46 protein-coding genes and 1 tRNA gene (1 of these 47 running past the window's edge) are annotated in these 57,671 nt (G+C 56.2%); 28 read left to right on the top strand and 19 right to left on the bottom strand.

All coding sequences use genetic code 11. The features are described 5' to 3' along the window. The 3 genes in view from fruA to fruB are tightly spaced (at most 16 nt apart) and all read right to left on the bottom strand, a layout consistent with a single transcriptional unit that may run on beyond the window. Positions 1–198 carry the start of a PTS fructose transporter subunit IIBC gene (fruA, locus tag ABLV30_RS06795; protein ID WP_014230167.1) on the bottom strand. 1,491 nt of this gene lie to the left of the window's left edge, so the window shows 198 of its 1,689 coding nt (coding positions 1–198); the start codon lies at positions 196–198; the stop codon falls past the left edge of the window. A gap of 16 nt (positions 199–214) precedes the next feature. Further along, complete coding sequence (gene fruK, locus ABLV30_RS06790) at positions 215–1,153, bottom strand: 1-phosphofructokinase (protein ID WP_004103928.1); 939 nt, start codon at positions 1,151–1,153, stop codon at positions 215–217. Then, a complete protein-coding gene (gene fruB / locus ABLV30_RS06785; RefSeq protein ID WP_032750633.1) occupies positions 1,154–2,284 on the bottom strand; it encodes a fused PTS fructose transporter subunit IIA/HPr protein in 1,131 nt (376 codons plus the stop codon). Between the two features lie 331 nt (positions 2,285–2,615). On the opposite strand from fruB, the gene setB reads away from it, so the two are divergent. After that, complete coding sequence (gene setB, locus ABLV30_RS06780) at positions 2,616–3,797, top strand: sugar efflux transporter SetB (RefSeq protein WP_032721873.1); 1,182 nt, start codon at positions 2,616–2,618, stop codon at positions 3,795–3,797. Between the two features lie 25 nt (positions 3,798–3,822). On the opposite strand, the gene ABLV30_RS06775 is transcribed toward setB, so the two are convergent. Next, positions 3,823–4,074, bottom strand: coding sequence for a YkgJ family cysteine cluster protein (locus ABLV30_RS06775; protein WP_014230170.1), 252 nt, complete (start codon positions 4,072–4,074; stop codon positions 3,823–3,825). 148 nt (positions 4,075–4,222) lie between these two features. Here ABLV30_RS06775 and yeiP point away from each other — a divergent pair, with 148 nt between their 5' ends. From yeiP to yejF, 10 genes are all read left to right on the top strand, one after another. Beyond that, positions 4,223–4,795: an elongation factor P-like protein YeiP gene (gene yeiP, locus ABLV30_RS06770; protein ID WP_004122911.1), complete on the top strand. Its 573-nt coding sequence runs from the start codon at positions 4,223–4,225 to the stop codon at positions 4,793–4,795. 282 nt (positions 4,796–5,077) lie between these two features. Then, positions 5,078–6,544, top strand: a complete 1,467-nt coding sequence (locus ABLV30_RS06765; protein ID WP_032750635.1) for a fructuronate reductase — start codon at positions 5,078–5,080, stop codon at positions 6,542–6,544. 118 nt (positions 6,545–6,662) lie between these two features. After that, positions 6,663–7,640: a GTP-binding protein gene (locus tag ABLV30_RS06760; RefSeq protein ID WP_025106744.1), complete on the top strand. Its 978-nt coding sequence runs from the start codon at positions 6,663–6,665 to the stop codon at positions 7,638–7,640. A gap of 35 nt (positions 7,641–7,675) precedes the next feature. Further along, a complete protein-coding gene (locus tag ABLV30_RS06755; RefSeq protein ID WP_348865583.1) occupies positions 7,676–8,389 on the top strand; it encodes a phosphatase PAP2 family protein in 714 nt (237 codons plus the stop codon). A 426-nt stretch (positions 8,390–8,815) separates the two neighbouring features. After that, a complete protein-coding gene (mepS, locus tag ABLV30_RS06750; protein ID WP_004122922.1) occupies positions 8,816–9,385 on the top strand; it encodes a bifunctional murein DD-endopeptidase/murein LD-carboxypeptidase in 570 nt (189 codons plus the stop codon). A 190-nt stretch (positions 9,386–9,575) separates the two neighbouring features. After that, positions 9,576–11,138 (top strand): cyclic di-GMP phosphodiesterase, encoded by a 1,563-nt coding sequence (locus tag ABLV30_RS06745; protein WP_064374521.1) that lies wholly within the window; start codon positions 9,576–9,578, stop codon positions 11,136–11,138. Between the two features lie 70 nt (positions 11,139–11,208). After that, positions 11,209–13,014 carry an extracellular solute-binding protein gene (locus tag ABLV30_RS06740; protein WP_049083600.1) on the top strand — a complete coding sequence of 602 codons (1,806 nt, stop codon included), beginning with the start codon at positions 11,209–11,211 and terminating at the stop codon, positions 13,012–13,014. A 9-nt stretch (positions 13,015–13,023) separates the two neighbouring features. Continuing rightward, entirely contained in the window at positions 13,024–14,118 is a 1,095-nt protein-coding gene (locus ABLV30_RS06735) for a microcin C ABC transporter permease YejB (protein WP_004122930.1), read from the top strand. Next, complete coding sequence (locus ABLV30_RS06730) at positions 14,118–15,143, top strand: ABC transporter permease (RefSeq protein ID WP_004852714.1); 1,026 nt, start codon at positions 14,118–14,120, stop codon at positions 15,141–15,143. Before ABLV30_RS06735 ends, ABLV30_RS06730 begins: the two co-directional genes overlap by 1 nt. A 1-nt stretch (position 15,144) precedes the next feature. Next, complete coding sequence (yejF, locus tag ABLV30_RS06725; protein WP_102802924.1) at positions 15,145–16,734, top strand: microcin C ABC transporter ATP-binding protein YejF; 1,590 nt, start codon at positions 15,145–15,147, stop codon at positions 16,732–16,734. A gap of 3 nt (positions 16,735–16,737) precedes the next feature. Here yejF and ABLV30_RS06720 read toward each other — a convergent pair whose 3' ends face one another. From ABLV30_RS06720 to rsuA, 3 genes are all read right to left on the bottom strand, one after another. After that, entirely contained in the window at positions 16,738–17,082 is a 345-nt protein-coding gene (locus ABLV30_RS06720; protein ID WP_004122937.1) for a YejG family protein, read from the bottom strand. A gap of 330 nt (positions 17,083–17,412) precedes the next feature. Beyond that, the gene (locus ABLV30_RS06715; protein ID WP_014230177.1) at positions 17,413–18,609 is read right to left on the bottom strand and encodes a Bcr/CflA family multidrug efflux MFS transporter; all 1,197 of its coding nucleotides are present in this window, start codon (positions 18,607–18,609) and stop codon (positions 17,413–17,415) included. Further along, a complete protein-coding gene (rsuA, locus tag ABLV30_RS06710) occupies positions 18,606–19,325 on the bottom strand; it encodes a 16S rRNA pseudouridine(516) synthase RsuA (RefSeq protein ID WP_102802925.1) in 720 nt (239 codons plus the stop codon). The genes ABLV30_RS06715 and rsuA overlap by 4 nt, the downstream gene beginning before the upstream one ends. 148 nt (positions 19,326–19,473) lie before the next feature. On the opposite strand from rsuA, the gene ABLV30_RS06705 reads away from it, so the two are divergent. Then, positions 19,474–21,231, top strand: a complete 1,758-nt coding sequence (locus ABLV30_RS06705; RefSeq protein ID WP_265801566.1) for a DEAD/DEAH box helicase — start codon at positions 19,474–19,476, stop codon at positions 21,229–21,231. Between the two features lie 137 nt (positions 21,232–21,368). Continuing rightward, positions 21,369–21,653, top strand: coding sequence for a 50S ribosomal protein L25 (rplY, locus tag ABLV30_RS06700; protein WP_004103955.1), 285 nt, complete (start codon positions 21,369–21,371; stop codon positions 21,651–21,653). Between the two features lie 61 nt (positions 21,654–21,714). Here the strand turns inward: rplY and ABLV30_RS06695 are convergent, their stop codons facing one another. Then, positions 21,715–22,308 (bottom strand): NUDIX domain-containing protein, encoded by a 594-nt coding sequence (locus tag ABLV30_RS06695; RefSeq protein ID WP_265801564.1) that lies wholly within the window; start codon positions 22,306–22,308, stop codon positions 21,715–21,717. Positions 22,309–22,388: 80 nt separating this feature from the next. Here ABLV30_RS06695 and ABLV30_RS06690 point away from each other — a divergent pair, with 80 nt between their 5' ends. After that, positions 22,389–23,147: a DeoR/GlpR family DNA-binding transcription regulator gene (locus tag ABLV30_RS06690; RefSeq protein WP_009653992.1), complete on the top strand. Its 759-nt coding sequence runs from the start codon at positions 22,389–22,391 to the stop codon at positions 23,145–23,147. Positions 23,148–23,196: 49 nt separating this feature from the next. Here the strand turns inward: ABLV30_RS06690 and yejK are convergent, their stop codons facing one another. Continuing rightward, positions 23,197–24,204: a nucleoid-associated protein YejK gene (gene yejK / locus ABLV30_RS06685; RefSeq protein WP_004122954.1), complete on the bottom strand. Its 1,008-nt coding sequence runs from the start codon at positions 24,202–24,204 to the stop codon at positions 23,197–23,199. Between the two features lie 178 nt (positions 24,205–24,382). Here yejK and ABLV30_RS06680 point away from each other — a divergent pair, with 178 nt between their 5' ends. The 5 genes from ABLV30_RS06680 to eco all read left to right on the top strand — a co-directional run bounded on the left by ABLV30_RS06680 (position 24,383) and on the right by eco (position 28,593). Further along, complete coding sequence (locus tag ABLV30_RS06680; RefSeq protein ID WP_004133900.1) at positions 24,383–24,610, top strand: YejL family protein; 228 nt, start codon at positions 24,383–24,385, stop codon at positions 24,608–24,610. Positions 24,611–24,629: 19 nt separating this feature from the next. Beyond that, positions 24,630–26,390, top strand: a complete 1,761-nt coding sequence (gene yejM, locus ABLV30_RS06675; protein ID WP_265801562.1) for an LPS biosynthesis-modulating metalloenzyme YejM — start codon at positions 24,630–24,632, stop codon at positions 26,388–26,390. Positions 26,391–26,467: 77 nt separating this feature from the next. Further along, positions 26,468–26,544: transfer RNA gene (locus ABLV30_RS06670), tRNA-Pro, on the top strand. A gap of 178 nt (positions 26,545–26,722) precedes the next feature. After that, a complete protein-coding gene (locus tag ABLV30_RS06665; RefSeq protein WP_047723204.1) occupies positions 26,723–27,829 on the top strand; it encodes an AI-2E family transporter in 1,107 nt (368 codons plus the stop codon). Positions 27,830–28,101: 272 nt separating this feature from the next. Further along, entirely contained in the window at positions 28,102–28,593 is a 492-nt protein-coding gene (eco, locus tag ABLV30_RS06660; protein WP_014230206.1) for a serine protease inhibitor ecotin, read from the top strand. A gap of 44 nt (positions 28,594–28,637) precedes the next feature. On the opposite strand, the gene mqo is transcribed toward eco, so the two are convergent. Beyond that, positions 28,638–30,272, bottom strand: a complete 1,635-nt coding sequence (gene mqo, locus ABLV30_RS06655) for a malate dehydrogenase (quinone) (RefSeq protein ID WP_025106713.1) — start codon at positions 30,270–30,272, stop codon at positions 28,638–28,640. A 279-nt stretch (positions 30,273–30,551) separates the two neighbouring features. Here mqo and ABLV30_RS06650 point away from each other — a divergent pair, with 279 nt between their 5' ends. After that, positions 30,552–31,799 carry a SulP family inorganic anion transporter gene (locus ABLV30_RS06650; RefSeq protein ID WP_049101612.1) on the top strand — a complete coding sequence of 416 codons (1,248 nt, stop codon included), beginning with the start codon at positions 30,552–30,554 and terminating at the stop codon, positions 31,797–31,799. Here ABLV30_RS06650 and mgtE read toward each other — a convergent pair. The 6 genes from mgtE to ABLV30_RS06620 form a co-directional block, all read right to left on the bottom strand. After that, on the bottom strand, positions 31,762–33,198 hold the full coding sequence (mgtE, locus tag ABLV30_RS06645; RefSeq protein WP_014230209.1) for a magnesium transporter: 1,437 nt from the start codon (positions 33,196–33,198) through the stop codon (positions 31,762–31,764). The genes ABLV30_RS06650 and mgtE overlap by 38 nt on opposite strands. A gap of 168 nt (positions 33,199–33,366) precedes the next feature. Next, positions 33,367–35,010 carry a multidrug ABC transporter permease/ATP-binding protein gene (locus ABLV30_RS06640; RefSeq protein ID WP_025106712.1) on the bottom strand — a complete coding sequence of 548 codons (1,644 nt, stop codon included), beginning with the start codon at positions 35,008–35,010 and terminating at the stop codon, positions 33,367–33,369. A gap of 76 nt (positions 35,011–35,086) precedes the next feature. Continuing rightward, a complete protein-coding gene (gene alkB, locus ABLV30_RS06635; protein ID WP_064404457.1) occupies positions 35,087–35,737 on the bottom strand; it encodes a DNA oxidative demethylase AlkB in 651 nt (216 codons plus the stop codon). Beyond that, the gene (gene ada, locus ABLV30_RS06630) at positions 35,737–36,801 is read right to left on the bottom strand and encodes a bifunctional DNA-binding transcriptional regulator/O6-methylguanine-DNA methyltransferase Ada (RefSeq protein ID WP_186006281.1); all 1,065 of its coding nucleotides are present in this window, start codon (positions 36,799–36,801) and stop codon (positions 35,737–35,739) included. Before ada ends, alkB begins: the two co-directional genes overlap by 1 nt. A gap of 72 nt (positions 36,802–36,873) precedes the next feature. Then, on the bottom strand, positions 36,874–37,926 hold the full coding sequence (apbE, locus tag ABLV30_RS06625; RefSeq protein WP_025106709.1) for an FAD:protein FMN transferase ApbE: 1,053 nt from the start codon (positions 37,924–37,926) through the stop codon (positions 36,874–36,876). Positions 37,927–38,028: 102 nt separating this feature from the next. Next, on the bottom strand, positions 38,029–39,129 hold the full coding sequence (locus ABLV30_RS06620) for a porin OmpC (protein ID WP_348865581.1): 1,101 nt from the start codon (positions 39,127–39,129) through the stop codon (positions 38,029–38,031). Positions 39,130–39,900: 771 nt separating this feature from the next. Here ABLV30_RS06620 and rcsD point away from each other — a divergent pair. Together rcsD and rcsB are read left to right on the top strand one after the other, a co-directional pair. Continuing rightward, positions 39,901–42,561, top strand: a complete 2,661-nt coding sequence (rcsD, locus tag ABLV30_RS06615) for a phosphotransferase RcsD (protein ID WP_265801557.1) — start codon at positions 39,901–39,903, stop codon at positions 42,559–42,561. A 16-nt stretch (positions 42,562–42,577) separates the two neighbouring features. After that, positions 42,578–43,228 (top strand): response regulator transcription factor RcsB, encoded by a 651-nt coding sequence (gene rcsB, locus ABLV30_RS06610; protein WP_004103995.1) that lies wholly within the window; start codon positions 42,578–42,580, stop codon positions 43,226–43,228. Positions 43,229–43,272: 44 nt separating this feature from the next. Here the strand turns inward: rcsB and rcsC are convergent, their stop codons facing one another. Continuing rightward, positions 43,273–46,119 (bottom strand): two-component system sensor histidine kinase RcsC, encoded by a 2,847-nt coding sequence (rcsC, locus tag ABLV30_RS06605; RefSeq protein ID WP_207172382.1) that lies wholly within the window; start codon positions 46,117–46,119, stop codon positions 43,273–43,275. Positions 46,120–46,249: 130 nt separating this feature from the next. Further along, positions 46,250–48,883, bottom strand: a complete 2,634-nt coding sequence (gene gyrA / locus ABLV30_RS06600; RefSeq protein ID WP_004852752.1) for a DNA topoisomerase (ATP-hydrolyzing) subunit A — start codon at positions 48,881–48,883, stop codon at positions 46,250–46,252. Between the two features lie 185 nt (positions 48,884–49,068). On the opposite strand from gyrA, the gene ubiG reads away from it, so the two are divergent. The 6 genes from ubiG (at position 49,069) to ABLV30_RS06570 (ending at position 56,653) form a co-directional block, all read left to right on the top strand. After that, complete coding sequence (ubiG, locus tag ABLV30_RS06595) at positions 49,069–49,797, top strand: bifunctional 2-polyprenyl-6-hydroxyphenol methylase/3-demethylubiquinol 3-O-methyltransferase UbiG (protein WP_014230217.1); 729 nt, start codon at positions 49,069–49,071, stop codon at positions 49,795–49,797. Between the two features lie 344 nt (positions 49,798–50,141). Beyond that, positions 50,142–52,427 carry a class 1a ribonucleoside-diphosphate reductase subunit alpha gene (nrdA, locus tag ABLV30_RS06590; RefSeq protein ID WP_004852755.1) on the top strand — a complete coding sequence of 762 codons (2,286 nt, stop codon included), beginning with the start codon at positions 50,142–50,144 and terminating at the stop codon, positions 52,425–52,427. Positions 52,428–52,530: 103 nt separating this feature from the next. Continuing rightward, complete coding sequence (nrdB, locus tag ABLV30_RS06585; RefSeq protein WP_004852757.1) at positions 52,531–53,661, top strand: class Ia ribonucleoside-diphosphate reductase subunit beta; 1,131 nt, start codon at positions 52,531–52,533, stop codon at positions 53,659–53,661. Then, positions 53,661–53,915, top strand: coding sequence for a class I ribonucleotide reductase maintenance protein YfaE (gene yfaE / locus ABLV30_RS06580; protein WP_004104002.1), 255 nt, complete (start codon positions 53,661–53,663; stop codon positions 53,913–53,915). The genes nrdB and yfaE overlap by 1 nt, the downstream gene beginning before the upstream one ends. 192 nt (positions 53,916–54,107) lie before the next feature. Next, on the top strand, positions 54,108–55,652 hold the full coding sequence (locus tag ABLV30_RS06575) for a GMC family oxidoreductase N-terminal domain-containing protein (protein WP_025106704.1): 1,545 nt from the start codon (positions 54,108–54,110) through the stop codon (positions 55,650–55,652). 44 nt (positions 55,653–55,696) lie between these two features. Then, the gene (locus ABLV30_RS06570) at positions 55,697–56,653 is read left to right on the top strand and encodes a LysR family transcriptional regulator (protein WP_025106703.1); all 957 of its coding nucleotides are present in this window, start codon (positions 55,697–55,699) and stop codon (positions 56,651–56,653) included. 4 nt (positions 56,654–56,657) lie between these two features. Here ABLV30_RS06570 and glpQ read toward each other — a convergent pair. Further along, the coding region (gene glpQ / locus ABLV30_RS06565; RefSeq protein ID WP_348865580.1) for a glycerophosphodiester phosphodiesterase at positions 56,658–57,671 on the bottom strand (1,014 nt) is incomplete at its 5' end.

Raw genomic sequence — 57,671 nt, 5'->3', positions numbered from 1 at the left:
ATCGCCGAGATAGACCTTTTTGCCGTTCAGCGCGCTGTCGGCCGGCAGCGCCGTGCCCAGCACAATCGCCAGCTCAGCGTCGTTCGGGTTATCAATCAGTTCGAGTTGCGCTTTTTGCGCCGCAGTGCTTAACAGGGTCTTCGCCATATAGGCGCGAGCCTGTCCAAGCCCGGCATCAATAATCAGCAGCGTTTTCATTATGCCTCTCCTGCTGTTAATTAAAGGGTTGTAAGTCGACGCGCGCCATCATTGCGGCCAACTGGGTACGATCGGTAATACCGACATTGCTCTGACTCACCGCCAGCGCGGCAACTGCCGTTGCCAGGCGCAGCGTATGTTCGCTGGACTCACGCATCAGCAGACCATAAATCAGGCCGCCAACCATGGAGTCACCGGCGCCAACGGTGCTTACCACTTCAACGGAAGGCGGCTTGGCAATCCACTCTCCGGATGCGTTAACCCACAGAGCGCCTTCTTCGCCAAGGGAGATAACCACGTGGGCAATTCCCTGCTCACGCAACGCATGAGCGGCTTCAATCACATCTTTCATTTCAGGCAGCTTGCGGCCCGCCCAGATTTCCAGCTCGCGGCGGTTAGGTTTAACCAGCCACGGCGCCGCTTTCAGACCGGCAACCAGCGCTTCGCGGCTGCTGTCAAAAATGATGCACGGGCACTGGCTGCGCAGACGGGTCATCCAGTCAGTGAACGCTTCCGGGCTGACGCCAGACGGCAGGCTACCGCTCACGCAAACCATATCGAACTGGCCCAGCCAGCTCAGGGAATCGTTAACAAAACGCTCCCAGTCGCCCGGCGTGACTTCAAAGCCGGAGAAGTTGAAATCGGTGACTTCGCCGTCTTTCTCCGTCAGCTTGACGTTGATACGGGTACGGCCCTGAACAACCTGAAAACGGTTAGCAATGCCCAGCTCGCTGAACAGCTGCTGAAAACCATCCTGATTGTCTTTACCGAGGAAACCGCCAACGGTGACGTCGATACCGAGATCTTTCAGCACTTTTGCAACGTTGATCCCCTTCCCTGCGGCGTGCAAACCGGTAGTGCGAACAAGGTTAACCTCACCGCGTTCAATTTCCGGGGTAAAACCCACCAGGTCATAGGCCGGGTTTAAAGTAATCGTTGCGACACGTCTGCTCATTTATGCGCCCTCCCCAAGGCCTGCGGCGATCGCTTCGCCAATCGCATCCAGCGCCTGCTGCGCATCTTCACCCTGCGCGGTAAAGCGCAAGCGGTGACCTTTTTTCACGCCCAGCGCCACGACTTTCATCAGGCTGCGGCCGTTGGCCGGTTTGCCCGAACCATCAAGGTTGGTGACGGTAATGTCGCTGGAGAATTGTTTAATGGTATTAACCAGCATCGTGCCGGGACGCGCGTGCAGCCCGTGCTCGTTGCGGATAACGTATTCCGCGCTGAGAACATCTTCCGCAATCGCGTCGTCGCTGGTCAGCAGCGCCAGCAGCGTGGCACCATCAGCCTTCAGCAAACGGTCAGCTTTTTTGTCGAGCAGCAAATTGCTCAGGCGATTAAGCACCGCAGTTGGCTGGTCATCGGCCATCGCGACGGTGATCAGCAGAGAAACCGGCTGCTCTTCGCTGGTAAAGGCGCTGGCCGCGCGGCTGACGGCAACGGCGCTGCGCAGGTTGCCTTCGGTGCTGTCGTTCAGCCAGATGCCCTGACCGAGGTTCAGCGGTTTATCATTAATCGTACGGCTAACAAAGGAAGCATCGACCGCGCCGGCTTCTTTCAGCCGAGCGGCATTCAGCGCCTGCAGGGTCAGCAGGTCGCTGGCGACAACGTCCAGGGTCAGCGTCTCGTTATCCAGCTTCAGCGCTTCGCTCTGCTTTTCACCCATCAACAGGGCGCGCAGCTCTTCAGCGGTCGTCGCGGACTTAAGTTGTTCAGCAACGGAGTCGTCGCTCAGCACGTGGGTCAGCTGACGCAGCAGCCCCAGGTGTTCATCCGAGCTGGCGGCAATACCGATGGCGACGTAGGCGGTTTGCCCTTCGCCCCAGGTCACGCCCTGCGGGAACTGATACACCTGAACGCCGGTTTTCAGTACCTGATCGCGGGTGTCGGTGGTACCGTGCGGAATCGCAATACCGTTGCCAAGGAAAGTGGAGGTTTGCTGCTCGCGAGCCAGCATCCCGTTGATGTAGCCGTCTGCCACGTTGCCCGCGCTGACCAGCGCGGAGGCAACCTGACGAATAGCCTCTTCTTTATTACCGGCCTGCTGACCGGGATGAATATCCTGCACAGATAACTGGAACATGGTTCTCCTCTCCTGCTGAATTGAATCGTTTCAGCTACTTTGAGAAAAAATGCGTCATCTACCTGCCGGAGAATCTCCCGATGACGCTGAAACGTTTCAAGAAGTCTGTACCTTTATTAGCCGCCAGGCAAGAAAAGTTCGTTTTCTGATAACAGAAGTTAGAGATACAGCACACTTTTGCTGAAGCGGGAGCGTCGAGGCCGGGAAAACTTCAGCTTTCTGCTGAAGTTTGATTTTGAAACGTCTTTTTGATTTATTCGTGCCCTGGTACTGTTCATTTTCTGAGTGACGGCGTAAACTCCGCGACTCCTGAAAACCGATGAACGCCGACATGCAAAACAGTAGCGCCGCCCTGCCACGACGCGGGTTTGATTTCACCTCTTCCGCCTTTCTGATCGTCGCCTTCCTGACGGGTATCGCCGGGGCACTCCAGACGCCAACGCTGAGCCTGTTTCTGACGAACGAGGTTCACGTGCGACCGGCGATGGTCGGCTTCTTTTTTACCGGTAGCGCGGTGATCGGCATTCTGGTGAGCCAGTTCCTCGCCGGGCGTTCGGATCGCAAAGGCGACCGCAAGCGGCTGATCGTCTTCTGCTGCCTGATGGGCGTGCTGGCCTGCGTGCTCTTCGCCTGGAACCGTAACTACTTTATTTTGCTGTTCATCGGGGTATTTCTCAGCAGCTTCGGCTCCACCGCCAACCCGCAGATGTTTGCCCTCGCCCGCGAGCATGCGGACAAAACGGGCCGCGAGGCGGTCATGTTTAGCTCGATTCTGCGCGCTCAGGTATCGCTGGCATGGGTTATCGGACCGCCGCTGGCCTACGCGCTGGCCATGGGTTTTGGCTTTACGGTGATGTATCTCAGCGCGGCAGTTGCCTTTGTGGTCTGCGGCGCGATGGTCTGGTTTTTTCTTCCCAGCATGCGTAAAGAGCCGAAGATCGCTACGGGACATCTTGAAGCGCCGCGCACCAACCGCCGCGACGCGCTGCTGCTGTTTATCATCTGTACGCTGATGTGGGGAATCAACAGCCTGTACATCATTAATATGCCGCTGTTTATCATCAATGAACTGCATTTACCGGAGAAGCTGGCAGGGGTCATGATGGGCACCGCCGCCGGGCTGGAAATCCCGACCATGCTGATTGCGGGCTACTACGCCAAACGCTTCGGCAAACGTTTCCTGATGCGCATCTCAGCGGTGGCCGGCGTGCTGTTTTACGTTGGCATGCTAACCGTCCATACCCCCGGACTGCTGCTGGCCCTGCAGGCGCTGAACGCCATTTTTATCGGTATCCTGGCCGGTATCGGCATGCTCTATTTCCAGGACCTGATGCCCGGACAGGCGGGCGCGGCCACCACGCTTTATACCAATACCACGCGCGTTGGCTGGATTATCGCCGGTTCGCTGGCGGGGGTCGTTGCGGAAGTCTGGAGCTATCACGCCGTATTCTGGATTGCGCTGGTGATGGGGGTCATCACTCAGGCCTGCCTGTGGCGTATTAAAGACGTTTAAGGGTATCCCGCGCGGGCTTGCACCGTCACGAAGTGCTCAGCTCAAGATGAAGCAGCCAGGTCATGGCGTCTTCGCGATTGGTGGCGCACATTTCCGCTTCCGGCTTCAGGCTGGCGCACACTTTCGGCCTTAACGGCGAGCCAAAAATAGCGCAGAGATTATTTTGCGATAGCTGCACGCAGCGGGTGTTTGCCGGCTTGCCTTGCGGCATGCCCGGGATAGGGCTGGAGATAGAAGGAGCGATACAGCAAGCTCCGCATTCAGGGCGGCATTCCATAATCGACTCTTCCGATAACGCTTTTAGCAGCCCAGCCTAAACGTTTTACCTGAAGATAGCAAAACCGACGAATTCCACTTGCCTGAAAGGCCCGGCGCGAGTAGTTTTACGCGATATTTTCGACCCTTTAAGTGACAGGATTACCGCAATGCCAAGAGCGAATGAAATTAAAAAAGGTATGGTGCTGAATTACAACGGCAAACTGCTGATTGTTAAAAATATTGATATTCAGTCACCCAGCGCCCGCGGCGCAGCGACGCTGTACAAAATGCGTTTCTCCGATGTACGCACCGGCCTGAAAGTGGAAGAACGCTTCAAAGGCGACGACATCGTCGATACCGTCACCCTGACCCGCCGCTTCGTTGACTTCTCCTATATCGATGGCAACGAATACGTCTTTATGGATAAAGAAGATTACACCCCGTATATCTTCACCAAAGAGCAGATCGAAGAAGAGCTGCTGTTTATGCCGGAAGGCGGCATGCCGGATATGCAGGTTCTGACCTGGGACGGCCAGCTGCTGGCGCTGGAACTGCCGCAGACCGTGGATCTCGAAATCGTTGAGACGGCGCCGGGTATCAAAGGCGCATCCGCAAGCGCGCGTAACAAACCGGCGACGCTGAGCACCGGCCTTGTTGTTCAGGTGCCTGAATACCTGAGCGCGGGAGAGCGTATCCGCATCCATATCGAAGAGAGCCGCTACATGGGCCGCGCGGACTAAACTCCGCGTTTGCAACATCCAGGAGGGCAGCCAGCGGCTGTCCTTTTTATTAGCCCCTTATCCGCAATCTCCCCTCCGCCAAAAGCTGTTATACCAAAAATAGCGAAGTTACCGCTAATCTCACCGGCTCTCTCCGCATACTTTGCGGCCTGACCGTTTACCGCGACAGAATTGCATGATCAAGCTCACATTAAGCGGATAAATAAGGCTCACCAATTTAATTTGTTGTCATATATCTTTACACTGACCATGTTAATTATTGGTTAATCAGGTGTATTAAGAATGACAACCATTGCGACAGCCACGCTGCCGGAAGGCGTACAGCTTCCTCGATACGATCGCAGTCAGCTGCGTTCGCGTATTGTGCATTTCGGTTTTGGCGCGTTTCATCGCGCGCACCAGGCCCTTCTCACCGATCGGGTGCTCAACGCCAGCGGCGGAGACTGGGGGATTTGTGAGATTAGCCTGTTCAGCGGCGATCGGCTGATGAGCCAGCTTCGCCAGCAGGACCACCTGTTTACCGTGCTGGAAAAAGGCGCCGAGGGCAATCAGCCGATTATTGTCGGCGCCGTTCATGAGTGTCTGAATGCGAAACTGGATTCGCTGGCCGCCATTATTGAGAAATTTTGCGAACCGCAGGTCGCCATTGTCTCTCTGACCATCACCGAGAAGGGCTACTGCATCGATCCGGCCAGCGGCCAGCTGGATATGACGCAGCCGCGCATTATTCACGATCTGCAAAATCCGACGCTGCCGCAATCGGTTCCCGGCATTCTGGTGGAAGCGCTGGCGCGCCGCCGACAGCGGGGGCTACCGCCGTTTACCGTCCTCTCCTGCGATAATATTCCCGATAATGGACATGTGGTAAAAAACGCCGTGCTGGGAATGGCCGAAAAACGGGACCCGGAGCTGGCGCAGTGGATCGCCGAACACGTCAGCTTTCCCGGTACCATGGTTGACCGCATCGTGCCCGCCGCCACCGATGAGTCGCTGGCAGAAATTAGCGCGACGCTAGGCGTGGAAGACCCCTGCGCAATCAGCTGCGAACCCTTTATCCAGTGGGTCATTGAAGATAACTTTGTTGCCGGTCGCCCGGACTGGGAAACCGCGGGCGTCCAGATGACCGATGACGTTTTACCGTGGGAACAAATGAAGCTACGGATGCTCAACGGTAGCCACTCGTTTCTCGCCTGGCTTGGCTATCTGGCTGGCCATGCGCACATTAGCGACTGCATGCAGGATCCGATTTTCCGCAGCGCCGCCTACCGCCTGATGCTTGACGAACAGGCGCCGACCTTATCCATTCAGGGCGTTGACCTGACGGCGTACGCTGACAGCCTGATCGAGCGCTTCAGCAACCCGGCGCTGAAGCATCGCACCTGGCAAATCGCCATGGACGGTAGCCAGAAGCTGCCGCAACGTATGCTTGAGGGTATTCGCGTCCATCTCGCTCGGGGCAGCCGCTGGCCGCTGCTGGCGCTCGGCGTGGCCGGCTGGATGCGCTACGTCAGCGGTATTGACGATGCCGGAAATGCGATTGATATTCGCGATCCGCTGGCCGATAAGATGCAGAAACGGGTTTCTGCCAGCGATGAACACCAGCGCGTGGCGGCCCTGCTTACGCTTGAAGAGATCTTCGGCCGCGACCTGCCGCAGAACCCGCAGTTTGTCGCGCATATCACCGCCGCATGGCATCAGCTCGCCGCTTTTGGCGCACGTCAGGCGATTGCCGGCACGCTGAACGCTTAACAATTTCTGCCTTTTAGCGGACAGATCCCCCTTCTGTCCGCGGTAAGACTTCTCTTTTCCCCTTTTTTTCGTCAGGATAGCGTAACTGTTACAACATTACATTTATCCTGGAGAAAAAGTGACCAAAACCAATTTGATCACGGGGTTTCTCGGCAGCGGCAAGACGACGTCGATTCTGCATCTGCTGGCCCATAAGCCCGCGGATGAAAAATGGGCCGTGCTGGTCAACGAGTTTGGTGAAGTGGGCATTGACGGCGCGCTGCTGGCGGAAAGCGGCGCGCTGCTCAAAGAGATCCCCGGCGGCTGCATGTGCTGCGTGAACGGTCTGCCGATGCAGGTCGGGCTCAACACCCTGCTGCGCCAGGGCAAACCCGATCGCCTGCTGATTGAACCCACCGGGCTTGGCCATCCTAAACAGATCCTCGATATGCTGACCGCCGCAATATACGAGCCGTGGATCGACCTGCGCGCCACCTTATGCGTGCTGGATCCGCGCCAGCTGCTGGACGAAAAAATAGTGACCAATGACAACTTTCGCGACCAGCTGGCCGCCGCTGACGTCATTATCAGTAATAAAGCCGACCGCGCAACGGAGGAAAGCCAACGCGCATTCGCCGCCTGGTGGCAGACCTATGCCGGCGATCGGCGGTTCGTCAGCGCCACGCGGGGGAATATCGACCCGGCACTGCTTGATTTGCCGCGCCGCAATCTTGCGCCGCTTCCCGCCAGCCCTGAACACGCGCACGGCCACGGGCGGAAACAGGGCCTTGCGGCATTGAGCCTCCCTGCCCATCAGCGCTGGCGTCGCAGCCTCAATAGCGGCCAGGGCTATCACGCCTGCGGCTGGATTTTTGACGCCGAAACCGTTTTCGACACCGTGGCCCTGCTCGAATGGGCGCGTCTGGCGCCGGTCGGGCGCGTGAAAGGGGTGATGCGCATCGCGGAAGGAGTGGTACGCATCAACCGCCAGCAGCGCGATCTGCATATTGAGACGCAGAACGTTCCTCCCCCCGATAGCCGTATCGAGCTGATTGCCGATACCGAGACGGACTGGAACGCACTGCAGGCCTCCTTGTTGAGGATTCGTTTAAGTTAAGACGGCTATGGTTGCCGTCGTTTACCCAACACACGATAGTTATGATTAAAAATCGAATTCCCCTAATCCTGCTGCTGAACGCGGCGGGTGTTGCGCTTTTTTGTTCATGGTACCTTCCCGTTAACCATGGTTTCTGGAATCCGCTGGACTCGGCGATCTTCTATTTCTTTAACCACCTGGTTGGCGTGAGCACCGCTTACACCTGGCTGCTGGCGATTATCAACAACCGCGCATTTGATGCCTGCTCGCTAATGGCGATGGGCAGCCTGATGCTAAGCTTCTGGTTTAAAGAGCAGAGCGCCGGACGCCGCCGGGTGATTATCATCGGCCTGGCGATGCTGCTGGCCGCCGTCATCATCAATCAGCTTGCCCAGCACCTGATGCCGGTTAAGCGCGCCAGCCCTTCGCTCTCTTTTACCGATATCACCAAAGTGAGCGATGTGATCTCCTTCCCCACTAAAGATGCGTCTAAAGATAGCTTTCCAGGCGATCACGGTATGATGCTGCTGATTTTTGCATCATTTATGTGGCGCTATTTCGGTCGCCGGGCGTTTGCCATCGCGCTGGTCATATTCGTAGTGTTCGCTTTTCCACGCGTAATGATTGGCGCTCACTGGTTTACCGATATTGCCGTCGGCTCATTAACGGCGGTACTCATTGGCGCCCCCTGGGTATTGATGACCCCGCTGAGTGATAATGTCATTGCGTTATTTGAGCGTTATCTTCCGGGTAGAAAAACTAAAAATTAAATCTATCTTTACAATTAATTAATATCATTCATAAGGGATCGTTCTGGGTCCCTTTTTTTGTCCGCGCGTTTTTTCTCATCCGGCATCATCTTCCCGTCATAGTAATCATGTTAGAAATGAGTAAATTGCGTATTTTTTACCCATTGCTGCCGCTATTTTGCCCTTTGCCGATGATTCACTTTTTGTCGCAAAAATACTTATAAGAAAATGCGTAAAACCGCTCGCCATCCCCCGGTTGATCGGGTAACCTCAATCTCGTTTTGCCTCGTCAGCGACATCAATTCAGAGAATGAATAAATTTGTGCGTCAGTCCACAGTTTTATGCTTACGGAATTGTCTCATTGCGACCAGGTAATTAGGCTCTAACACGTTTGGCATTTTTTATAACGACATTGTCGTTAAGGACAACAAGGGATAACACACAGCATGGTCAAATCTCAGCCGATTTTGAGATATATCTTGCGGGTCGCCCCCGCGATTGCAGTTGCGGTTCTGCTTTCCGCGTGTAGTTCAAATAGTACCGCCAGGAATATGCATTCTGAGACGCTTGCTGTGGGTAGTGGCGATTTATCATCACTGCAAGCCTCTCAGGATGAATTTGAAACGATGGTCCGCAACCTGGACGTTAAGTCCCGCTTGATGGATCAATATGCCAGCTGGAAGGGCGTGCGTTACCGCCTCGGCGGCAGCACCCGTAAAGGCATCGATTGTTCCGCCTTTGTGCAACGGACTTTCCGTGAACAGTTTGGCCTGGAACTGCCGCGCTCGACTTCAGAGCAGCAGGATTCCGGAAAATCGATCAGCCGCGCGCAGCTGCGCACCGGTGATTTAGTTCTGTTCCGTGCAGGTTCCACGGGCCGCCATGTAGGGATCTACATCGGCAACAATCAGTTTGTTCATGCTTCCACCAGCAGCGGTGTGACGATTTCAAGCATGGATGAGCCGTACTGGAAAAAGCGCTATAACGAAGCGCGACGCGTTCTGAGCCGTTCGTAATCGTCTTCTGCCGTTGGTTAATCCCTTGGCCAACGAAAGAAATAAAAAAACACTGCCGAGGCGGTGTTTTTTTTTTGCTCGCCAGCCAGGAAACTTCGTAAAATAAGCGATGTCTTTAAGCAGGGATAGAAAAAGCGATTTCTATCAGCCCCCTGGCGCAAATCAACAATACGGACTGACTATATAGCCTATGCCTACCCGTCATCTCGCTCCCCGGCGAAAAATCTGGCTGACCAGCATATGTGTTGGAATAGCCGTCGCCCTGCTGGCCGGTAGCATCCAGTTTATGGTGATTTATCACAACCGTGCGGAGCGTTTCGACGCCATTATTCACAACGTTCATACGTATCTGCAGGACTACTTTCACGATTTGAATCAGACGATTCAGGGCATGCAGCCGCTGGTCGATCAACCCTGTGAAAACGTTGCCTCAGGCTTAACCGCCCATGCGGCATTCAGCCCGAACGTCCGCGCCATCCTGCTGGTCAAAAATGGCCTTGCGTTTTGCTCCTCCGCCACAGGCGCTATGAACACGCCCTTAACCCAGCTCATTCCGCAGCTTAATCTTACTCAAGCGGTCGATATGGCGATTCTGCCCGGGACGCCAATGATGCCGAAAAGCGCCGCGCTGGCGCTGTGGGTCCGCAGCCCACACGGCGGGAAAGACGGTATTTTTGTCTCGATTAATGCCAACCTGACGCCCTATATTCTCTACTCAGCCCGACAGAATGATTTCAGCGGCCTGGCGCTGGCCATTAAGGACACCGCCATTTCCACCTTCAGCAACCAACTTATCGACCCGCAGACGCTGCTCTCGCCGCCCATTCGCCAGACGCAAATCGACGGCCTGCCGCTGAAGGTTTATCTCTACGCGAACAGCTGGCTGGCGGAGAATACGCAGTTTGCTCTGCTGCTGGGCGTCGTGTGCGGGCTGCTGGCGGGGCTTTTAAGCTACTACATCCTGACGATTAAATCGGACCCGCGCAAAGAGCTGCTGCTGGCGATCAAAAACGATCAGTTCTATGTGGTTTATCAACCGGTGGTGAGGTCAGAGACGCTGCACATCAGCGGCGTTGAGGTGCTGATGCGCTGGCGACATCCCGTGGCCGGCGAGATCCCTCCCGATGTGTTTATCAACCTTGCTGAAACCCAGCAGATCATTATTCCGCTCACCCGCCATCTGTTAAAACTGATTGCGCAGGATGCGCCTGTTCTGCAAACGCTCCTGCCCGCAGGGAGCAAGCTGGGGATAAATATCTCCCCCCTTCATCTGCACGCAGGCAGCTTTCAGCAAGACCTTCAGCATTTCGCCGCCGCCATGCCGGCCGGCCATTTTAGCGTGGTGCTGGAGATCACCGAGCGCGCGATGATCGATAAGAATCGCTCCTTAGGGAACTTCGACTGGCTGCACGAACAGGGCTTTGAAATTGCGATTGATGATTTTGGTACCGGTCATAGCGCGCTAATCTATCTGGAGCGCTATAACTTTGATTACCTGAAGATAGACCGCGGCTTCGTGCAGGCTATCGGCACTGAGACCGTCACCTCACCGGTGCTTGATGCCGTTATCACCCTGAGCCGCCGCCTGAAGCTCACCACGGTCGCTGAAGGGGTGGAAACGCAGGAACAAGCGGAATGGCTGCGCGACCACGGGGTAAACTATTTACAGGGCTACTGGTTAAGCCGGCCGCTGACGCTGGACGCGCTGATCGCCGCCCATGATGAACCGGCGAAATATTTCACAAGCCGCTAAGGGTCCTTTATTATTTGCTATCAAAGGTCAGGCCGCTTCAGGTCTGACATTGGAGGGCGTCATCCTGGTTATTTTTGCACGCATCAGCCTGATCCTGCTGACCTTATTTAGCCTGCAGAGCCAGGCGCAAACGATTAAAGAGAGCGACAGGTTCGCTATTATCGGCGAACCGAAATACGCCGCGGGCTTTGACCATTACGATTATGCCAACCCCGCCGCGCCTAAAGGCGGGGCGATTACCCTCGCGGCCATCGGTACTTTTGATAATTTCAATCGCTACGCCATGCGCGGCAACCCCGGTATCCGTACCGAAAGCTTATACGACACGCTGTTCACCACCTCTGATGATGAACCCGGCAGCTACTATCCGCTGATCGCCGAGCATACGCGCTATGCCGATGATTTTTCATGGATGGAGATCGCGCTCAATCCCCGCGCCCGCTATCACGATGGCAGCCCCGTCACCGCCAGCGATGTCGCGTTTACCTTCCAGAAGTTTATGACCGAAGGGGTGCCGCAGTTTCGCCTCTATTATAAAGGCACCACCGTAAAAGCCATCGCTCCGCTCACCGTACGCATTGATTTAGCCAAACCGGGCAAAGAGAACATGCTTAGCCTGATGACGCTACCGGTGATGCCGGAAAAATTCTGGAAAAACCATAAACTCAGCGACCCGCTATCCGCCCCACCGCTGGCCAGCGGCCCGTATCGCATCACCGCCTGGCGCATGGGCCAGTACATTACCTACTCGCGGGTTAAGGACTACTGGGCCGCCGACTTACCGGTCAACCGCGGGCGCTGGAATTTCGATACGCTGCGCTACGACTATTACCTGGACGACAACGTCGCTTTCGAAGCCTTTAAGGCCGGCGCCGTCGACCGTCGCGAAGAGAACGTTGCCAAGAACTGGGCTACCCGCTACGTCGGGCGCAATTTTACCCACGGCTATATCGTTAAAGATGAATACACCAACACCTCGGCGCAGAATACGCAGTGGCTGGCCTTTAACATTCAGCGCCCGGTATTTTCCGACCGCCGGGTACGCGAAGCCATTACCCTCGCCTTTGATTTTGAATGGATGAATAAGGCGCTGTTTTATCACTCCTACAGCCGCGCCAACAGCTTCTTTCAGAATACCGAATACGCGGCGCGCGATTATCCGAATGCCGACGAGCTGGCGCTGTTAACGCCGCTGAAAAAAGAGATCCCGGCCGAAGTTTTCACGCAGATATACCGTCCCCCGGTTTCCAGCGGCGATGGTTTCGAACGCGCAAACTTGCTGAAGGCGGATGCCATCCTTAACCAGGCGGGATGGATAGTGAAAAACCAGCGGCGGGTTAATGCGAAAAGCGGCAAACCGTTACGCTTTGAGCTGCTGCTTCCTTCCGGCAGCAGCGATCGCTGGGTCCTGCCCTTCCAGCACAACCTCCAGCGGCTCGGCATCGTCATGGATATTCGCCAGGTCGACAACTCCCAGTACAGTAACCGCAAGCGCAGCCGGGATTACGACATGATGCCCAACGTCTGGCGCGCCACGCCCTGGCCCGGCACCGACCTGCAAGTCTCCTGGGACTCCGAATATATTAACTCCAGCTATAACGCCTCAGGGGTACAAAGCCCGGCCGTCGACCGGCTCATCGCGCAGATTATTCGCTGGCAGGGTAATAAAGAAAAGCTGCTGCCGCTGGGCCGGGCTCTCGACCGCGTGCTGACCTGGAACTATTACATGCTGCCGATGTGGTATATGGCGCAGGACCGAACCGCATACTGGGACAAATTCTCCTTCCCGCAGACCCGCGCGGTCTACTCCTCCGGTTTCGAAAACTGGTGGTACGACGCAAGCAAAGCGGCCAGACTCCCCGCGGACAGACGCTAAGGAATTAAGATGGGTGCATATCTGCTCCGCCGACTACTGCTCATCATCCCCACCCTGTGGGCGATTATCACCATTAACTTTTTTATTGTGCAGATCGCGCCCGGCGGTCCGGTCGATCAGGCGATCGCGGCGATTGAGTTCGGCGACCGCGGCGGCTTGCCCGGCGCCGGAGATGGCGGCATGGCCGCCAGCCATGCGCGTACCGGGGTCAGCAACATCAGCGATGGGCACTATCGCGGCGGGCGCGGGCTGGACCCGGAGGTGATTGCTGAGATAACCCACCGCTACGGCTTTGATAAGCCGCTGCACGAGCGTTATTTTAAAATGCTCGGTGATTATCTGCGCTTTGATTTTGGCGATAGCCTGTTTCGCAGCTCATCGGTACTGCAGCTGATTAAAGACAGCCTGCCGGTCTCAATCACCCTGGGCCTGTGGAGTACGCTCATCATCTACCTGGTGTCGATTCCGTTGGGGATCCGTAAAGCGGTCAGCAACGGCAGCCATTTTGACGTCTGGAGCAGTACGCTGATTATTATCGGCTATGCCATCCCGGCGTTCCTGTTTGCCATTTTGCTGATCGTTATCTTTGCCGGCGGCAGCTATTTCGATCTCTTTCCGCTGCGCGGGCTGGTGTCAGCCAACTTCGACAGCCTGCCCTGGTACCAAAAAATCCTCGACTATCTCTGGCATATCACCCTACCGGTGCTGGCAACGGTGATCGGCGGTTTTGCCGCCCTCACGATGCTGACCAAAAACAGCTTTCTTGATGAAATCCGCAAGCAGTACGTGGTTACCGCACGCGCCAAGGGCGTCAGCGAAAAGCAGATCCTTTGGGGCCACGTGTTTCGCAACGCGATGCTGCTGGTGATTGCCGGTTTCCCGGCCACCTTTATCAGTATGTTTTTTACCGGCTCGCTGCTGATTGAGGTGATGTTCTCGCTAAACGGACTGGGGCTGCTGGGCTATGAGGCCACCGTATCTCGCGATTACCCGGTCATGTTCGGCACGCTGTATATTTTTACCCTGATTGGCCTGCTGCTGAATATCATCAGCGATATCAGCTATACGCTGGTCGATCCGCGAATCGATTTTGAGGGCCGCTAATGTCATTTTTTAGTCCCGTCAATCAGGCCCGCTGGGCGCGTTTTCGCCACAACCGCCGCGGCTACTGGTCGCTATGGCTCTTTTTAGCGCTTTTCGCCTGTAGCCTGTGCGCAGAGCTTATTGCTAACGATAAGCCGCTGCTGGTCCAGTACCGCGGCAGCTTCTACGTTCCGCTCCTGAAAAACTACAGTGAGACCACCTTCGGCGGCAGCTTTGCCACCGCCGCCGACTATCAGGACCCGTGGCTGCAAAAACGGCTGGCGGATAACGGCTGGGCCCTGTGGGCGCCGGTTCGTTTCGGCGCGACGACCATTAATTTCGCCACCGACGCGCCCTTCCCTTCGCCGCCGTCAGGACAGAACTGGCTGGGCACCGATGCCAACGGCGGGGACGTGCTGGCGCGTATTCTGTACGGCACGCGCATTTCCATTCTCTTTGGACTGCTGCTGACCTTCTTCTCCAGCGTACTGGGGGTGATGGCCGGTGCCGTTCAGGGGTATTACGGCGGGAAGATTGACCTCTGGGGGCAGCGGTTTATCGAAGTCTGGTCGGGAATGCCGACGCTGTTTCTGATTATCCTGCTCTCAAGCGTTGTACAGGCCAACTTCTGGTGGCTGCTGGCCATTACCGTGCTGTTCGGCTGGATGACGCTGGTCGGCGTGGTCCGGGCTGAGTTCCTGCGCACCCGTAACTATGATTATATCCGCGCCGCGCAGGCGCTCGGCGTCAGCGATCGCGCCATTATTCTGCGCCATATGCTGCCTAACGCCATGGTCGCCACCCTGACCTTCCTGCCGTTCATTCTGTGCAGTTCGATAACCACCCTGACCTCGCTCGATTTCCTCGGTTTTGGCCTGCCGCTGGGCTCCCCTTCGCTGGGCGAACTGCTGTTGCAGGGTAAAAACAACCTGCAGGCGCCCTGGCTGGGCATCGCCGCCTTTCTGTCGGTGGCGGTCCTGCTGACGTTATTGATTTTTATTGGTGAAGCGGTTCGCGACGCCTTTGACCCAAGCAAGGCGGTGTAGCATGACGCAACCTTTGTTAGATATCGATAACCTCTCCATCGCCTTTCGCCAGCAGGGTGAGACTATCCCCGTCGTCAGCGAACTGTCGCTGCAGATTGCCGTCGGCGAGACCCTGGCGCTGGTCGGCGAGTCCGGCTCCGGGAAGAGCGTGACCGCGCTATCGGTGCTGCGGCTACTCCCGTCGCCGCCGGTCAGCTATCCTGCCGGCGACATCCGTTTTCACGGCCAGTCGCTGCTGCACGCGGATGAACGCACCCTGCGCGGCGTGCGCGGTAACCGCATTGCGATGATCTTTCAGGAGCCGATGGTTTCGCTTAATCCACTGCATACTCTGGAAAAACAGCTGTACGAAGTGCTCTCTTTGCATCGCGGGATGCGCAAAGAAGCGGCGCGCGGGGAAATCCTCGACTGCCTCGATCGCGTCGGCATCCGCAACGCGCCCCGGCGGCTGGCCGACTATCCCCATCAGCTTTCCGGCGGCGAGCGCCAGCGGGTGATGATCGCCATGGCGCTGTTAACCCGCCCGGAGCTGCTTATCGCCGACGAACCCACCACCGCGCTGGACGTGTCGGTGCAGGCGCAAATCCTCACGCTGCTGCGGGAGCTGAAGCAAGAGTTGAATATGGGGCTGCTGTTTATCACCCATAATCTGAGCATCGTTCGTCAGCTCGCCGACCGCGTCGCGGTGATGCAGAACGGCCGCTGCGTGGAACAAAACGGCTGCCGGGCGCTGTTTTCCGCCCCCGAACACCCTTATACCCGCCGCCTGCTGGATAGCGAGCCGTCGGGCGATCCCGTCCCGCTCGCACCCGATGCCCCGGTGTTGCTGCGGGCGGAAAATTTGACTATCGCCTTCCCGATACGTAAAGGTCTGCTGCGGCGAGTTGTCGATCATAACCGGGTCGTTAACGGCCTCAGCTTTCATTTGCGCGCGGGAGAAACGCTGGGGCTGGTCGGCGAGTCCGGATCGGGCAAAAGCACCACCGGGCTGGCGCTTCTGCGTCTGATTCATTCCGATGGCGCGATCGCCTTTGACGGTGAGGCGCTTCAGGGACGTAATCGCCGGCAGATGCTGCCGCTGCGTCGTCGCATGCAGGTGGTCTTTCAGGATCCTAACTCATCGCTAAACCCGCGGCTCAACGTGCTGCAAATTATCGAAGAGGGATTGCGCGTCCATCAACCGACGCTCACGCCGGCCGAACGGGAGCAGGCGGTGATTCAGGTGATGCAGGAGGTCGGCCTCGATCCACACTCACGGCATCGCTACCCTGCCGCCTTCTCCGGCGGCCAGCGTCAGCGCATCGCGATCGCCAGGGCGCTGGTCGTCAAACCGCAGCTTATCGTGCTGGATGAGCCCACCTCATCGCTGGATAAAACCGTACAGGCGCAAATCCTCGCGCTGCTGAAGGCGTTACAGCAAAAGCATCAGCTGGCCTATATTTTTATCAGCCATGATTTACGCGTCGTGCGGGCGTTGTGTCATCAGGTGATGGTGCTGCGGCAGGGAGAAGTCGTCGAGCAAGGTGAGTGCGAGCGCGTATTTACCGCTCCGCAGCAGGAGTATACCCGTCAGCTGCTGGCGTTAAGCTGACGGTCAGAAGGGATTGTTGCCGGAGAAAGGTTCCGCAATCGCCACGCCGAAATTTTTCAGGCGGCAGGTTGCAGCGAATTCGTCCTGACGGTTAACAAACAGGCACGGTTCCCCTTCGCATTCAACGACAGAGCTGTCGACCTCGATGTCGCTAAGCGCCTGGCTGAGCTTATGCATGACCGGCCACGCGCTTTCGCCATCGGGGCTGAGTAATTTCAACGCCACGAGGCTGTTTTCGCTCTGGGCGCCGTTTTGCGGAATCGGTTCAACTCTTGAACCTGCAAAACCGGCCAGCCAGCGATAGCTCTGCGGCAGACGGTGTACGATAGAGAGTTGCAGTGTATTCACGTGTTTACCCCGGAAGCAAAATACTTCACAATAATTTTACATCAATACTAACACATTATTGACAACCAGTCCTCTTCCTGCACAGAAAACGCTTACACCAGTGGCATAGCCGTGTTATTGGTTTGTAATGTAAAAGTTTATAATTGTGCAGATGGAACATCTTCGGGCTATATGTACCCGTTTCTGTGATCTAAAACAACTTTTTTATCGCAATCATGCGACTTTTTGAACGATTTGATTTTACATAAAATAAACAAATCGCTGAACAGAGAAGCCAGATTTGGTTGACATGCATCAAAAAAAGGGGCGATATCGCCCCCTGAAAGTCGCTTAGCGCGCGGCTTTGCGCCGTCGGCTGGCGTAGAGGTAAAAGAGGATGGAGCTGCTGGCGCAGAAGGCGATAGAAATCAGCATTGGCCAGGCGGTGGTAAACGTCGCCATCGACAGCAGCGCGCCGACAATGGCGCCAATCCCGAAACGGAACGTCCCTGCCAGCGAGGAAGCGGTCCCGGCCATATGCGGAAACTCATCGAGAATCACCGCCATCGCGTTAGAGGAGACCATCGAAACGCAGCCGATGAACGCCGCCACGCCAAACACCAGCGCCCAGAACCCCACGCCAAACAGCGCGCACACGACCATCCACGCCGCCATCGCAAACTGGATCCATAGCCCGGCGCGGAACATATTCAGCGCCCCAACCCGCCGCACAAAGCGGCTGTTGATCATGGTCATGACAAACAGGAAGACGACGTTCAGCGCAAAATAGTAGCCAAAGTGCTGCGGTGAAACGTGGTTGATATTGATATAGACAAACGGGCCGGCGCTCAGAAACGAGAACATCCCGGCGAAGCTGAAACCGCTTGCCAGCATATAGCTCAGCACCCGCTTGTGGCGAAACAGCGTCGCGAAGTTGCCGAGCGTAGTGCGAATATGAAATTTCTGCCGGCGTTCCGGCGGTAGGGTCTCGCTAATAAAGAAGGCGATCATCGCCGAGGCTAATAGCGCCGCCACCGCGAGGATCCAGAAGATCGCATGCCAGCTAAACCACACCAGCACCGCTCCGCCGACCATCGGCGCCACCAGCGGCGCGACGGTGGTCACCAGCATGACGAACGACATCATCCGCGAGAACTCTTCCTTGGGATAGATATCGCGCATCAGGGCGTTAATCACCACGCTCGCCGCCGCGGCCGCCAGGCCGTGGAAAAAGCGCATGGTGATCAGCATATCGATAGTCTGCGACAGCGCGCAGGCCACCGCCGCCGCGGCAAAAACCAACGTACCGCCCAGTATCACCGGTTTACGCCCCATGCTGTCCGCCATTGGGCCATATAAAAGCTGGCCCAGGGCAAAGCCCAGAATATAGGTACTGAGCGTCATCTGCGCGCTGCCGTCCGGCACATTAAACTGCGCCGCAATCACCGGCAGCGCCGGAAGATACATATCAATCGACAGCGGCATTAACATGGCCAGCAGGCCAAGAATAAACACAATCCCTAATGAAGAATTCTGCTTTGCCGTCACGTTTTACTCCGCGCATGTTGGCCGCCAACGCTGGCAATTTCTTCTGCCGTCAGCGGACGATATTCACCCGGCGCCAGCGACGCATCAAGCGCGATATCGCCAATACGTTCGCGATGCAGGCCAATCACATGATTCCCCACCGCGGCAAACATCCGCTTCACCTGATGGTAGCGCCCTTCGCTAATGGTCAGGCGGACTTCGGTCGGCGTCACCACTTCCAGCACCGCCGGTTTGGTCAGGTCTTTCTCATTATGCAGCTGAACGCCTTTGGCAAACTGCTCGGCGGTGGATTCATCCACCGGATTTTCCAGCGTCACCAGATAGGTTTTTTCGCAATGGTGGCGCGGGGAAGTAATGCGGTGCGACCACTGGCCATCGTCGGTCATCAATACCAGTCCGGTGGTATCGATATCCAGACGCCCCGCGGCATGCAGCTTGTGCGCCACCGGCTCGTCGAGGAAATAAAGGACCGTCGGATGATCCGGATCGTCGGTGGAACAAACGTAACCCTGCGGCTTGTTGAGCATAAAGTAGCGCGGGCCGGTCTGCTGAACCAGCGTATTGCCGTCATACTCGACGTCATGCTCCGGCAGAAGCTTGAAGGAGGAGTCTTTTACAATGTCGCCGTCCACGGTAACGCGGCTGCCGCGGATTTCACGCCCGGCAATAGCCCGGCTAACGCCAAGTTGCTGAGCGATAAACTTATCAAGTCGCATGAGATTTTTTTAGCCTGTACAAGTGCTGGAGCGGGCAACGCGCCCGAAAAAGAAGAATTTCATGGGGTAGTATAACGGGCTATTAACACCACTCAAGGGAAAAGATTCGTGGCATACTATTCGCGAGTTAATTAACCGCCATAAATTCATGACATTTACATTACGTCCCTACCAAAAAGAGGCGGTCGACGCGACGCTCGCCTGGTTTCGCCGCCATCATGAACCTGCCGCGATTGTGCTGCCGACAGGCGCAGGTAAAAGCCTGGTTATCGCCGAACTTGCGCGCCTGGCGCGCGGTCGCGTGCTGGTGCTGGCGCACGTTAAAGAGCTGGTGGCGCAGAACCACGCCAAGTATTGCGCGCTCGACCTGGAAGCGGATATTTTCGCCGCGGGCCTCAAGCGTAAAGAGAGCCACGGTAAAGTGGTCTTTGGCAGCGTGCAGTCGGTCGCCCGCAACCTCGACCAGTTTCAGGGCGAGTTTTCGCTGCTGATCGTCGACGAGTGCCACCGCATCAGCGACGATGATGACAGCCAGTATCAGCAGATTATCAGCCACCTTCAGCAGGTCAATCCGCACCTGCGCCTGCTGGGGCTGACTGCGACGCCTTTTCGCCTCGGTAAGGGGTGGATTTACCAGTTCCACTACCACGGCATGGTGCGCGGTGATGAAAACGCGCTATTTCGCGACTGCATCTACGAGCTGCCGCTGCGCTATATGATTAAGAACGGCTACCTGACGCCGCCGGAGCGGCTGGATATGCCGGTGGTTCAATATGACTTCAGCCGCCTGCAGGCGCAAAGTAACGGCCTGTTCAGCGAGGCTGATTTAAACCACGAACTGAAAAAACAGCAGCGCGTCACGCCGCATATCGTCAGCCAAATCGTTGAATTCGCCCAAACGCGCAAAGGGGCGATGATTTTCGCCGCCACCGTTGAACACGCCCGCGAAGTGACCGGGTTGCTTCCGCAGGGCGAAGCGGCCTTAATCACCGGTGAAACGCCGGGGCCGGAGCGCGATCGCATCATCGACGCGTTTAAAGCTCAGCAGTACCGCTATCTGGTTAACGTCGCGGTACTGACGACCGGCTTTGATGCCCCGCATGTCGATCTGATCGCCATCCTGCGCCCGACCGAGTCGGTGAGCCTTTACCAACAGATCGTCGGCCGCGGCCTGCGCCTGGCGCCGGGTAAAACGGACTGCCTGATTCTCGATTACGCCGGTAATCCGCACGACCTTTACGCGCCTGAAGTGGGAACACCGAAGGGGAAAAGCGACAACGTGCCGGTCCAGGTTTTTTGCCCGGCATGCGGTTTCGCCAATACGTTCTGGGGGAAAACCACCGCCGACGGCACGCTGATTGAACACTTTGGCCGCCGCTGTCAGGGCTGGTTTGAGGATGACGAAGGCCATCGCGAGCAGTGTGATTTTCGTTTTCGCTTTAAAAACTGCCCGCAGTGTAACGCGGAAAACGATATCGCCGCCCGCCGCTGCCGCGAGTGCGATACCATCCTGGTCGACCCCGACGACATGCTGAAAGCCGCGCTGAAGCTTAAAGATGCGCTGGTGCTGCGCTGTAGTGGAATGGATCTGCAGCACGGCGCGGATGATAAAGGCGCCTGGCTAAAAATCACCTATTACGATGAAGATGGCGCGGATGTTAGTGAGCGCTTCCGACTGCATACGCCCGCCCAGCGCACCGCCTTTGAGCAGCTCTTTATCCGCCCGCATACCCGAACGCCGGGCGTACCGCTGCGCTGGATAACGCCCGCCGATATCCTCGCCCAGCAGGCGCTTCTGCGCCATCCGGACTTTGTCGTGGCGCGCATGAAGGGGCAATACTGGCAGGTGCGGGAGAAAGTATTTGATTATCAGGGCCGATTCCGCCGGGCCAACGAACTACGCTAATCGCCCTCACGTCTGAGGTTTTGGTTGCTGCAAACACCTATGGCGGCTATAATGCCGCCCGCTTTTGCATTCGCAAAGCAGATAATCTGCCTGCTGCTGGGTCGCCTGTAGCAGGATTTATATATAGAGAGACATCAATGTTTACTATCAACGCAGAAGTACGTAAAGAGCAGGGTAAGGGTGCGAGCCGCCGCCTGCGTGCAGCTAACAAATTCCCGGCCATCATCTATGGCGGCGAAGCTGCGCCAGTAGCAATCGAACTGGATCACGACAAAGTGTGGAACATGCAGACCAATGCAGAGTTCTACAACGAAGTTCTGACCATCGTTGTTGATGGCAAAGAAGAGAAAGTTAAAGCTCAGGCTGTTCAGCGTCACCCGTTCAAGCCGAAGCTGTCCCACATCGACTTCGTTCGCGCTTAATCGCCGACTGAAAGTTGTATGGCAAGCGCCCCGCTCCGCAAGGTTCGGGGCGTTTTGTTTATCAGCCGAGTAGCGTTGACCTGTTCAGCGCCAGATGCTGCAACAGCATAATCGTTTTCGCATCGACGATTTCCCCTTCGCGAATAGCCTGCAGCGCTTTTTCCAGCGGCCACTCCAGCACCTCGATATCTTCCCCTTCCGTCGCCAGGCCGCCACCGTCGCCGCGCCGATCGTCGGCAGAGTATTCGGCAATGAAAAAGTAAAGCTTCTCCGTCACCGAACCGGGGCTCATGTAAGTGGTGAATACCGGCTCTATGCGCGTGACGCGAAAACCGGTCTCCTCTTCGGCTTCGGCAACGATGCGCGCCTCCGGAGAAGCGTTATCCAGCAGTCCGGCGGCAGCTTCGATCAAAAAGCCATCATGACCGTTAATCCACACCGGAAAGCGAAACTGGCGAACCAGCACTACCGTTTGCTTTTCACGATTGTAGAGCAGGATCACCGCGCCGTTGCCGCGGTCGTAAGCTTCCCGGCTCTGCTCCTGCCAGCGTCCGTCCCGGCGCAATAGTTCAAAAGTATATTTCTTGAGCGTGTACCAGTTATCCGATAAAAGCGTTTCGCGGATATGGCGAACGCGCGGTGCGTCAGCGTGCATGTTTTTCCCCTTTTAGGTGACAGCGAGCAACATAACATGCATAATCGTGCACAAACAAGATCACTCATGAAGGTATTTTGATGCTCGCCAGCCAGAGAAAACAGCAGATTTTGCAGATCCTCGCCGAGGAAAAACAGGTGATGTCCGGGGATCTCAGCCAGCGCTTTAGCGTATCAGAAGACTCCATTCGCCGGGATCTGCGGGAGCTGGCCGCGGAAGGCAAGCTGCAGCGCGTCCACGGCGGCGCGCTGCCGGTTTCCGAAGCCATCGCGCCTATTGAAACAAGAAAGAACGTGCAAATCGCCTCAAAGCAGAGCATTGCCCAGCGCGCGGTTGAGCTCATTCAGCCCGGTCAGGTGGTGATTGTCGACGGCGGCACCACCACCGGGGAGATGATGCGCCTGCTGCCGGATAACCTCGCGTGTACCGTGGTCACCCATAGCCCGGGGATTGCCGTCGCGCTGGTGGAAAAACCGCTCATCGAGGTGATTTTGATCGGCGGCCGGTTGTTTAAGCATTCCGTCGTCAGCGTCGGGTCTGCGGCCCTCGAGAGTATTTCCCGTATCAACGCCGATCTGTTTTTTATGGGCGTCACCGGCGTTCACCCCCGGGCGGGATTCACCACCGGTGACTATGAAGAAGCGGGCATTAAACGCGCGCTGGCGGCGCGGGCTGCCGAAACGGTGGTGATGGCGTCACAAGAAAAGCTTAACTCCGCGTCGGCCTTTGCCATCGGCGAGCTGGGGGCAGCCAGTACGCTGATCGTGGATACGACCCTGGACGAGGCGCTGCGACAGCAGCTAACCCTGGCGGGGGTAGAAATCCTCTACGCCCTGTAATACGGGTTCAGGCAAAAAAAATCCCGACTCGACGTCGGGATTTTGCGCATTAATTTCCGCCAGAAGTACGGCGCTGTAGCTGATCGCGCAGGTTCGGCGGCGTGCCTTTAATGGTTAGAGTATCCGTAGCCGGATCCCAGAACACCCGCTCGCCCAGCAGCATAGCGTCAAAATTAATGGTTAACCCGCCGCCGCTGCCGGCAAACTTGGTTAACTGACGCAGCGTGCTGCGATCCGCCGGGAAGCTCTCTTCCAGCTCGTAGCCTTGTTCGGCGGTAAATTCCTGAAAGGTCTTCTCGCTGACGCCCGCCAGCTCTTTCGACAGCGACTCCAGCTCGATTTCCTCACCGGCCTGCAGCTGCTCGTTGCAGTAGCTGTATACCTGCTGGCGCACGTTTTGACGTTCAGATTTATCCAGCTGCGCATCGGCGGCGAAATCATCCAGCGCCTGCAGCAGGCCGCGGTTCTGCGCTTTGGCGTTCAGCCCTTCGCTGGCGCCGAGGAAATCCATAAAGAAATCCGCCACCTTGCGCCCTACCCGCCCCTTCAGGAAGGTCAGATAGCGCGTTGACTCCGGGTTGGTTTCCCACTCGGTTAAATCAATACGCGCGACGATATCCGCGTGATTGATGTCCAGATAATGGGTGGAGCTGATATCCAGCTCTTCGTTGACGCGCATGCTGCTTAGGTTGTTCAGCACCGCCACCATCAGATATTCCACCGCCAGATAACGATACTGGCAAAACAGCACAATACCGCCTTCTGCAAAGGGATATTTTGCCAGTTCGTCGCGCAGGCGCCCGGTAGCGGCGCGGCTAAACGGCAGGAACGCTTCTTCGCCCTTACGCTGCCCGCGCAGCGCCTGCGCCAGTTCGCTCTCTTCATTAAACAGGCCGTAGGCTTTATTTTTTGCGCTATAGACACGATGCAGTTCGGCCATCATCTCGACAACCGTCGCCGTCGGCTCCAGCAACGATTCGCGCAGCACCAGCTCCAGATTTTGTTCATCACGTTTGATTAACTGATGCAGGGCAATCTGGTCGATATCCAGACTCATGTTAAACTCTCCTTTTAGACCGGGCGGTATTCAACCACCGCGGGGGCAACGACGCAACCGCCGCGTGACTCTTTGCGAGCGAAGCCGCGCGCTTTTGCGTCGTGGCGAAAAAATGCGGAAAAAAAGCTGCTGCTACGGTAATATGTTGCCCTTTCACGAACAAACAGATTTTGAGTTTATGCCGCAATTATCCCGCTATAGCGATGAACACGTCGAACAGCTGCTCAGCGAGCTGACGAGCGTTCTGGAAACACATAAAGCGCCCGTTGACCTTTCACTGATGGTTCTGGGCAATATGGTGACTAACCTGATCAACAGTAGCGTCGCGCCGGCGCAGCGTCAGGCCATCGCCCGTTCTTTTGCCCAGGCGCTGCAGTCATCTATCAACGACGATCCAGCGCACTAAGGATAACGAACAACAGTATATGGTGACTCTTCGTCAGCCCTACCGAGAAAAAGTCTCCCAGATGGTCAGCTGGGGGCACTGGTTCGCCCTTTTCAACATGTTGTTGGCTATGGTGCTCGGCAGTCGCTATCTGTTTGTCGCCGACTGGCCAACGACGCTTGCCGGACGCCTCTTTTCGTACGTCAGCCTCGTTGGTCACTTCAGCTTCCTGGTCTTTACCAGCTACGTGCTGATTCTTTTCCCGCTGACTTTTATCGTCGTCTCTCAGCGCTTAATGCGCTTTATCTCGGTTATTCTGGCGACCGTGGGCATGACGCTGCTGCTAATCGACAGCGAGGTTTTCACCCGTTTCCACCTGCATCTTAATCCCTTTGTCTGGGAAATGGTTATCAACCCCGACCAGAACGAGATGGCGCGCGACTGGCAGCTGATGTTTATCAGCGTACCGATCATTTTCCTGCTGGAAATGCTCTTCGCGACCTGGAGCTGGCAGAAGCTGCGCAGCCTGACGCGTCGCCGCCACTACGCCCGACCCGTTGCCTGGTTCTTCTTTATCTCCTTTATCAGTAGCCATCTGGTCTATATCTGGGCGGATGCCAACTTCTATCGTCCGATCACCATGCAGCGGGCCAACCTGCCGCTCTCCTATCCGATGACGGCGCGCCGTTTCCTGGAAAAACATGGCCTGCTCGACGCGCAGGACTACCAGCGCCGTCTGGTGGAACAAGGCGCGCCGGAAGCCGTCTCGGTGCAATATCCGCTGAGCGATCTGCGTTATCGCGATCTCGGTACCGGTTATAACGTGCTGCTGATTACCGTTGATAACCTTAATTATTCGCGCTTTGAGAAAAACATGCCGGCGCTGGCCGGGTTCGCGAAAGACAACGTGAACTTTACCCAGCACATGAGCTCCGGCAACACCGCTGACAGCGGCATGTTTGGCCTGTTCTACGGTATTTCACCGAGCTATATGGACGGCGTTCTGTCTGCGCGTATCCCCGCGGCGCTGATTACGTCGCTGAATCAGCAGGGTTATCAGCTGGGCCTGTTCTCATCAGATGGCTTTAGCAGCCCGCTCTACCGTCAGGCGCTGCTGTCCGATTTCTCACTGCCCGTCGCGAAAGCGCAAAGCGACGAGCAGACGGCAAACCAGTGGATTAACTGGCTGGACCGCTACGCCCAGGATGAAAACCGCTGGTTCTCGTGGGTTTCGCTCAACGGCACTACCTTTGACGACGGGCAGCAGCAAAACTTCGTCCGCCGCTACGGTAACGCCGCGGGCGCGGTCGATACGCAAATTGGCCGCGTGCTGAACGCGCTGCGGGAAGCAGGCAAGCTGGATAACACGGTGGTTATCGTGACCGCAGGCCGTGGAATGCCGCTGAACCCGCAGCATGAGCAGTTTGGCTGGTCGCGCGAGCAGCTGCAGGTTCCCTTAGTGATCCATTGGCCGGGCACGCCGGCTCAGGAGATCGCGACGCTGACCGATAATAAAGACGTGATGACGACGCTGATGCAGCGTTTGCTCCACGTCTCTACCCCGGCCAACGAGTATTCGCAAGGTGAGGATCTGTTTAGCGCCGCCCGCCGTCGTGCCTGGGTCACTGCGGCCAATAGCGATACGCTGGCCATAACCACGCCGAAATTCACGGTTGTACTTAATCACAACGGCACTTACAGAACGTGGAACAGCGACGGCGAGAAAATTAACGATCAAAAACCGCAGCTCAGCTTGCTGCTGCAGGTGCTGACCGATGAAAAACGCTTTATCGCTAACTGATTGATTATTTATAAATCAATCAGTCATTTCCCGGCTTGCATTCGCTTGGGGAACGGGTAATATTGTTCCCCACGAATCGGCACGTAGCGCAGCCTGGTAGCGCACCGTCATGGGGTGTCGGGGGTCGGAGGTTCAAATCCTCTCGTGCCGACCAAATTATTCACCGATTAAATCGGTAACCCCTTAAGAACCCGCACTCTCACAGAGTTTGCGGGTTTTTTAATGTCATATTTCCACCCTGTTCTAAGCGAAACGCTACCGCGACTCTAATTGTAAATCCCGGAAAAACTTCTATTATTTGACTGTACACGTCATTTTTCTGAAGGATTTACATGAGAGTTAATGGACTTACGAAAGGATTTTTCATCCTGATCGTGCTGATCGTCACCCTTGCTTTTTTCGACGTTCTCTCCCCCTATTATTCAGCCATTTTATGGGCGGCCATTCTGGCGGTGATCTTCCACCCGGTGAAGAACAAACTGCGCGATCGGATCGGCGAGCGTAACGGCCTGGCGGCGTTTCTGACGATAGTGATTATCTGTCTGATCGTGTTTACCCCACTGGCGATCATCCTCTCGTCGCTGGCCTTCGAGCTCAACGTGGTTTACACCAAACTACAGCATAACGACACCCAGTTCCCGACCGTGGTAGCCAGCCTGTTTGCTCACCTGCCGGAATGGGCAAGGAGCTTCCTCTCAGAGCATAATCTTGATAGCGCGGAACAGATTCAGCGGCAGCTTTCGGACGTTGCGCTTAAAGGAGGCCAGTACCTTGCCGGGAGCGCATTCCTGATTGGTAAAGGCACGTTCGGTTTTACCATCAGCTTCGGCATCATGCTTTATCTGCTGTTTTTCCTGCTAAAAGATGGTCCATACCTGGTCAGGCTGATTCTGGAATCCCTGCCGCTATCAAATCACGTGAAGCAGCATCTTTTCGCCAAATTTGCCGCCGTCGCCAGGGCGACGGTCAAAGGCACCGTGGCGGTCGCGCTCGCCCAGGGCGCGCTTGGTGGGCTGGCGTTCTGGATCGTGGGCATTGATGGCAGCATCCTGTGGGGCGCGCTGATGGCGTTTCTGTCGCTGATCCCGGCGGTGGGCTCGGCGATTATCTGGGTTCCTGCGGCGATCTATCTCTTCGCGACCGGTCAGCTCTGGCAGGGCGCGTTTATCGTCGGTTTCTTTGTAATCATCGTAGGCCTGGTTGATAACATTCTGCGACCTTTACTGGTGGGTAAAGATACCAAAATGCCGGACTACCTGATCCTGATCACCACGATCGGCGGAATGGAAATCTACGGCATCAACGGCTTTGTTATCGGCCCGCTGATCGCCGCCCTGTTTATCGCCTGCTGGAACCTGCTGTCCGGACGCGATCACGCCGGAAACATCGATGAACTTGATGAGGATTTCTTAGAAGAGGGTAAAAATCACGAGGAGTAGCGAGCGGCATTGCACAACTTTACAGGCATAGAGCGGCATTCCTGTCAGGTAATGACCGGCACCTTAGCGGCTCTGTAATTAGTAAAACATCGCGGGGGCAGCGAGGTCAGGGGGGATGCCCCTTGCTCAACCGCGATGAAATCCCCTACTCCTGCGCCAATAAGCAGAATTTATAACTGGTATCTGTGAAAATTTTGGTAAACGCCACTGCCCATCAACGTAACAAATGCTAACATTATGCTGTTTATGATTGATAAAAAAGGATTACCCACGTGAAAAAAATCACTACGTTTGCTGCCTCCCTGCTGGCCGTTGCCTGCATGTCCACCAGCGCCGCTGCAGCTGAGCAGCCGCTGGAGAAGATCGCCCCGTTTCCAAAGGCGGAACAAGGGATGAAGCGTCAGGTGATTCAGCTGCCGCAGCAGCAGGATGAATCCGCATTGAAAGTCGAGCTGATGATTGGCCAGACGCTGGAAGTCGACTGCAATCGCCACCGCCTTGGCGGCCAGCTGGAAAGCAAAACCCTGGAAGGCTGGGGCTACGACTACTACGTATTTGATAAAGTGACGTCACCCGTCTCAACCATGATGGCCTGCCCGGATGGTAAAAAAGAGAAGCAGTTTGTGATGGCAGGCCTGGGCGATGCGGGCATGCTGCGCTATAACAGCAAGCTGCCCATCGTGGTTTATACCCCGGCGAATATCGACGTGAAATATCGTATCTGGAGAGCGGACGAAACCATCGGCGTAGCGGTTGAGCGTTAATGCCTGAAGAGTGAATCCGGCGGCCTGCGCCGCCGGAGAAGCGCTTACAGCGCGATGTCAGCGATAGGTTTCCCTTCCGGCAGAGGCTTCAGCGTCGCCTGCGGAACGTTATCAGCCTCGGTAAGCGGCTCATAGCGCAGTTCCAGTACTTCGCTGGTCCACGCCAGCGCCTTTTCAATTTCCGCTGCGTTGCCATCCAGACGCGTACCGTAGCTCGGGATAATCGCTTTCAGTTTCGCCTGCCACTCCGCTGAGTTGATCTTCTCTTTGAACACTTTCTCCATCAGCTGCAGCATGATTGGCGCCGCGGTGGAAGCACCCGGCGAGGCGCCCAACAGCGCGGCTACCGTGCCTTCATCATCGCTGACAACTTCGGTTCCCAGGCGCAGAACGCCGCCTTTCTTCGCGTCGCGCTTGATAATCTGCACGCGCTGGCCGGCCTGCCATAAGCGCCAGTCTTCTTTGCGCGCTTCCGGATAGTACTCGCACAGCGCCGCGTGACGATCTTTGTCCTTTTGCAGCACCTGGCTAATCAGGTATTTTACCAGATCGAAGTTATCCAGCCCGACGTTGAGCATCGGCATGATATTCGACGTGTTGGTGGAGGCCAGCAGATCCCAAAGCGAACCGTTTTTCAGGAAGCGGGTTGAGAAGGTCGCGAACGGCCCAAATAGCACCACGCGTTTGCCGTCGATAATACGGGTGTCGATGTGCGGAACCGACATCGGCGGCGCGCCCACTTCCGCCTGGCCGTAGACTTTAGCCAGATGGTGAGTCACCACTTCCGGGTTCTCACAAACCAGGAACTGACCGCCGACCGGAAAGCCCGCGTACTCCTTCGCCTGCGGAATACCGGTTTCCTGCAGCAGGGTCAGCGCGGCGCCGCCGGCGCCAATAAAGATAAATTTAGCCCTGATAACCCGTTTCTGGTGGCGATTGTTTGCATCCGCCAGCGTTACGCTCCAGCTTTTGTCGGCGTTGCGCTTAAAGCGACGGACCACGGTACCCAGCTGAAGCGAGAAATTATCATGGGTTTGCAGTCCGGCGATCAGCTGACGGGTAATTTCACCGTAGTTCACGTCGGTGCCGACTTCCGAGCGGGTCGCGGCCACCTTCTGCTGCGGATCGCGCCCTTCCATCACCAGCGGAGCCCACTCTTTAATTTGTTGATGATCTTCAGAGTAGCGGATACCGCGGAACAGCTCGCTTTGTTGTAACGCCGCATAGCGGGCGCGCAGGAAGTTCACGTTGTCTTCGCCCCACACGAAGCTCATGTGCGGCACGCTGTTAATAAAGGATTTAGGCTTTTTCAGAATGCCGCGGGTCACCTGGTGGGCCCAAAACTGACGAGAAATCTGGAAAGATTCGTTGATATCAACCGCTTTATCGATATTGATACCGTTAGCGGTTTGCGGCGTATAGTTCAATTCCATCAGCGCCGCGTGGCCGGTGCCCGCGTTGTTCCATCCGTTCGAGCTCTCTTCCGCGACGCTGGACATCTGCTCGACCATGGTAATAGACCAGTCCGGCTCCAGTTCCTGCAGCCAGGTTCCCAACGTGGCGCTCATGATGCCGCCGCCAATCAACAATACATCCGTCTCTTGCTCATGGCGGGTGTTGGTCCGAGTGTTATTGGAACCAACCGCCTGTGAGCTGGGTACGGCCATCTTTTTCTTCATCGGATTTGAGCCTTACTTTACTCGCTTTTTTATTTAGCGCAGGTGAAACGATTCTCGGCTTCAAAGGTAACACTGAAGAAAAAAAATTTAAATATTGTTTAAATTTTAAGTTGAGTTTTGAGATCTGTTATAAAAATGTTTAATAAATGTGTATCACAAATCACATTTTGTACTGGTGTCAGCGATGCATCCGCGCTATTATCCTCGGTTTTGTGACCGACCGCACGTAAGCAGCGACCGTTCCTGGCCAAAATTTTTTAAATTCTGCGAACTTTTTTTATGCCCCCAGTTTCCGATTCCGCTACCTCTGGTCACGCTGGCGCATTAGGCCAGATACTGCGCTCGCCCGCGCTGCTGACGCGTGAAACGCTGGCAGGCGTGCTCACCGCGCTGGCCCTGATCCCCGAAGTCATCTCCTTCTCCGTCATCGCTGGCGTTGACCCGAAAGTTAGCCTGATTGCCTCCGTGGTATTGTGCCTGGCGATGTCGGTCCTCGGCGGTCGGCCGGCGATGGTCACCGCGGCCGCCGGCTCGGTGGCGCTGGTTATCGGGCCCATGGTGCACCAATACGGCGTCGGCTACATTCTGCCGGCGGTCGTTCTGGCAGGCGTTATTCAAATTTTGTTTGGCCTATGCGGCATGGCGCGCCTGATGCGCTTTATCCCACAGCCGGTGATGACCGGTTTTGTTAACGCGCTGGGTATTCTCATCTTTTTTGCTCAGGTACCCCATTTCTGGAGCAAGCAGCCGCTGATTATCGGTCTGTTCGTATTGACGCTGCTGATTGTCCTGTGGGCGCCGCGCTTTATTAAAGCGATCCCTTCTCCGCTGATTGCTATCGTTCTGCTGACGCTGTTTACCGTTTTCAGCGGCCAGCTGCTGCCGACCGTTGGCGATGAGGGCTCCATGAGCGGCGGACTGCCGGGGTTAACCAGCCTGATGGTGCCCCTCGACTTAACCACGCTGCGCATCATCTGGCCCTGCGCGCTGAGCATCGCTTTTGTCGGCCTGATGGAGTCGCTTCTGACGGCGAAGCTGGTCGATGATTTGACCCACACTCCTTCCAGTAAGGCGCGCGAGAGCGCCGGTCTGGGCGTCGCCAACATTCTCGCCGGGTTTTACGGCGGCATCGCCGGGTGTGCGATGATCGGTCAGACCATCGTTAACGTTGAAATGGGCAAAGCGCGCAGCCGCGTCTCGACCGTTGCCGCAGGCCTGGTACTGCTATTGCTGGTAACCGCGTTAAGCGAAGTGATGGCGAGAATCCCGATGGCCGTGCTCGCCGGCGTGATGGTGATAGTGGCGGTAAAAACCTTTAGCTGGCACAGCATTCGTCCGGCGGAGCTGGCGCGCAATCCGTGGCCGGAAACGCTGGTGATGCTGGTGACCGTCGGCGCGACCGTCGGCACCAGCAATCTGGCAATCGGCGTTCTGGCAGGCCTGCTCTCAATGGCCCTGATCCCTCGCCGTCTGCGCACTCAAGCGCAGGCTACATCAAAAAAAGCGTCGCCAGCCCAAGAAAAATAAAGAATCCCCCGGTGTCGGTAATAGCGGTAATCATCACGCTGGAGCCGACCGCCGGGTCGCGTCCCAGCTTGACCATCACCATCGGGATAATCACCCCCATCATCGCCGCCATCAACAGGTTGAGCATCATCGCCAGCGTCATTACGCCGCCCAGCTGCGGATCGTCGTACAGCCACCAGGTGATCGCCCCCATAATCCCGCCCCAGACGATCCCATTGATCAGCGCGACGCCCATCTCACGCAGGATCAGGAACGAAAAGCTTCCCGGCTGAATATGCTGTAACGCCATCGCCCGCACGATCATGGTGATCGTCTGGTTGCCGGTGTTACCGCCGATTCCGGCGACAATCGGCATCAGCGAGGCCAGCGCCACCAGTTGGGAAATGGTGTGCTCGAAACCATCGATAACGCGGGAGGCGATAAAGGCGGTGCACAGATTGACCGCCAGCCAGGCCCAGCGGGTCTTCACCGCTTTGCTCACCGGGGCAAACACATCGTCATCGTTGCTCAGGCCGCCCATCCGGCGTAGATCGTTATCCGTCTCCTCGTAGACCACGTCAACGATCTCATCGATGGTTAAACGCCCCATCAGCTTGCCGTCGGCATCAATCACCGCCGCGCTGAGTAAGTCATCACGTTCAAAGGTACGCGCGACTTTTTCCGCGTCCTCGTGCGGCTGGAAGGTCACCGGATCGCCTTCCATCACTTCCCCCACCCGCTTCTGCGCATCGTTGAGCAGAATGGTTTGCAGCTCGAGTTCGCCGAGCAGCAGCTTATTGCGGGTGGTCACAAACAGTTTGTCGGTGTTCTCCGGCATTTTCCCTAGTCGCCGCAGATAGCGCTGTACCGCCGCGAGAGTGGCTTCCGGACGAACGGTAATGACCTCGAACTCCATGATCGCGCCGACGGTATTGTCGGCGTAGCGCATCATCTGGCGGATACGCGCGCGCTTATCCGCGGGCAGCGTGGCCAGCAAACGTCCGGTCAGATCGCGCGGCAGGTGCTGCAGCAGGTAGACCTGTTCATCAATATCGAGATTTTGCAGCGCGAACAGCAGGTCGTGATCGCTCATCTCCTCGATGAGGTCGCCCCAGACGCTTTCCGATGCCTCCAGCAGCACTTCACCGCGCTTATCGTCAGCGACCAGCCGCCAGAGCGCGTTGCGCGCATCGTAAGGCAGCGCTTCGAGCGCATCGGCAAGGTCCGGAGGCGGCAGGTGGGAAACCAGCATCTCCACTTCCGCCAGATCGTCGGCAAGCGTGCTGTCATCGTAACGTTCAGCGAGGGTTAATTTACCCAGCAGCGAGGATGTGACGGCTTTATCGGTGCTCAGGAGCCAAATGAGGCGGGCGCGCTCTTCGTCACGCAATCTGGCGCTTTTTTTATGCAAAACGGACATCGGTCAGGCAATCCTTGTAAAAATATCTGTCAGACCAGCAGGCCGGAAGCCTTAAGCATAGCGCGAGGAGGCGGAAATAATAACCGCTATGAATTCAGTCGACGGAAAAAACAGCAGCCTGCGGGAAGCCCGGAGGTCGGCTGGCGCCTCCGGGACGGCGTAAAGCGATCAGGCGGTACGGGCGACCGCGTCGCGGGTCGCCAGCTCGCGCTCATTTCCGGTCAGCTCAGACAGCTGGCCGCCGCGCATTTCCAGCAGCCTGTCGGCGTGCTGAAAGTAGTGATCGTCATGGCTTATAGCAAAGAGGGTTTTACCCATCTCCTTCATCAGCGGCAGCAGCACCTGATAGAACTCACGGCGGAAATGGGGGTCCTGATCCGCCGCCCATTCATCCAGCATGATGATATCTCTATCTTCCGCTAACGCCAGCAGCAGCGCCACGCGCTTTTTCTGCCCTTTTGACAGCTTCAGGTCGAGGATTTTGCCATCGTCGAGCCGTAGCTTATGGTTCATCTGCAGATAACCCAGCCACTTCTCCACCAGCGCCGGGTCAGCCGCCTTCCCTTCCGGCCCCAGCAGTCTGTCAAACAGCCAGACGTCGGTAAACACCGCCGAGAACAGCTTGCGATAATCTTCCGGCTTATCCGCCGCCATCGGCTGCCCGTCGACCAGGATCTGCCCGGAAAGGGGCTGGTACAAACCGGTCAACAGCATAGCCAGCGTCGATTTCCCGCTACCGTTACCGCCGATGAGAAAGACCAGTTCGCCGCGCTTGAGGGTCATGTTGATCGGCCCGACCGCAAAGCTGTTGTCAGGATAATGGAAGGTGATGTCGCGCAGCTCGAGCGTCTGCCAGTGGGGATGCGCCTGCGGCTGCGGGAACTCAGCGCGGTACGGTGCGAGCGAAAACTTATTTAGCTTGTTGAATGCCACCTGCGCGCTGAGCAGAGTGGGCAGCGCGCCTACTGCCGAGAGCAGCGGCGTGCGCAGGAATAATAGGGTCAACGAGTAGGTCGCCGCCACCGCCGTATCGGCCCAGCCCAGGCTGTTGGCCATCCAGAAGACCAGGCCAATCGCGCCCAGCATCATAATATTCGACCAGTTGACCGCGCTCAGATGAAAGGTATCGGCGCGAACAATATGGTGCCGGTATTCTCGCGCATCCGGCAGATAGAGCTGATTAAACACATATTCGGCGCGCTCGCGGTTGAGAGTGAGCTCTTTGCGACCTTCGAGCACCGTCTGGTAGTCGTGATACAGCTTATCTTCGCTTTCGCGCAGCGACGCCATATGCTTATAAACCCGCGATACCAGCATAAATCCGCCCCAGATGGTCAACGCCAGCCACAGGGCGGTAACCAGCATCATTTTTCCTGACAGCCAGGCCAGATAAGCGGCGGAGCCAAAGGTCAGAATAATCCCCTGCACCAGCTCCGGCAGGCGTACGAAGGCAATGGTGATATTGCGGATATCGCTGGTTAGCCCGGCCAGCAGCGACGCGCTGCCGATTTTCTCGATCTTCTCGATTTGCGTATCCAGAATGCGCTTAATAAATTCGCCGCGCAGGCGGTAAACGAAATGGTGGCCGAGCGTGGTCAGCGCCAGCTGCGAGCCGAGGGTGACCGCCATCAACAGCAATAGCAGCCCGAGAAACTCCGGCAGGACCGTCAGGGAGGTATCGACAAGGGTTATCAGGCGCAGGTTAATGAAGGCGATAAGCCCAATACCCAGCGCCGCGCTCAGCAGGCTCAGGGCAATGACGGAGATAAACGGCCAGCGATACTGGCGCCAGACAAGAAGAAGAAGTTCCATAACGCGTAATCCGGGCAAGCAAAAACAGCCAGCAGTTTAAACTGCTCGACGATGACAGCAAGAATAATTCTTATTTTTATTCTTTATTACCCGCCAGGCGGAAAGTGAGATTGTAACGACAGCCGCCGGTAGCCGGATGGATGCCCGCTTTCAGCGGTTGAATACCGTGGTAAAACAGCCGCGATTCGCCGCCCCAGACCACCACGTCGCCGTGCTCCAGCAGCACCCGCTGCAGCGGATCGTTACGCCGCAGGCCGCCAAACTGAAATATCGCCGGAAGCCCCAGAGAGACGGAAACAATCGGCGCTCGCAGGTTTTGCTCGTCTTTATCCTGATGCAGCGACAGCTTCGTTCCCGGCTGATAGCGGTTGATAAGACACGCATCCGGGGTAAAGCGCGCATAGCCGCTCGCCGCCGCCGCTTCTGCGGCCAGTTCGCGGAAAAGCGGCGGCATCTGCGGCCAGCGCTTGCCCGTCAGCGGATCGTCGGCAGCATAAAGATAGCCGTGCTGGTTGGTGGTCCAGCCCAGCTCGCCGCAGTTGGTCATCGCCACCGACATCGTATAGCCGCCGGGGGTAACCATCTGGCGAAAAGGCGAACGGCAGGCAATCTCGCTGATTGCCTGCAAAAGCGCCGGCGCGCGCTCTCGGGCGTAGCGACGCAAAATTATCGCCCCCGGAGCCAGCGGCTCCTGCCAGGGCGGCGTATCGGCAAAAAGATCGAGCATTATTTCTCCTCGGATGACGCTTCTCGCGCCAGCAGCAGCGCCTTGCGCGCCGTCCCCCAACGATAGCCGGATAGCGCCCCATCCTCGCGAACGACCCGATGACAGGGAATAACCAGCGCCAGTTTATTCGCAGCGCAGGCGCTTGCCACCGCCCTCACCGCGCGGGGGCGACCAATACTTTGCGCCACCTGGCGATAGCTGCGGGTCTCCCCCGCCGGGATCTGACGCAGCGCCTGCCAGACCTGAAGCTGAAACGCCGTGCCGCGCAGATCCAACGGCAGGGAAAACGGCTGCCGGTGGTCATCAAGATGGGAAAATACCTGCACCACCCGCTGACGAAAAATCTCGTCGCCCGGATGCAGCCGCGCATTGGGGAACAGGCTGGCTAATTCCGCATAGAGCAAGGCGTCGTCCTCTCCGGGCAGCACGGCGCACACGCCCCGCTCACTCTCAGCCACCAGACAGCGTCCCAGCGGACCGTCGCCGCATACCCAGGTAATATCGATATCCCCCCCGCCGCGGCGAAACTGGCGGCCGGTCATTCCCAGCGCGGCGTCAGCCTGCTGGTAGTAGCTGCTACTATCCGGAAAACCGGCAGAGAGCGCCGCATCGGTAATTTTCTCCCCCTGCCCCAGCGCTTCGCGTAAACGGCGAGCGCGCCACGCCTGTTGCCAGGCTTTAGGGGTCATTCCGGTGACGGATTTAAAGAGGCGGTGAAAATGAAAGGGGCTGACCGCAAGCTGGCGTGCCAGCGCTTCCAGCGTTAACGGCGTCTCCTGCTCCAGCAGACGGCACGCGGCAGCCACTTTCTCTACCTTCTGCTGCTGCGGATCGGTTTTTTCCGGCTGGCAGCGTTTGCACGGACGAAAGCCTTCCGCCTGCGCGCTTGCCACATCAGGATAAAAGCGAACATTTTCCCGCAGCGCGCGGCGCGAGCGGCAGGAGGGGCGGCAGCAGACGCCGGTGGTCAGCACGGCAAAGACAAACTGACCATCGGCGCTGGCATCGCGTTCGCATACCGCCTGCCAGCGGCGCTCATCGGTATCAATCATTATCGTTTTCATCACGGACTCCTGCTGTAAGTGTATCTTCAGTGTGGGCCGAAGTCCGTCATCAAAAACCCGAAATCTTGCGCTTTAATTTTTCTCGCCAACGAGGAAAGTGCGGAACTGCGGCGACATCCAGGTTTTAAACCCGTCCCCCTCTTTGATAATCATATAGACCGCCAGCCCCTGTTCGCGTACCACGTCCCGCGCTTTTTCCGGCCCCAGCACCATCAGCCCGGTGTCCCAGCCGTCGGCTTCCAGCGCCGTCGGGGCGATAACGGTCACCGAAACCAGTTTATGATCGATAGGCCGCCCGGTTTGCGGATCGATAACGTGCGAGATGCGCTTACCGTCCAGCTCATAGTAGTTGCGATAGCTGCCGGAGGTGCTGATGCCGTGGCCGTTGATATCAACGATCGCCTGTACCGCGTTTTCGCGATCGGTTGGCTTCTGGATCGCTACCCGCCACGGCTGCCCTTCCGCATTCATCCCCCGGCTCGCCAGCGCGCCGCCCACCGAGACCAGGTAGCGCGAGATCCCCTCCTGCTCCATCAGGCGCGCCAGATGATCGGCGGCGTAGCCTTCACCCACGGTAGAGAGATCGACAAACAGATCCGGAATATCTTTTTGCAGAAACTGCTTGCCGGCCTGGTTGATCACCGTCAGATGCTGTAATCCGCTGCGCGCTTTCGCCGCGGCAATCTGCTGCGCATCCGGCGTTTTGACCGGCTGTTTATCCGGGCCAAAACCCCATAAATTGACCAGCGGCCCGACTGTGATATCCATGGCGCCATGGGTTTTTGCGCCAATGCGCAGCGACATCGTCACGATATCCGCCATCGCCTCGCTGACCGGCCACGGCGAGGTACCCGGCGAATGGTTAAAGCGCATCAACGCTGAATCGTTCTTCCAGGTGGAAAGCAGACGATCGTCGGCATCCAGCTGAGCCTGAACTTTCTGGCGCAGCGCCTCGGCCTTCGCCTCATCAACGTTGATGACGCTAACCCGCCAGAATGTGCCCATGGTTTTACCTTCCAGCACGGTGGCGGCGGATTTTGGCGTCTGGGGAGTGGTGGCTGAATCACAGCCTGAAAGTAATACGCAGGCGCCGAACAGGGCGGCGCGGAAAAAAGTGATATCCATAAAATTGGCTTCCTCTGGCTAAGGCGCAAAGAGTACACCAGCAAGGTTAAACCGGGCATAAAAAAAGGCGCCATCGGCGCCTTTTTTCAAACTTCAGCTTGCTTAGAACTGGTAAACCAGGCCCAGAGCAACGATGTCGTCGGTAGAAACACCAGCGTTACGAGTGAAGCTGTTGTCGTCCAGCAGGTTGATTTTGTAGTCAACGTAGGTGGACATGTTTTTGTTGAAGTAGTAGGTAGCGCCTACATCAACATATTTCAGGATATCCTGGTCGCCGTAGCCTTCCAGATCCTTACCTTTGGACTGCAGGTAAGCCACGGACGGACGCAGACCAAAGTCGAACTGGTACTGAGCAACCACTTCGAAGTTCTGCGCTTTGTTAGCAAAGCCCAGGGAACCGGCGCGAGTTGCGTTGTAGGTCTGGGTGTACTGAGTCGCCAGGTAAATGTTGTTGGCGTCATATTTCAGACCACCGGTATAGGTTTCAGCGTTATCGCCGCGGCCCAGAGCCAGCTGGCTGTTCTGATCGCCATTACGTTTGGAGTGAGAGTACGCGAAACCAGCGCTGATACCGTCGTAGATATCATAGGTCAGGGAGGTGCCGTAACCGTCGCCGTTCTGTTTCAGAGCGCCACGACCGTTGTTGGTCGGGGAAGTACCTTCGCCGCTTACGCTGCCGTTTTTACCCTGATACTGCAGAGCAAAGTTCAGGCCGTCAACCAGACCGAAGAAGTCAGAGTTACGGTAGGTTGCCACGCCGTTAGCGCGAGACTGCAGGAAGTTGTCAGAACCGTAGGTGTCGCCGCCGAATTCCGGCAGAACGTCAGTCCAGGAAGTTACGTCGTAGACAACGCCGTAGTTACGACCGTAGTCGAAAGAACCCGCGTCGCCGAATTTCAGACCAGCAAATGCCAGACGAGTCCACGCCTGATCGCTGGAGCTCTCGGTGTTGTTTGCCTGAACGTTGTATTCCCACTGGCCGTAACCGGTCAGCTGGTCGTTGATCTGAGTTTCGCCTTTGATGCCCAGACGCATGTAGGTCTGGTCGCCATCGGAAGATTTGTCGTCAGAGAAATAGTGCAGACCGTCGATTTTACCGTACAGGTCTAATTTGTTGCCATCTTTGTTATAGACTTCAGCCGCATTCGCTGCGCCTGCTACCAGCAGTGCCGGTACCAGGAGGGACAGTTCTTTAACTTTCATGTTATTAACCCTCTGTTTGTTATATGCCTTTTATTATTGCCACTGCTTACTGATTACCCTTCTAATCAGTCGGCTGTTTCATTGTGCTGCAAAACGAGGAATAATCCAACAAGAATATGATACTAAAACTTCTAAGATGTTTCAAAATACCCACAAGATGTTTCAATTTGTAAATATGAGGGAACTTTTTTTCGGCCCTAAATGGGTAGCGAAATAAGCACTAATAATCAAAAAATAAAAATTTTTAATCCCTGTCAATGAGTTACACGGTTACATATCTATAGCACTGAATGGTAAAACAAAACTCTCGTCTGCGACTAAAATTATCCTCGCTATCATCATTAACTTTATTTATTACCGTCATTCAGTTCTGAATGTTTGTTTACCCCTATTTCAACCGGATGCCTCGCATCCGGTTTTTTTTACCCTTCTTTACACATCTTTAATTATTCCATGCTACCGGCGAAAAAAATAACGGTTATTAATCAAACAGCTTGCGAATAAACTCAAAGCTGTTTATATAATTTCTTGTTATTTAGTGCTATTTCCGTTAGTCAATCCGTAAGTAATTGTACAAAATCACTCGGGCCGTACATCTTTGCTCGCCGCGCGGGTTTGGGATAAGTCTCAAGGCAAAAAAGTCGTTGTATAGTATTCAGATGTATGGATTTTGGGCGTTAACCTTTATACTGTTCATAGCATCTGCGCTGCCCCCGGTTAACTTGGTGCAACAGTCCGTTTACACATACTGATGAGTCGTACTCTCACACGATGACCCCGAAAAAATTTTCCCTGATACCCGGCAACATTACCCGCTTCTTTATTCTCATGGTCATCGTCCTGCTGGCGACGATGGGGGTCATGATCCAAAGCGCCGTTAACACCTGGCTAAAAGATAAAAGCTATCAGGTTGTCGATGTCAGCTACGACTTACATAAACGCATTGATACCTGGCGCTACGCCACCTGGCAAATTTATGACAATATTGCCGCGACCTCGTCCAGTTCAGCCGCAGAAACAGGGTTACAAGAGACGCGTTTAAAGCAGGACGTTTACTACCTTGAGAAACCCCGGCGCAAAACTGAAGCGCTGATTTTTGGCTCTCATGACAGCTCAACGCTGGAAATGACGCAAAAAATCTCCAACTATCTCGATATCCTGTGGGGCGCCGAAACCATTCCCTGGTCAATGTATTACCTTAACGGCCTGGATAACAGCCTGATTCTGGTTTCAACGCTGCCGTTAAAAGATCTCTCCTCCAGCTTCAAAGAGTCGACCATCAGCAGCGTCGTTGAATCACGACGGGCAGAAATGCTGCTGCAGGCCAACACGTTAGATGAACGCGAGACGTTTTCGTCGCTGCGCCACCTCGCCTGGCAAAACGGCTACTACTTCACCTTACGCACCACCTTTAACCAGCCCGGCCACCTGGCGACCGTTGTGGCCTTCGATCTGCCCATTAACGATCTCATCCCTCCCAGTATGTCGCTGGAGAGTTTCCGCCTGGAGCCCGATCCGTCGCAGAACGTCAGCGCCAATCCGGATAAAGAAACCGCCGACATCGTCAGCATTAACTTTAACGGCCCGCAGATTGAAATTATCACCACAATTAATACCACCGGTATGCGCCTGGTCTGGATGGTGCCCTTTAGCGAGCTGATTCTGGAGTCCTTGCAGAGTATTTTACTGCCGCTGCTGCTGAACATTGGCCTGCTGGCGCTGGCGCTGTTCGGATTTACCACCTTCCGTCACTACAGCGGCCGCAAAAGCATCGTGGGGACGGCCGTTTCCTCGGCCGCCAATAGTGAATTACGCGCCCAGCGCGCCATTCACGAAGAGATTGTTTCTCTGCTGCCGCTGGGGCTGCTGGTGCACGATCAGGAAGCTAACCGGACGGTGATCAGTAATCCGATTGCCGATCATCTGCTGCCGCATCTGAATCTGCAAAACATCATCAACATGGCCGATCAGCACCAGGGCGTGATTCAGGCGACGGTGAACAATGAACTGTATGAAATCCGTCAGTTCCGCAGCCAGGTGTCGCCGCGCACGCAAATCTTTATTATTCGCGATCAGGACCGCGAGGTGCTGGTGAATAAGAAACTCAAGCAGGCCCAGCGCCTGTATGAGAAAAACCAGCAGGGCCGTACGGCGTTTATGCAGCATATCGGCGCGGCGCTGAAACAGCCGGCGCAAACGCTGGCGGAAGAAGCTGCGGCGCTCGGCATGGCCGAAAGCCGCAGGCTGGCCCAGCATGCCGATGAACTGGTACAGCTGGTTGATGAAATAGAGCTGGCAAATCTGCTGGAGAGCGATAGCTGGAAGAGCGTTCAGGACCTGTTCTCAATTCAGGAATTGATCGATGAAGTGGTACCTGAAGTCCTGCCCATCATCAAACGCAAAGGTCTGCAGCTGCTGATTAACAACTCGCTACCGGCCAATGAGCAGCGCTACGGCGATCGCGACGCCCTGCGCCGCACCCTTTTACTGCTGATTCAGTACTCGGTGACCACCACGCCTATTGGCAAAATAACCCTGGAAGTCAGTAAAGATGAATCCGCGGACGATCGTCTGATCTTCCGTATTCTGGATACCGGCAACGGCGTTTCGGCGAACGAAATCGACAATATGCACTTCCCGTTCCTCAACGATACGCAGGCAGACCTTTACGGCAAAGCCAACGCCCTCACCTTCTGGCTCTGCGATCGCCTGACGCGCAAGCTCGGCGGACAGCTCAATATCAAAGCGCGCGAATCACTGGGTACCCGCTACTCCCTGCATCTAAAAATGGCCGCCAGCGCGGAGGAGAGTGATTCGGGTGAACATCTGCTGGATGAAGTGGTGATTATGCTTGATGTGACCGCTAATGAAGTCCGCCGTATCGTGACCCGTCAGCTGGAGAGCTGGGGAGCCACCTGCATCACCCCGGATGACAGAATCACAAGTCAACAATATGATCTCTTTTTAACGGATAATCCGTCTAATCTTACTGCTTCGGGCTTGCTTTTAAGCGATGATGAAGCCCGGGTTCATAAGATTGGTCCTGGTCAGCTCCGCGTAAACTTTAATATCAGCGCTGCGCTGCAGGAAGCTATCCTGCAATTGATTGAGCAGCAGCTTGCTGAGGAAGAGGAGCAGCCATCCTCTCCCGGGAACGAAAGTAACGCCGAACTGCATGCCAGCGGCTATTACACGCTGTTTGCTGACACGGTACCAGATGATGTTAAGAGGCTGTATAATGAACTGGCGACGGGCGATTTCGCCGCGCTGGCGCAAACCGCCCACCGCCTCAAAGGGGCATTTGCTATGCTAAATCTGGTACCCGGCAAGCAGTTATGTGAAACGCTTGAGCATCTGATTCGTGAAAAAGATGCGCAAGGCATAGAAAAATATATCAGCGACATTGACGTTTACGTCAAGAGCTTGCTGTAGCAAGGTAGCCTAATACATGAACAATATGAACGTAATTATTGCCGATGACCATCCGATCGTACTGTTCGGTATTCGTAAGTCACTTGAACAAATTGAGTGGGTGAACGTTGTTGGCGAGTTTGAAGACTCCACCGCATTAATCAACAATCTGCCTAAACTGGACGCACACGTCCTGATTACCGATTTATCGATGCCCGGTGATAAATACGGCGATGGCATTACGCTTATTAAATACATCAAGCGTCATTTCCCGGACCTGTCAATCATTGTACTGACAATGAACAACAACCCGGCGATCCTGAGCGCGGTTCTGGATCTGGACATCGAAGGGATCGTCCTGAAACAGGGTGCGCCGACCGATCTGCCTAAGGCGCTCGCCGCGCTGCAAAAAGGCAAAAAATTCACCCCGGAAAGCGTTTCGCGCCTGCTGGAAAAAATCAGCGCCGGCGGTTACGGTGACAAACGTTTGTCGCCCAAAGAGAGTGAAGTGCTGCGTCTGTTCGCCGAAGGCTTCCTGGTCACCGAGATAGCCAAAAAGCTCAACCGCAGTATCAAAACCATCAGTAGCCAGAAAAAATCGGCGATGATGAAACTCGGCGTGGAAAACGATATCGCCCTGCTCAACTACCTCTCTTCCGTTTCCCTGAGCTCGACGGACAAAGACTAACGTCTCTCTTCCCGGATAGCGCGGCGCTATCCGGGAAACGTCTTTTATTCCCTGCCCTTACGTACCCGCGCGGCGTAGACCGTTAGCGTCTGCTTGATAATATCCAGAGTGACCGGTTTTGAAAGGCAGCTGTCCATACCGGACTCCAGGCAGCGCTGCTTCTCCTCCGCCAGCGCGTTGGCGGTCACCCCAATAACCGGCAGCGTAAGCCCTAGCTGGCGAATGCGCTGGGTCAGGCGATAACCATCCATATTCGGCATGTTGACGTCGCTGAGCACGATATCAATATGCTGCTTGCTCAGGACATTCAGCGCATCGACCCCGTCATTTGCCGTCACGCACTGATAGCCCAGCGATCCCAGCTGATCGGCCAGCAGACGTCGGTTAATCGGATGATCGTCCACCACCAGAATCATCATGTCATCATTGCTGGCGGTTTGCGCATCCGCCGCGGATAGCGCAGGGCCGTTTTCCGTACTGGCCATGGCAATATGGAAGATGCGGGCCAGCAGCGGCAGCAGCTCGTGCGGCGTGGCCACGCTATGCAGCCACTCGCCGGGCGCCCGCTCCTGTGGAATACCGATATGCCGACGAGAGAAGATCACCATCGCGCCGCCGTCCCAGGCGTCATGCGTCTCGCTATCGGTCAACAGAATATCCTCCGCGCCCGGCGCTTGCCCGTCAAAATGACGGACCGGAATACCGTGATATTTCAGCAACTGCTCGACGAACAGCGCCAGCGAGCTGTTATCAATCGCCAGCCAACAGCATTTTTCCGCCAGGCCATCAATATTCGGCGACGGCGTATTTTGTACGCCATAAAGCGGGATACGAATAGTGAAGCGGCTGCCCATACCTGGCTCGGTTTCAACGGCAATATCGCCATCCATCATGCTGATAAGCTTTTCACAAATCGCCAGACCGAGTCCGGTCCCCTGGAAATTGCGCTGCACGCCGGTCCCCACCTGGAAGAACGGGTCAAACAGGCGTACGACCTCTTTCGCCGGGATCCCTTCCCCGGTATCGCGTACGCTGATGCGCAGATAATCCTCCGCCCGCTCTACGTGCAGGATAATGCAGCCGGTATCGGTAAACTTAATCGCGTTACTCAGCAGGTTTGAAATAACCTGCTGCAGGCGCATCGGATCGCCGGACATCAGCTGCGGTACGTCAGGTTCAATAAAGCAGTACAGCCCGAGATGTTTCCGCACCACCAGCGGCAGATAGTTGGCGGAAATATGGTTCATGACCTCGCGCGGCGAAAACTCCCGCGGCTCAATTTTGAGCTGTTCGGACTCAATTTTCGAGAAATCGAGGATGTCGCTAATAATTTTCAGCAGCAGGCTGGAAGAGTTGTTCATCGCCGTCACCAGACGATCGACGCCCTTCGGTAGCTCTTTGGTCTGCAATAAATCGAGGTTACCGATAATCCCGTACAGCGGCGTTCGCAGTTCGTGGCTGACGGTGGCAAGGAACATCGATTTCGACTGGCTGGCCTGCTCGGCGGCCTGGGCCATCTCCTGCAGCGACTCCTCCATTTTGACGCGCGCCGAGACATCCACCAGCACGCAAATCGCCACGTTCTCGTTACGGTAGCGCGAGTGGACAAAGCTGATTTGCAGATTGGTATTGTTGCTGGTCAGCACATCGACAAAGTTCACCTGCTGGCCGCAGATAATTTGCGTCAGCCGCTGCCGATCCTCATGGGTTAGCATATTGAGATAGTTATGCGCCAGCTCGTTACTCAGGATATTGGTGCCGTCGATCGTACGTAAAATACAGATCCCCACCGGCGCGGAGGCAACGATTTTTCGGTTGAACTGCTCGTGCTCTTCGAGGCGCTGGGCGTCGTTTTCAGCCGGAATAAAAATCCGCCGTTCATACATGCGGGCAAGCGCAAAAAGGAGCCCGCCGGTAAGCAGATTGAGCACCACGGCGTTCAGTATCAGCATCCGGATGCGTTCCAGCACCTGATCCACCGGCACCGAATAGACAATGCTCAACGATGACGGCGGCAGGCTTTTTTTCATCGCCAGCTCGCGAAAACCGGCGGTATAGCCGAACCACAGACGCTCCTGCATCCACTTCGCATCCGGTTTAATATTGCTGTCCGACCCGGCAAGCGAGATCAGCGTCTGTCCGTTATCGTCGAGAATCGTCACGTTCATCGGCAGACTGCCTGGGGTAAAGAAGCTTTCCATGCGGATGGTTTGCTCTACGCCGAGCATGGCCTGCAGGCGGTTCGCCACATAGATTGGGGTCAGCGCATAAAAATAGCCAACGCCCGGACGCACGCCCTGGCTTATCCAGAACAGATTGTTACCGCGCTCGTTTTGCGGCGCGTCGCGATACTGCTCAATACGCTGATGCAGCACTTTTAACGCCTGGTCCCGCTCCAGCGGAATATCGCGCAGGCCGAAGTTGGCCATACACAGATTGTCGCTGCCAATCATAAAAATACGATTGAGGTCGTAGGCCGTTGAGAAATTGTCGCGCCAGTAGCGCATAAACCACGCCAGTGACTGCAGCGAGTTACGCCAGGTCGTACTCATCAGCGCGCAGTCGGAATCCGGGTAGAGCGGTTCAAAATTAGGGATCGTAATATCGCCGCGCTGCACCGGCGTATCGCCGCCTTCGCTACCGTCCATCGGCCGGTTGCCGGCAACGTATTTCAGCTCTTTGATCACATCGGCCGTACGCTGTATGTAGCGCTGCGCCTGATCGGCATTGAGGTTAAATTCCTGGCGAATTTCCGATTCGCGATCGTGCAACGCATTGACGATGTAAAACACCGAAACAAAAGCGACCAGCACCCACAGCAGTATCGCCAGCGCTCTGAACAGATAGCGTGAAACCTTTAACGTGTTATGGAAAGAAGCTAGATATTTCAATGTGGCGATGCTCGGCCGTCAGGGGCTCAACAGAATGGCGTTAAGGTAACGATAAAACAACGGTCCCGCAACGGGAAAACAAAAAGGGCCGGGGAGAACCCCGACCCTTTCAGACAATTACCGCAGAGAATTACTCTTCGTCTTCGGCGATGTCATCGTCAGTATCCGCTTCCGGCGCAATATCTTCGTCGCCTTCCGCCGCGCTGCCGTCGATGGCATCCAGCTCTTCGTCATCAACCGGCTCAGCCACGCGCTGCAGGCCGACCACGTTTTCATCTTCCGCAGTACGAATCAGGATCACGCCCTGAGTGTTACGACCGACAATGCTCACCTCAGATACGCGGGTTCGTACCAGCGTGCCCGCGTCGGTGATCATCATAATCTGGTCGCAGTCATCAACCTGCACCGCGCCCACAACGGAACCGTTGCGTTCGGTCACTTTGATTGAGATAACGCCCTGGGTCGCACGCGACTTAGTGGGATACTCTTCAGCTGCGGTACGTTTACCGTAGCCATTCTGCGTAACGGTCAGGATGGCGCCTTCACCGCGCGGAACGATCAGAGAAACCACTTTGTCCTCGCCGGCCAGCTTGATGCCGCGCACGCCTGTGGCGGTACGGCCCATCGCGCGGACGGCGTCCTCTTTAAAGCGCACCACTTTACCGGCGGCGGAGAACAGCATGACTTCGTCCTGACCGGAGGTCAGATCGACGCCAATCAGCTCGTCGCCTTCGTTGAGGTTAACCGCGATAATACCGGCGGAACGCGGACGGCTGAATTCAGTCAGCGCCGTTTTCTTCACGGTACCGCTGGCGGTCGCCATAAAGACGTTCACGCCCTCTTCGTATTCGCGGACCGGCAGGATCGCGGTAATACGCTCGTTGGCTTCCAGCGGCAGCAGGTTGACGATCGGACGACCGCGCGCGCCGCGGCTGGCTTCCGGCAGCTGATAAACCTTCATCCAGTAGAGACGACCGCGGCTGGAGAAGCAGAGGATCGTATCGTGGGTGTTGGCCACCAGCAGGCGGTCGATAAAGTCTTCTTCTTTGATACGCGCCGCAGATTTACCTTTACCGCCACGACGCTGGGCTTCGTAGTCGGTCAACGGCTGATACTTCACGTAGCCCTGATGCGAAAGGGTCACGACAACATCTTCCTGGTTGATCAGGTCTTCAATGTTGATATCCGCGCTGTTAGCGGTGATCTCGGTACGGCGCGCGTCGCCGAACTGTTCACGGACCAGCTCCAGCTCTTCGCGAATAACTTCCATCAGGCGATCGGCGCTGCCCAGAATGTGCAGCAGTTCCGCGATCTGTTCCAGCAGCTCTTTGTATTCATCGAGCAGTTTTTCATGCTCAAGGCCGGTCAGCTTCTGCAAACGCAGATCCAGAATCGCCTGCGCCTGCTGTTCGGTCAGGTAGTACTGGCCGTCGCGTACGCCGAACTCGGGCTCCAGCCATTCCGGACGGGCGGCGTCATCGCCGGCGCGTTCCAGCATCGCGGAAACGTTGCCCAGATCCCATGAACGGGCGATTAAGGCAGCCTTCGCTTCCGCCGGGGTCGGCGCGCGGCGAATCAGTTCGATAATCGGATCGATGTTGGCCAGGGCAATCGCCAGCGCTTCGAGGATGTGCGCGCGATCGCGGGCTTTACGCAGTTCAAAAATCGTACGACGGGTCACCACTTCGCGGCGATGGCGCACGAACGCGGCAATAATTTCTTTCAGGTTCATGATCTTCGGCTGACCATGGTGCAGAGCAACCATGTTAATACCGAAGGAGACCTGGAGCTGGGTCTGCGAATAGAGGTTGTTCAGCACCACCTCACCCACCGCATCGCGCTTCACTTCAATCACGATGCGCATACCGTCTTTATCGGACTCGTCGCGCAGCGCGCTGATGCCTTCGACGCGTTTGTCTTTGACCAGCTCGGCGATTTTCTCAATCAGGCGCGCTTTGTTCACCTGATACGGAATTTCATGCACGATGATGGTTTCGCGGCCGGTTTTCGCGTCAGCTTCCACTTCCGCGCGCGCGCGAATGTACACTTTACCGCGACCGGTACGATAGGCCTCTTCAATGCCGCGGCGACCGTTGATGATCGCGGCGGTCGGGAAGTCCGGACCTGGGATGTGTTCCATCAGCCCTTCAATGCTGATGTCTTCATTTTCAACGTAGGCCAGACAGCCGTTGATCACTTCGGTGAGGTTGTGCGGCGGAATATTGGTCGCCATACCTACCGCGATACCTGACGAACCGTTGACTAACAGGTTCGGGATTTTGGTCGGCATAACGTCAGGGATCTTTTCCGTGCCGTCATAGTTATCGACGAAATCCACCGTCTCTTTTTCGAGGTCGGCCATCAGCTCATGGGCGATCTTCGACATACGGATTTCCGTATAACGCATCGCTGCGGCGGAGTCGCCGTCGACCGAACCAAAGTTACCCTGGCCATCTACCAGCATATAGCGCAGGGAGAATGGCTGCGCCATACGTACAATGGTGTCATACACGGCAGTATCACCATGAGGGTGGTATTTACCGATTACGTCACCAACGACACGGGCAGATTTTTTATAGGCTTTGTTCCAGTCATTGCCCAATACGTTCATGGCGTATAGTACGCGACGGTGTACCGGCTTCAGGCCATCTCGGACATCCGGCAGCGCACGGCCAACAATGACCGACATCGCATAATCCAGATAGGAGCTCTTCAGCTCTTCCTCAATGTTGACCGGTGTAATTTCTCTCGCAAGGTCGCTCATCTAACCGCTATCCCTCTACTGTATCCCGGATTCAAAGGTCGCAAATTATAACACAGCCGCGGTGATACGGGTAAACCTATACCCAATGATTTTCGCGCGGCGAAAGGCGACAGGGATAGACGGTTTATTCATCCCTGAGGCCTGATATACTCGCGGGTCTGAACTGAACAGGAGTAAAAGCGCCCATGAATGCCGAAAAACCGTCGGTGGCCCACAATGTTGATCATAATGAAATCGCTAAATTTGAAGCCGTCGCCTCGCGCTGGTGGGATTTAGAGGGCGAATTTAAGCCGTTACATCGCATCAATCCTCTACGCCTCGGCTATATCGCGGAGCGCTCCGGCGGCCTGTTTGGCAAAAAAGTACTTGATGTCGGCTGCGGCGGCGGCATCCTGGCGGAAAGCATGGCCCGGGAAGGTGCAGCGGTGACCGGTCTGGATATGGGCTTCGAACCGCTACAGGTGGCGAAACTGCACGCCCTGGAGAGCGGCATTCAGGTCGAATATGTCCAGGAAACCGTTGAAGAGCACGCGGCGAAGCATGCCGGAGAGTACGACGTCGTTACCTGCATGGAGATGCTGGAGCACGTCCCGGATCCGCAGTCGGTCGTCCACGCCTGCGCGCGGCTGGTCAAACCTGGCGGTCAGGTGTTCTTCTCAACCATTAACCGCAACGGTAAAGCGTGGCTGATGGCGGTCGTCGGCGCCGAATACATCATGAAAATGGTGCCGAAGGGAACCCACGACGTGAAGAAATTCATCAAGCCCGCGGAGCTGATCGGCTGGGTAGATGAGACAATTCTGAAAGAGCAGCATATTACCGGTCTTCATTACAATCCGTTGACCAATACCTTCAAGCTGGCGCCAGGGGTGGATGTTAACTATATGTTGCATACAACGGCGAAAAAAGCATAACGTCAGCTGTATTTCCTATGATGATTGCGCGGCATCAAGCCGCGTGATTTTTTCTTCCGATGAAGAAATCAGCACTCGATCAAATTTTCATTTTTTTTTCTGATTTATTGACATCTTCTCCAGGCCTTATGTGGCGTGGACTTGGCGATTATTACCCTTCCGCAACCTCAATTTAACGTCAAAATCAACTCTTGTACTCAAAAGAATCCTTACTAGAATACTCACCATATAGCGTTTCTTTTATCGACCACCCCCTACATATAGTATTTATCCACAGAGTTAGTCACAACGGCGTTCTGTGGATAAGTGGGGGATATTTTCTTTCACGGACAGGTATAATCCACATGAATCAGAGTCTGCTGGTGACAAAGCGTGACGGTAGCACCGAGCGCATCAATCTCGATAAAATCCACCGCGTGCTGGATTGGGCGGCAGAAGGGCTGAATAACGTATCCATCTCCCAGGTAGAACTGCGTTCCCACATTCAGTTCTATGACGGCATCAAAACCGCCGACATTCACGAAACCATTATCAAAGCCGCCGCGGACCTTATCTCCCGCGAGGCGCCAGATTACCAGTATCTCGCCGCCCGTCTGGCGATTTTCCACCTGCGTAAAAAAGCCTACGGCCAGTTTGAGCCGCCAGCGCTGTTCGACCACGTGTCGAAAATGGTGAAAAACGGCAAATACGATACTCATCTGCTGGAAGACTACACGGAAGAAGAGTTCAAGCAGATGGACTCGTTCATCGAGCACGATCGCGATATGACCTTCTCCTACGCTGCGGTTAAGCAGCTCGAAGGCAAATATCTGGTGCAGAACCGCGTCACCGGTGAGATCTATGAAAGCGCCCAGTTCCTGTACATTCTGGTTGCCGCCTGCCTGTTCTCCAACTACCCGCGCGAGACGCGTCTGGACTACATCAAGCGTTTCTATGACGCGGTGTCGACGTTCAAAATCTCGCTGCCGACGCCGATTATGTCCGGCGTGCGTACCCCGACCCGTCAGTTCAGCTCCTGCGTGCTGATCGAGTGCGGCGACAGCCTGGACTCTATTAACGCCACCTCCAGCGCCATTGTGAAATACGTCTCTCAGCGCGCCGGTATCGGCATCAACGCCGGCCGCATCCGCGCGCTGGGTAGCCCGATTCGCGGCGGTGAAGCTTTCCATACCGGCTGTATCCCGTTCTATAAGCACTTCCAGACGGCGGTGAAATCCTGCTCCCAGGGCGGCGTCCGCGGCGGTGCGGCGACCCTCTTCTACCCGATGTGGCATCTGGAAGTCGAAAGCCTGCTGGTGCTGAAAAACAACCGCGGTACCGACGCCAACCGCGTTCGTCACATGGACTACGGCGTACAGATCAACAAGCTGATGTACACCCGTCTGCTGAAAGGCGGCGATATCACCCTGTTCAGCCCGTCCGACGTCCCGGGCCTGTACGATGCGTTCTTCGCCGACCAGGACGAGTTTGAGCGCCTGTACACCCAATACGAGCAGGACGACAGCATCCGCAAGCAGCGCATTAAAGCGGTAGAACTGTTCTCGCTGATGATGCAGGAGCGCGCCTCCACCGGCCGTATCTACATCCAGAACGTGGACCACTGCAACACCCATAGCCCGTTTGACCCGGTTGTCGCGCCGGTGCGCCAGTCCAACCTGTGCCTGGAAATCGCCCTGCCGACCAAGCCGCTGGAAGATGTAAACGACGAAAACGGTGAAATTGCGCTGTGTACCCTGTCCGCTTTCAACCTCGGCGTTATCGATAGCCTTGATGAGCTGGAAGAGCTGGCGGTGCTGGCCGTTCGCGCGCTGGATGCCCTGCTGGATTACCAGGACTACCCGATCCCGGCGGCCAAACGCGGCGCGATGGGCCGTCGTACGCTGGGTATTGGGGTGATTAACTTTGCCTACTATCTGGCGAAGCACGGTAAACGCTACTCTGACGGCAGCGCTAACAACCTGACGCATAAAACGTTCGAAGCGATTCAGTACTACCTGCTGAAAGCCTCTAATGAGCTGGCTATCGAGCAAGGCGCGTGCCCGTGGTTTAACGAAACCACCTATGCGAAAGGCATTCTGCCGATCGATACCTACAAAAAAGACCTGGACGCTATCGTCAGCGAATCCCTGCATTACGACTGGGAGCAGCTTCGCGAGTCGATCAAAACGCACGGTCTGCGTAACTCCACGCTCTCCGCGCTGATGCCGTCCGAGACCTCTTCGCAGATCTCCAACGCCACCAACGGCATTGAGCCGCCGCGCGGTCACGTCAGCATCAAAGCGTCAAAAGACGGTATCCTGCGCCAGGTGGTGCCGGATTACGAAAAACTGCAGAACGGCTACGAGCTGCTGTGGGAAATGCCGAACAACGACGGTTACTTGCAGTTGGTCGGTATTATGCAGAAGTTTATCGACCAGTCGATTTCCGCTAACACCAACTACGATCCGACGCGCTTCCCGTCTGGCAAAGTGCCGATGCAGCAGCTGCTGAAAGACTTGCTCAATGCCTATAAGTTCGGCGTTAAAACGCTGTACTATCACAACACGCGCGATGGCGCGGAAGATGCCCAGGATGACCTGGCGCCGTCCATCCAGGACGACGGCTGCGAAAGCGGCGCATGTAAGATTTGATAATATTGCCCGGCGGCGCGTTGCCTGCCGGGCCTACGGTCTAATGTAGGTCGGGCTAGCGAAGCGCCGCCCGGCGTATAATTCCAGGACAGGATCCCCACTCATGGCATACACCACCTTTTCACAGACGAAAAATGACCAGCTCAAAGAGCCGATGTTCTTCGGTCAGCCGGTGAACGTCGCCCGCTACGATCAGCAAAAATATGACATCTTCGAAAAGCTGATTGAAAAACAGCTCTCCTTCTTCTGGCGTCCGGAAGAAGTTGACGTTTCCCGCGACCGTATCGACTATCAGGCGCTGCCGGAACACGAAAAACACATTTTTATCAGTAACCTGAAATATCAGACGCTGCTGGACTCCATCCAGGGCCGCAGCCCGAACGTCGCCCTGCTGCCGCTGATTTCAATTCCGGAGCTGGAAACCTGGGTGGAAACCTGGGCGTTCTCGGAGACCATACATTCGCGCTCCTACACCCATATCATCCGCAATATCGTTAACGATCCGGCGATGGTGTTTGACGATATCGTCACCAACGAGCAGATTCAGAAACGCGCGGAAGGCATTTCCAGCTATTACGATGAATTGATTGAGCTGACCAGCTACTGGCATCTGCTGGGCGAAGGCACCCACAGCGTGAACGGTAAAACCATTACCGTGAACCTGCGCGAGCTGAAAAAGAAACTCTACCTGTGCCTGATGAGCGTGAACGCGCTGGAAGCCATCCGTTTTTACGTCAGCTTCGCCTGCTCTTTCGCCTTTGCCGAGCGCAAGCTGATGGAAGGTAACGCCAAGATTATCCGTCTGATCGCTCGCGACGAAGCGCTGCACCTGACCGGCACTCAGCACATGCTGAACCTGCTGCGTTCCGGCGTCGACGATCCGGAGATGGCTTCAATCGCCGAAGAGTGCAAACAGGCGTGCTACGACCTGTTCGTGCAGGCGGCCCAGCAGGAAAAAGAGTGGGCGGATTATCTGTTCCGCGACGGTTCGATGATCGGCCTGAACAAAGATATTCTCTGCCAGTACGTTGAGTACATTACCAACATCCGCATGCAGGCGGTAGGTCTCGATCTGCCGTTCCAGACCCGCTCCAACCCGATCCCGTGGATCAACACCTGGCTGGTGTCCGATAACGTGCAGGTCGCGCCGCAGGAAGTGGAAGTCAGTTCTTACCTCGTCGGACAGATCGATTCCGAAGTCGACGCCGACGATCTGAGCAACTTCCAGCTCTGATGAAACGCATTTTTTTGAAGATTTCTGACACTCGCCTTGAGTGTCAGGATGAACATCCCTCCCTGCTGGCGGCTCTGGAATCGCACAATATCGACGTGGAGTATCAGTGCCGCGAAGGCTACTGCGGCTCCTGCCGTCTACGGCTGGTTTCGGGGCAGGTTGACTGGCTCACCGAACCGCTGGCGTTTGTCCAGCCGGGAGAGATTCTGCCCTGCTGCTGCCGGGCAAAAGGCGATATCGAAATTGAGATGTAAGCCAGTCTGAAACGCATTCCCATTCTTTACAGGGTTCGTTTTTTACGAACCCTGGGTTCGTCTTCCTTTCCCTGTTCACCTCCCCCCACTCCGCCTACTCTACCTGTATAAGCCACCGGATAAGGCCATCAGCAATGGTCGCAGCAACGCTGGCTGATGCTCTGCGTCACGACATTCATGAGGAGAGAAAAAATGGCTTCCGTCAAACAGGAAAACTGCGCCAACGGACTGAAAAAAGCATACGACGTCATCGTGGTCGGCGGGGGTTCTGCGGGTGCAGTACTCGCCGCACGTCTGAGCGAGAACCCCGATTGCCAGGTAGCGCTGCTGGAAGGCGGCCCCGTTTTTGCCCCTGATGCCTGGCCGGACGAGCTGGCGCAAAGCCACTCTGTTGGTGGCGGCGATTACGTCTGGGAGCGCGGGGTAGCAACGGGAACCGATCACACGGCCGGTCACCTGCGGGCAAAAGTACTTGGCGGCGGGTCAACGATCAATGCCGGCGCGTTTGTTCGCGCCCCCAAATCTGATTTTGACCGTTGGGTCAAGCGCGGCCTGAGCGACTGGTCGTTCGATAAGGTCTTACCCTGGTTCAAACGACTTGAAAACGCCGACTATGGCGACGATCGCTGGCATGGTCGCCACGGCCCGGTTCCGGTGCGGTTACCGGCGCTGGAAACGCTCAGCCCGGCAAGCCAGGCGTTTTATCATGCTTGCCGCGCTCACGGCTTCGCCGCCGTTGACGATATCAACGGCGCGCAGCAGCACGGCGTCGCGGTCTACCCGGTCAATGTTGTCAACGGCATCCGGCAAAATACCGCCATGGTCTACCTGACGGCAGACGTTCGCGCGCGCAAGAATCTGTCGATTGTCGGCATGACGGTCGTGGATAAAGCGTTGATTGAAGGTTCGCGCGTGAACGGCGTACAGCTGGCGGACGGAACACAGATCGCTACCGACAACGTATTCCTGTGCGCCGGCGCGGCCGGTACGCCAGCGATTCTGTTGCGCTCCGGCATTGGCCCTGCGGACGATTTACGCCATCTCGAGATCACGGTGAAACAGGATCTCCCCGTTGGGCGCAACTTGCAGGAACAACCCGTGAACGGGATCATGCTGGCAACGTCCGCTGAGCATGCCAGTTATCCCCCTATAGGCACAACGCTCTGGACGCAATCTTCGCTGGCGGCAGCCAACGAACTGGATCTCTATATCAGCAATAACCACTTCGTCGATCCTGAACTATTTCCACATGGTGCGGGTTTCCAGCTCTTTTTCACCGTGGCGCGCCCCTTTGCCCGCGGGCGTCTGACTTTGGCGAGCCGCAACCCGCTGCTCGGCCCCCGTATCGATCTCAATTTACTGGGCGACGAGCGCGACGTCACGCGAATGGTCGAAGCGGTGAAATTATCCCGGGCGCTGGTGCAGGAAGGTCCGCTACAGGCGCTGGTGATTGGCGAAGTCCCGATGGTAAAAGGCGGTACACTGGCAGAAACTGACCAGCAGATAGCAGAAGAACAGCGTAAGACGGTGAAAAGTAACCTGCACCTCAGCGCGACCGCGCCGATGGGGAACGAAAGCGATCCCATCGCCGTCGTGGACGCCTGTGGGAAAGTTTTCGGTATTGCCGGGCTGTTTGTCGTCGATGCCTCGCTGTTCCCGGACGTTCCCTCTCAGGCGACCAATCCGGATGCGATCATGGCGGCAGAATATCTCGCCAGCCGTTTTTCTGGCGCATAGAACGAGGCATAGTCAACCGCAAGACCCGAAAAAGGAGCGCCTGTGTGAACAAGTTCGTGGAGATGAGCACGTTTGTTTCGGTTGTTGAGTCTCTGAGCTTTGTCGGCGCGGCGGCAAAATTGGGGACATCAAAATCGGTAGTCAGCCAGCGCGTCAAGATGCTGGAGAAACGGCTTGGCGCCAGCTTACTGGAGCGCGGGCCACGGCTTAGCCTCACGGAGGCGGGCCTGCTATTTTATCAGGAGTGCGTGCGGCTGCTTGACGAAGTCACGCTGGCAGAAGAGGCGGTGGCCCCGTCACGCAGCGAGCTTCGGGGCGGGCTGCGGATTGCCACCTCGCATACGTTTATGACCACTCATTTATCGACGATTCTGGCCGGTTTTATCCGCGACCATCCGGGGTTGTCTCTCGATATCGCGACGGAGGATCGGCAGATCAATATGCACCAGCCCGACTTTGATATCGCCATCCGCCTCGGTCTCGTCCCGGACTCAACGCTCATCGCCCGAACGCTGGCGCGCAACCTGACCTGGCTCTGCGCCAGCCCGGACTATCTGTCGCAACGGGGCACGCCTTTGCATCCTGTTGAACTGGAGCAGCACGACGGGCTGCTATATACCCATCGCGCGCCGGGCGGCTGCTGGCAGTTGCTGCATAACGGGCAGCGTCAGACCTGGCGGGTCAAAAATCGTCTGCGTTCGGATAACGCCTTCAGCCTGCTGGAGGCCGCCAGAATGGGGCTTGGGATTGTGGTCATGCCGCTATTTTTAGGCGCTGAAGCGATAATGCGGGGAGAGCTAAAAATTGTTTTACCCGACTGGCAGCCGGAGGGTGGCAACATTGTGGCGCTGTATCGCCAGACGCGTCGCGCCTCGCCAGTGATTCAGGCGCTGGTCAACGAGGTTGCGGAAAAGCTGGGGCCAGAGCCAGAGTGGGAAAAACAGTTACGACTGGCCGGGCTGCTGCCCCTCTGGAACAGGGGCGCAAGCGCCCCTGATTAATGGCTTAGTTTTTATTGAGGAACTTCACCGCCTTATCCGGGAAATCCGTAAACAACCCGTCCACGTCCGCCTGGTTATACAGAACGTCGTAAAGCTGATTCACGTCCGCTGCATACGCTGGCAGCTGATCCGCGCGAACCGTGTATGGATGTACCTGCATGCCGCTGGCGTGCGCTTCTTTCACCATCGCCGTCAGCTTCACGTGACCCGGCGTCGAGCCTTCCGCCACCAGCATATGGTAGTCCGGGCCAATGCCGTCAGCGTACTGCGCGATCTGCGCCATCGCCCCCGGTTTGAACATCCAGTCATAGCTGTAGTTCACCCACTTGCCGTCGGCCTGCCGCTGCTGGGTCTCATTCCAGTCGGTATAGGCGATAAGCTGCACCAGATTGAGATCCATCCCCATTTTCGGCTCCAGCTCCTGCTTGATGCGCTTGAGCTCGTTGGCGTCAAAGCACTGCAGATAAACCTTATCCTGCTTGCCGGTATAGCCATATTTCTTCAGCACGTTCAGCGTGCTGGCGGCAATGTCCTTGCCTTCCTGATGGTGGAACCACGGCGCTTTGATCTCCGGGTAGATGCCGATGTTTTTGCCGGTCGAATGGTTCAGCCCCTGCACAAACTCAATCTCCTCTTCAAAGGTATGAATACGGAAATCAGATTTACCCATCGGGAAACGGCCCGGATAAGTTTGCACGTTCTTGCCATCTTTCGGCTCAAACCCTTCGGTAAACTTCAGCGACTTTATCTCGGCGAGGGTAAAGTCGATGGCGTAGAAGCGGCCATCTTGACGCGCCCGCTGCGGGAAACGCTGGGCCACGTCGGTCACCCGATCCAGATAGTGGTCATGCAGCACCACCAGCCGGTCGTCTTTCGTCATCACCAGGTCTTGCTCGAGGTAGTCCGCCCCCTGCGCGTAGGCCATCGCTTTCGCCGGCAGGGTATGTTCCGGCAGATAGCCGCTGGCGCCGCGGTGGGCGATAACGATTTTCTCCCCCGCGACGGCGCTGAAAGAGAG

This window comes from Klebsiella sp. CN_Kp113 (assembly GCF_040064585.1).
GTDB lineage: Bacteria > Pseudomonadota > Gammaproteobacteria > Enterobacterales > Enterobacteriaceae > Klebsiella > Klebsiella michiganensis.
This window is presented reverse-complemented; position numbering and strand designations above follow the sequence as displayed.

What these genes read in the sequence shown, in the direction of transcription:
- fruK (WP_004103928.1), bottom strand. Translation starts at nt 1,153, where the DNA reads ATGAGCAGACGTGTCGCAACGATTACTTTAAACCCGGCCTATGACCTG.
- fruB (WP_032750633.1), bottom strand. Translation starts at nt 2,284, where the DNA reads ATGTTCCAGTTATCTGTGCAGGATATTCATCCCGGTCAGCAGGCCGGT.
- setB (WP_032721873.1), top strand. Translation starts at nt 2,616, where the DNA reads ATGCAAAACAGTAGCGCCGCCCTGCCACGACGCGGGTTTGATTTCACC.
- ABLV30_RS06775 (WP_014230170.1), bottom strand. Translation starts at nt 4,074, where the DNA reads ATGGAATGCCGCCCTGAATGCGGAGCTTGCTGTATCGCTCCTTCTATC.
- yeiP (WP_004122911.1), top strand. Translation starts at nt 4,223, where the DNA reads ATGCCAAGAGCGAATGAAATTAAAAAAGGTATGGTGCTGAATTACAAC.
- ABLV30_RS06765 (WP_032750635.1), top strand. Translation starts at nt 5,078, where the DNA reads ATGACAACCATTGCGACAGCCACGCTGCCGGAAGGCGTACAGCTTCCT.
- mepS (WP_004122922.1), top strand. Translation starts at nt 8,816, where the DNA reads ATGGTCAAATCTCAGCCGATTTTGAGATATATCTTGCGGGTCGCCCCC.
- ABLV30_RS06745 (WP_064374521.1), top strand. Translation starts at nt 9,576, where the DNA reads ATGCCTACCCGTCATCTCGCTCCCCGGCGAAAAATCTGGCTGACCAGC.
- ABLV30_RS06735 (WP_004122930.1), top strand. Translation starts at nt 13,024, where the DNA reads ATGGGTGCATATCTGCTCCGCCGACTACTGCTCATCATCCCCACCCTG.
- ABLV30_RS06730 (WP_004852714.1), top strand. Translation starts at nt 14,118, where the DNA reads ATGTCATTTTTTAGTCCCGTCAATCAGGCCCGCTGGGCGCGTTTTCGC.
- yejF (WP_102802924.1), top strand. Translation starts at nt 15,145, where the DNA reads ATGACGCAACCTTTGTTAGATATCGATAACCTCTCCATCGCCTTTCGC.
- rsuA (WP_102802925.1), bottom strand. Translation starts at nt 19,325, where the DNA reads ATGCGACTTGATAAGTTTATCGCTCAGCAACTTGGCGTTAGCCGGGCT.
- ABLV30_RS06705 (WP_265801566.1), top strand. Translation starts at nt 19,474, where the DNA reads ATGACATTTACATTACGTCCCTACCAAAAAGAGGCGGTCGACGCGACG.
- rplY (WP_004103955.1), top strand. Translation starts at nt 21,369, where the DNA reads ATGTTTACTATCAACGCAGAAGTACGTAAAGAGCAGGGTAAGGGTGCG.
- ABLV30_RS06695 (WP_265801564.1), bottom strand. Translation starts at nt 22,308, where the DNA reads ATGCACGCTGACGCACCGCGCGTTCGCCATATCCGCGAAACGCTTTTA.
- ABLV30_RS06690 (WP_009653992.1), top strand. Translation starts at nt 22,389, where the DNA reads ATGCTCGCCAGCCAGAGAAAACAGCAGATTTTGCAGATCCTCGCCGAG.
- yejK (WP_004122954.1), bottom strand. Translation starts at nt 24,204, where the DNA reads ATGAGTCTGGATATCGACCAGATTGCCCTGCATCAGTTAATCAAACGT.
- ABLV30_RS06680 (WP_004133900.1), top strand. Translation starts at nt 24,383, where the DNA reads ATGCCGCAATTATCCCGCTATAGCGATGAACACGTCGAACAGCTGCTC.
- yejM (WP_265801562.1), top strand. Translation starts at nt 24,630, where the DNA reads ATGGTGACTCTTCGTCAGCCCTACCGAGAAAAAGTCTCCCAGATGGTC.
- ABLV30_RS06665 (WP_047723204.1), top strand. Translation starts at nt 26,723, where the DNA reads ATGAGAGTTAATGGACTTACGAAAGGATTTTTCATCCTGATCGTGCTG.
- mqo (WP_025106713.1), bottom strand. Translation starts at nt 30,272, where the DNA reads ATGAAGAAAAAGATGGCCGTACCCAGCTCACAGGCGGTTGGTTCCAAT.
- ABLV30_RS06650 (WP_049101612.1), top strand. Translation starts at nt 30,552, where the DNA reads ATGCCCCCAGTTTCCGATTCCGCTACCTCTGGTCACGCTGGCGCATTA.
- mgtE (WP_014230209.1), bottom strand. Translation starts at nt 33,198, where the DNA reads ATGTCCGTTTTGCATAAAAAAAGCGCCAGATTGCGTGACGAAGAGCGC.
- ABLV30_RS06640 (WP_025106712.1), bottom strand. Translation starts at nt 35,010, where the DNA reads ATGGAACTTCTTCTTCTTGTCTGGCGCCAGTATCGCTGGCCGTTTATC.
- alkB (WP_064404457.1), bottom strand. Translation starts at nt 35,737, where the DNA reads ATGCTCGATCTTTTTGCCGATACGCCGCCCTGGCAGGAGCCGCTGGCT.
- ada (WP_186006281.1), bottom strand. Translation starts at nt 36,801, where the DNA reads ATGAAAACGATAATGATTGATACCGATGAGCGCCGCTGGCAGGCGGTA.
- apbE (WP_025106709.1), bottom strand. Translation starts at nt 37,926, where the DNA reads ATGGATATCACTTTTTTCCGCGCCGCCCTGTTCGGCGCCTGCGTATTA.
- ABLV30_RS06620 (WP_348865581.1), bottom strand. Translation starts at nt 39,129, where the DNA reads ATGAAAGTTAAAGAACTGTCCCTCCTGGTACCGGCACTGCTGGTAGCA.
- rcsD (WP_265801557.1), top strand. Translation starts at nt 39,901, where the DNA reads ATGACCCCGAAAAAATTTTCCCTGATACCCGGCAACATTACCCGCTTC.
- rcsB (WP_004103995.1), top strand. Translation starts at nt 42,578, where the DNA reads ATGAACAATATGAACGTAATTATTGCCGATGACCATCCGATCGTACTG.
- gyrA (WP_004852752.1), bottom strand. Translation starts at nt 48,883, where the DNA reads ATGAGCGACCTTGCGAGAGAAATTACACCGGTCAACATTGAGGAAGAG.
- ubiG (WP_014230217.1), top strand. Translation starts at nt 49,069, where the DNA reads ATGAATGCCGAAAAACCGTCGGTGGCCCACAATGTTGATCATAATGAA.
- nrdA (WP_004852755.1), top strand. Translation starts at nt 50,142, where the DNA reads ATGAATCAGAGTCTGCTGGTGACAAAGCGTGACGGTAGCACCGAGCGC.
- nrdB (WP_004852757.1), top strand. Translation starts at nt 52,531, where the DNA reads ATGGCATACACCACCTTTTCACAGACGAAAAATGACCAGCTCAAAGAG.
- yfaE (WP_004104002.1), top strand. Translation starts at nt 53,661, where the DNA reads ATGAAACGCATTTTTTTGAAGATTTCTGACACTCGCCTTGAGTGTCAG.
- ABLV30_RS06575 (WP_025106704.1), top strand. Translation starts at nt 54,108, where the DNA reads ATGGCTTCCGTCAAACAGGAAAACTGCGCCAACGGACTGAAAAAAGCA.